At 39.9% G+C, this 57,671-nt stretch carries 41 protein-coding genes (1 of these 41 cut by a window edge); 12 read left to right on the top strand and 29 right to left on the bottom strand.

From position 1 onward, the window contains the following. The 6 genes from atpD to BUA16_RS04365 form a co-directional block, all read right to left on the bottom strand. Window positions 1-1,198 carry the 5' portion of a F0F1 ATP synthase subunit beta gene (atpD, locus tag BUA16_RS04390; protein ID WP_072763418.1) on the bottom strand. 311 nt of this gene lie to the left of the window's left edge, so the window shows 1,198 of its 1,509 coding nt (coding positions 1-1,198); its start codon is at window positions 1,196-1,198; its stop codon lies beyond the left edge, outside the window. Window positions 1,199-1,399: 201 nt separating this feature from the next. Continuing rightward, window positions 1,400-3,022, bottom strand: a complete 1,623-nt coding sequence (locus BUA16_RS04385) for an SGNH/GDSL hydrolase family protein (RefSeq protein WP_072763417.1) — start codon at window positions 3,020-3,022, stop codon at window positions 1,400-1,402. A gap of 36 nt (window positions 3,023-3,058) precedes the next feature. Continuing rightward, window positions 3,059-5,782, bottom strand: coding sequence for a TonB-dependent receptor (locus tag BUA16_RS04380; protein WP_072763416.1), 2,724 nt, complete (start codon window positions 5,780-5,782; stop codon window positions 3,059-3,061). 196 nt (window positions 5,783-5,978) lie between these two features. Further along, complete coding sequence (gene glmS, locus BUA16_RS04375; RefSeq protein ID WP_072763415.1) at window positions 5,979-7,826, bottom strand: glutamine--fructose-6-phosphate transaminase (isomerizing); 1,848 nt, start codon at window positions 7,824-7,826, stop codon at window positions 5,979-5,981. A 135-nt stretch (window positions 7,827-7,961) separates the two neighbouring features. Continuing rightward, window positions 7,962-9,809 (bottom strand): DUF4270 family protein, encoded by a 1,848-nt coding sequence (locus BUA16_RS04370; protein ID WP_072763414.1) that lies wholly within the window; start codon window positions 9,807-9,809, stop codon window positions 7,962-7,964. A gap of 5 nt (window positions 9,810-9,814) precedes the next feature. Continuing rightward, window positions 9,815-10,624, bottom strand: a complete 810-nt coding sequence (locus BUA16_RS04365; protein ID WP_072763413.1) for a glycogen/starch synthase — start codon at window positions 10,622-10,624, stop codon at window positions 9,815-9,817. Window positions 10,625-10,727: 103 nt separating this feature from the next. Here BUA16_RS04365 and panC point away from each other — a divergent pair, with 103 nt between their 5' ends. From panC to radA, 5 genes are all read left to right on the top strand, one after another. Next, window positions 10,728-11,570 carry a pantoate--beta-alanine ligase gene (panC, locus tag BUA16_RS04360; RefSeq protein ID WP_072763412.1) on the top strand — a complete coding sequence of 281 codons (843 nt, stop codon included), beginning with the start codon at window positions 10,728-10,730 and terminating at the stop codon, window positions 11,568-11,570. 42 nt (window positions 11,571-11,612) lie between these two features. Next, complete coding sequence (gene panD / locus BUA16_RS04355; protein WP_072763411.1) at window positions 11,613-11,963, top strand: aspartate 1-decarboxylase; 351 nt, start codon at window positions 11,613-11,615, stop codon at window positions 11,961-11,963. A gap of 2 nt (window positions 11,964-11,965) precedes the next feature. Next, window positions 11,966-12,931: a lysylphosphatidylglycerol synthase transmembrane domain-containing protein gene (locus BUA16_RS04350; RefSeq protein WP_072763410.1), complete on the top strand. Its 966-nt coding sequence runs from the start codon at window positions 11,966-11,968 to the stop codon at window positions 12,929-12,931. Window positions 12,932-12,962: 31 nt separating this feature from the next. Next, entirely contained in the window at window positions 12,963-14,105 is a 1,143-nt protein-coding gene (locus BUA16_RS04345; RefSeq protein ID WP_072763409.1) for an alpha/beta hydrolase, read from the top strand. Between the two features lie 173 nt (window positions 14,106-14,278). After that, window positions 14,279-15,640 carry a DNA repair protein RadA gene (radA, locus tag BUA16_RS04340; RefSeq protein ID WP_072763408.1) on the top strand — a complete coding sequence of 454 codons (1,362 nt, stop codon included), beginning with the start codon at window positions 14,279-14,281 and terminating at the stop codon, window positions 15,638-15,640. 115 nt (window positions 15,641-15,755) lie between these two features. Here the strand turns inward: radA and BUA16_RS04335 are convergent, their stop codons facing one another. Then, on the bottom strand, window positions 15,756-16,796 hold the full coding sequence (locus BUA16_RS04335; RefSeq protein ID WP_072763407.1) for an NADP(H)-dependent aldo-keto reductase: 1,041 nt from the start codon (window positions 16,794-16,796) through the stop codon (window positions 15,756-15,758). A gap of 86 nt (window positions 16,797-16,882) precedes the next feature. After that, window positions 16,883-17,644 carry an exodeoxyribonuclease III gene (locus BUA16_RS04330; protein ID WP_072763406.1) on the bottom strand — a complete coding sequence of 254 codons (762 nt, stop codon included), beginning with the start codon at window positions 17,642-17,644 and terminating at the stop codon, window positions 16,883-16,885. Between the two features lie 247 nt (window positions 17,645-17,891). On the opposite strand from BUA16_RS04330, the gene BUA16_RS04325 reads away from it, so the two are divergent. Beyond that, entirely contained in the window at window positions 17,892-19,973 is a 2,082-nt protein-coding gene (locus BUA16_RS04325; RefSeq protein WP_072763405.1) for a TonB-dependent receptor family protein, read from the top strand. 302 nt (window positions 19,974-20,275) lie between these two features. On the opposite strand, the gene BUA16_RS04320 is transcribed toward BUA16_RS04325, so the two are convergent. Both BUA16_RS04320 and BUA16_RS04315 read right to left on the bottom strand, forming a co-directional pair. Continuing rightward, window positions 20,276-21,820 (bottom strand): glycine--tRNA ligase, encoded by a 1,545-nt coding sequence (locus BUA16_RS04320; protein WP_072763404.1) that lies wholly within the window; start codon window positions 21,818-21,820, stop codon window positions 20,276-20,278. A gap of 37 nt (window positions 21,821-21,857) precedes the next feature. Next, window positions 21,858-22,754, bottom strand: a complete 897-nt coding sequence (locus tag BUA16_RS04315) for a hypothetical protein (RefSeq protein ID WP_072763403.1) — start codon at window positions 22,752-22,754, stop codon at window positions 21,858-21,860. A 46-nt stretch (window positions 22,755-22,800) separates the two neighbouring features. Here BUA16_RS04315 and BUA16_RS04310 point away from each other — a divergent pair, with 46 nt between their 5' ends. Further along, window positions 22,801-23,499, top strand: a complete 699-nt coding sequence (locus BUA16_RS04310) for a ComF family protein (protein ID WP_072763402.1) — start codon at window positions 22,801-22,803, stop codon at window positions 23,497-23,499. Between the two features lie 53 nt (window positions 23,500-23,552). Further along, a complete protein-coding gene (locus BUA16_RS04305; protein WP_072763401.1) occupies window positions 23,553-25,166 on the top strand; it encodes an Ig-like domain-containing protein in 1,614 nt (537 codons plus the stop codon). Here BUA16_RS04305 and BUA16_RS04300 read toward each other — a convergent pair. Together BUA16_RS04300 and BUA16_RS04295 are read right to left on the bottom strand one after the other, a co-directional pair. Then, entirely contained in the window at window positions 25,150-25,962 is an 813-nt protein-coding gene (locus BUA16_RS04300) for an amidohydrolase (RefSeq protein WP_245795517.1), read from the bottom strand. The two genes, BUA16_RS04305 and BUA16_RS04300, sit on opposite strands and share 17 nt — an antisense overlap. A gap of 15 nt (window positions 25,963-25,977) precedes the next feature. After that, the gene (locus tag BUA16_RS04295) at window positions 25,978-26,457 is read right to left on the bottom strand and encodes an ankyrin repeat domain-containing protein (protein ID WP_072763399.1); all 480 of its coding nucleotides are present in this window, start codon (window positions 26,455-26,457) and stop codon (window positions 25,978-25,980) included. Between the two features lie 597 nt (window positions 26,458-27,054). On the opposite strand from BUA16_RS04295, the gene BUA16_RS18205 reads away from it, so the two are divergent. Then, a complete protein-coding gene (locus tag BUA16_RS18205; protein ID WP_084668433.1) occupies window positions 27,055-29,265 on the top strand; it encodes a PAS domain-containing sensor histidine kinase in 2,211 nt (736 codons plus the stop codon). A gap of 18 nt (window positions 29,266-29,283) precedes the next feature. Then, the gene (locus BUA16_RS04265) at window positions 29,284-29,691 is read left to right on the top strand and encodes a response regulator (protein ID WP_072763397.1); all 408 of its coding nucleotides are present in this window, start codon (window positions 29,284-29,286) and stop codon (window positions 29,689-29,691) included. On the opposite strand, the gene BUA16_RS04260 is transcribed toward BUA16_RS04265, so the two are convergent. Both BUA16_RS04260 and BUA16_RS04255 read right to left on the bottom strand, forming a co-directional pair. Next, window positions 29,692-31,065, bottom strand: coding sequence for a DUF5689 domain-containing protein (locus BUA16_RS04260; protein ID WP_084668432.1), 1,374 nt, complete (start codon window positions 31,063-31,065; stop codon window positions 29,692-29,694). It lies immediately after the preceding gene. A gap of 56 nt (window positions 31,066-31,121) precedes the next feature. Next, window positions 31,122-33,863 carry a TonB-dependent receptor gene (locus BUA16_RS04255; RefSeq protein ID WP_072763396.1) on the bottom strand — a complete coding sequence of 914 codons (2,742 nt, stop codon included), beginning with the start codon at window positions 33,861-33,863 and terminating at the stop codon, window positions 31,122-31,124. Between the two features lie 123 nt (window positions 33,864-33,986). Between BUA16_RS04255 and BUA16_RS04250 the strand changes: the two genes are divergently transcribed. After that, window positions 33,987-35,057 carry an endonuclease/exonuclease/phosphatase family protein gene (locus BUA16_RS04250; RefSeq protein WP_072763395.1) on the top strand — a complete coding sequence of 357 codons (1,071 nt, stop codon included), beginning with the start codon at window positions 33,987-33,989 and terminating at the stop codon, window positions 35,055-35,057. 92 nt (window positions 35,058-35,149) lie between these two features. Here the strand turns inward: BUA16_RS04250 and BUA16_RS04245 are convergent, their stop codons facing one another. From BUA16_RS04245 to uvrC, 10 genes are all read right to left on the bottom strand, one after another. Beyond that, window positions 35,150-35,746: a 3-keto-disaccharide hydrolase gene (locus BUA16_RS04245; RefSeq protein ID WP_072763394.1), complete on the bottom strand. Its 597-nt coding sequence runs from the start codon at window positions 35,744-35,746 to the stop codon at window positions 35,150-35,152. Between the two features lie 69 nt (window positions 35,747-35,815). Beyond that, window positions 35,816-36,256: a hypothetical protein gene (locus BUA16_RS04240; RefSeq protein WP_072763393.1), complete on the bottom strand. Its 441-nt coding sequence runs from the start codon at window positions 36,254-36,256 to the stop codon at window positions 35,816-35,818. A gap of 92 nt (window positions 36,257-36,348) precedes the next feature. Beyond that, a complete protein-coding gene (locus tag BUA16_RS04235; protein WP_072763392.1) occupies window positions 36,349-38,919 on the bottom strand; it encodes a TonB-dependent receptor in 2,571 nt (856 codons plus the stop codon). Window positions 38,920-39,071: 152 nt separating this feature from the next. After that, entirely contained in the window at window positions 39,072-40,724 is a 1,653-nt protein-coding gene (pgi, locus tag BUA16_RS04230; RefSeq protein WP_072763437.1) for a glucose-6-phosphate isomerase, read from the bottom strand. Between the two features lies 1 nt (window position 40,725). Next, window positions 40,726-41,994 (bottom strand): peptidoglycan DD-metalloendopeptidase family protein, encoded by a 1,269-nt coding sequence (locus tag BUA16_RS04225; RefSeq protein ID WP_072763391.1) that lies wholly within the window; start codon window positions 41,992-41,994, stop codon window positions 40,726-40,728. 4 nt (window positions 41,995-41,998) lie between these two features. Then, a complete protein-coding gene (locus tag BUA16_RS04220) occupies window positions 41,999-42,961 on the bottom strand; it encodes a tryptophan 2,3-dioxygenase family protein (protein ID WP_072763390.1) in 963 nt (320 codons plus the stop codon). 3 nt (window positions 42,962-42,964) lie between these two features. After that, on the bottom strand, window positions 42,965-43,792 hold the full coding sequence (locus tag BUA16_RS04215; protein WP_084668431.1) for a DUF3108 domain-containing protein: 828 nt from the start codon (window positions 43,790-43,792) through the stop codon (window positions 42,965-42,967). A gap of 314 nt (window positions 43,793-44,106) precedes the next feature. Continuing rightward, window positions 44,107-45,249, bottom strand: a complete 1,143-nt coding sequence (gene hppD / locus BUA16_RS04210) for a 4-hydroxyphenylpyruvate dioxygenase (protein ID WP_072763389.1) — start codon at window positions 45,247-45,249, stop codon at window positions 44,107-44,109. Window positions 45,250-45,628: 379 nt separating this feature from the next. After that, window positions 45,629-47,887 (bottom strand): patatin-like phospholipase family protein, encoded by a 2,259-nt coding sequence (locus BUA16_RS04205; RefSeq protein ID WP_072763388.1) that lies wholly within the window; start codon window positions 47,885-47,887, stop codon window positions 45,629-45,631. Between the two features lie 17 nt (window positions 47,888-47,904). Next, complete coding sequence (gene uvrC / locus BUA16_RS04200; protein WP_072763387.1) at window positions 47,905-49,692, bottom strand: excinuclease ABC subunit UvrC; 1,788 nt, start codon at window positions 49,690-49,692, stop codon at window positions 47,905-47,907. Window positions 49,693-50,267: 575 nt separating this feature from the next. Between uvrC and BUA16_RS04195 the strand changes: the two genes are divergently transcribed. Further along, entirely contained in the window at window positions 50,268-50,828 is a 561-nt protein-coding gene (locus BUA16_RS04195; protein ID WP_072763386.1) for a 5-formyltetrahydrofolate cyclo-ligase, read from the top strand. Here BUA16_RS04195 and BUA16_RS04190 read toward each other — a convergent pair. The 5 genes from BUA16_RS04190 to BUA16_RS04170 form a co-directional block, all read right to left on the bottom strand. Beyond that, a complete protein-coding gene (locus BUA16_RS04190) occupies window positions 50,800-51,450 on the bottom strand; it encodes a lipoprotein signal peptidase (protein ID WP_072763385.1) in 651 nt (216 codons plus the stop codon). The two genes, BUA16_RS04195 and BUA16_RS04190, sit on opposite strands and share 29 nt — an antisense overlap. 39 nt (window positions 51,451-51,489) lie before the next feature. Continuing rightward, window positions 51,490-52,110 carry a hypothetical protein gene (locus BUA16_RS04185; RefSeq protein WP_072763384.1) on the bottom strand — a complete coding sequence of 207 codons (621 nt, stop codon included), beginning with the start codon at window positions 52,108-52,110 and terminating at the stop codon, window positions 51,490-51,492. Window positions 52,111-52,153: 43 nt separating this feature from the next. After that, window positions 52,154-52,537 (bottom strand): TraR/DksA family transcriptional regulator, encoded by a 384-nt coding sequence (locus BUA16_RS04180; protein WP_072763383.1) that lies wholly within the window; start codon window positions 52,535-52,537, stop codon window positions 52,154-52,156. A 4-nt stretch (window positions 52,538-52,541) separates the two neighbouring features. Continuing rightward, the gene (gene ileS / locus BUA16_RS04175) at window positions 52,542-55,943 is read right to left on the bottom strand and encodes an isoleucine--tRNA ligase (protein WP_072763382.1); all 3,402 of its coding nucleotides are present in this window, start codon (window positions 55,941-55,943) and stop codon (window positions 52,542-52,544) included. A 237-nt stretch (window positions 55,944-56,180) separates the two neighbouring features. Further along, a complete protein-coding gene (locus BUA16_RS04170) occupies window positions 56,181-57,131 on the bottom strand; it encodes a DUF4382 domain-containing protein (protein WP_072763435.1) in 951 nt (316 codons plus the stop codon). Between the last annotated feature and the right edge of the window lie 540 nt (window positions 57,132-57,671).

The following is a 57,671-nucleotide window of genomic DNA, read 5'->3' as shown; positions in this document are numbered from 1 at the left end:
TTACTCTTTGAGCACATGCGTAATGGTCTTTTCCTAAGATCTCCGGTGTTAAGATTCTAGAAGTAGAATCTAATGGATCTACTGCTGGATAAATACCTAATTCCGCAATCTTACGGGACAATACCGTAGTAGCATCTAAGTGAGCAAAGGTTGTTGCTGGTGCTGGATCCGTTAAATCATCCGCAGGTACGTAAACCGCCTGTACCGATGTAATAGATCCTCTTTTTGTTGATGTAATACGTTCCTGCATGGCCCCCATCTCTGTTGCCAAAGTTGGTTGGTACCCTACTGCAGATGGCATACGGCCTAAAAGTGCCGATACCTCTGAACCTGCCTGAGTAAAACGGAAGATGTTATCTACGAAAAACAACACGTCTTTTCCTTGTCCTTCTCCTGCACCATCACGGAAGTATTCCGCTATGGTCAATCCTGAAAGTGCCACACGAGCACGAGCTCCAGGAGGTTCGTTCATCTGTCCGAAAACGAAAGTCGCTTTAGACTCTTTCATTACGTTTTTGTCTACTTTAGACAAATCCCATCCGCCTTCTTCCATAGAGTGCAAGAAATCGTCTCCGTATTTAATAATACCAGACTCAAGCATCTCACGAAGCAAATCGTTCCCTTCACGAGTACGCTCACCCACACCGGCGAATACAGAAAGACCACCGTGTCCTTTAGCAATGTTGTTGATCAACTCCTGGATCAATACTGTTTTACCAACACCGGCACCACCGAATAAACCAATTTTACCCCCTTTTGCATAAGGCTCAATAAGGTCGATTACTTTAATACCTGTGAACAAAACTTCCGTAGAAGTTGATAAATCTTCGAATTTAGGCGCATCGCGGTGAATTGGAAGACCATCTTTACCAGCTTTTGGTAAATCTCCAAGACCATCAATAGCGTCACCTATAACGTTAAATAGACGTCCGTAAACATCGTCTCCGATTGGCATTTGAATGGCACTTCCAGTTGCTTTTACCTCAACTCCTCTGCTTAAACCATCAGTAGAATCCATTGAAATGGTTCTTACTGTGTTTTCTCCTACGTGAGATTGAACTTCCAATACTAACTTAGAACCATCCTTAGAGATAATCTCTAAAGAATCGTAGATTTTTGGAAGGTCTGCTCCTGACTGAAATTCGACATCAACTACCGGGCCGATAATTTGGGAAACTTTACCTGTAACTTTTGACATTTCTTAAATGTTTATTGTTTAGCGTGATAAATTGTGAACACTAACTTTTTTACCAATAATTGGATGCTTAGTTTTTCGCGAGGCAAAGGTATATCTTTTAAATTAAAAAATAAAGTTGTTTTTTGTGGTTTTTACACTAAAAAAAAAGAACCCTATATAAAAGGGTTCTTTTTAAGCAAAATTATACTATTTATTACTTTTTTAGGGAATCATTGCCGGGTAATTTGTAGGATAATTACCTGAATTTAAAGTAGCTCCGGCTTCAACAAAGTTAGAACCGTAGCTTTCGTCTATCGCTTCCAAGAATTTATTTGTCAAAACTGCATACCCCCGAGCGGTTAAATGCAGTCCATCCAACCCTATTAATCCACCTCTTACCAATTGGGTATTTAAAATAAAATTCCCCGAGCGTATTCCAGTAGAAGCCGCATCGCTCAAAAGTTTCTTAAAATCTACAAAAGCCAATTGCTTTTCGTCGGCTACACTTTTAATTGTCACGTTATAAGCATCGGTTGCTACTTTTATATTGGTTTGTTCGCTTGGCAATAGCACCCATTTATCTACCAAAGGCAGGGTTACGCCTTCTACGGAAAACTGTCCGGCCAATTCCTCAGACAAGCCTTCCCCCATTAGGGCTACCACCGACGCGGTGTTTACTTTTCCGATAATCGAACTACTTGGCAATACTAAGAGATCTTCTGCGGTAGCCTGTCTTGTTTGTCCGTATGCCGATCCCAAAAGTTTGGCCACAATGGGCGCTGCCTGTGCAGGTAATCCAAACTGGGCGATAAAAGCAGGGAACGTTGGACTAGCATTCAAGGCTCCTTCTATTTGGGCCGAAATATCCACTAGGGTCTTGTCCCTAATCACCACTGCACTGGCGGAAGTCTGCGAAAACACCACCTTACGATTCGGCTGTTGGAGCGCATCGTAGATTTGGTTTAAAGCCCCAAAAATAGAATTCAAGAGCGGTATCTGTGTTACAAACTCTGCATTATCAGGATCTAAAGGATCTAATGGATTGTGTGGTACTGTGGTAAAATGTGGCAAATCGGTAATATAGGGCACATTGGTCACCACTCCTTTGGCTCCACCGGCCGTTAAAGCATTTACAACTCCCCTGAAGGTCATGTCGAACAAGCCCGGGTCAGTGATATCGTTTCCTCCGTACACAGCGGCATTCGGATTCCCTGTCCTATCTACCCCTACTCCACCAGACACCGCATAGGACAATACGTCGTTGCCCCCAATTTCTGATAAGGTGAAAAATGTGGGCTGTTGTGCCAGGGCATCTCCTAAGATAGATGTCAGGGGGGCAATGGCCATACGTCCGAAATATGGATTTAAAGCACCGTAACCTTGAACGCCAAGGTGAAAACTTTTTATCCCGGCCACACCCATATTGTTATAGGGTCCGCTCATGACATTAGTAGCCTCGGTGGTTGGTACAGCTGGCAAAGGCACTGGGCCTTTCCCATCAAAGATCAGTCTAGGACCAAAACTACCATCGGGCATTTGATTGCCGCCAAATACTAGGCCCCCGATATTATCGTTCATCAGCGGCTGGGTAAAACTACCGCCGCCAACAGCACTAAATTGTTGCGATAAAAGGTTAGGGAAAGAATTTGTTTGCCCTGCCACAAACAAGGCTCCGTCTGTAAAACCAGCCGTAAAAGAGCCCCCAACGGCCACATAAGTAGAGAAATCGGCGTCCCCAGCCGTTAAGGTTACCGCAGGTTCCACAGGCATCACGGTATCGTCCGACTCACAGGACAACAACCCTAAAGAAGCCATTGCCAGCAAAATATATCTTGTATTCTTCATCTTCTTTAAATTAAAATTTTCTTTCGATTAAATCTCCTATAGGTTGTTAATGGTCCATGAAACGTAAAATTGCGAACCGATATTACCGGTACCAAAAGCCGTAAAATACTCCTGTCCCAATACATTGGCAGCCCCTGCCTTAAAGGTCGATTTTATGCTAGGAACTTGGTAATTGATCTGCGCATCGACTACATGGAAAGACGGTACGTCTCCACTACCAAAGGTAGCTTCCCAGAAATAGGTATCGGTCCATCTCCAGGCCACATTAAAGCCAAAATTCTTAAATAAATTGGTATTCCCTATAGAGGCTTTTACCTTATGCTCTGGTGTATTAAAATTGGTCTGAAAATCTGGATTCCCCGCTTGATCGAAGTCCAATTTTGAAAAGGTATAGTTGGCAGAAAGGTCATAACCGTTAAATACGGAGGCAGTCAACCCTAGGGCTGCCCCATAAGAACTTACAGCAGCATCAGAGTTGGTATACGCACTATAGGCCTTAAAATCGTTGTTTTGTATAGCGGCCAAAGATTCGCTTTCCCCTACCTTTCCGTAAAAAGGAACAAATACCGCTTCTTGTGATATAAAGTCCTGATACTTGTTATAGTACCCGCTGACATCTACAATAAGCCGATCTATTTTTCCTCTATACCCTATTTCTATAGAGGTTACTTGTTCTGGTTTCACCAACTCCACATCAGAAGCCACTGGAGCGCCTGCCAATACAGAGCTTACGGTATATGAGTTTTCATAGGCATCCCTACCTACAATATCTACGGTTGCAGGTTGCCCCTGCGCCTGTCCGCTAGCACTCACTTCGAAGGTACGCACATCCCTGTCCAAGTTAGTTTTGGCCGACCCCACCAAGATAGCCCTTCCCGCATCCAATCCTATAAATAAATCTTGGGTGGTTGGATTTCTGAATCCTGTTTGGACAGAAGCTCTAATATTATGTCTTTCCATTTCCCCGATAGTATATCCTACGGACAACCTTGGCGAAACGAATCCATCAAACAACTCTGATTTATCGTAACGAACAGAACCCGTAAGCTTTAATTTCTCCTCGAAAAATTTCTTTTGTATTTGAGTATAGACCCCAACTTCTGAATAGTCGATAGGTCCGTCATAATCGGTATAAATAGTACCAAAAGAATTTAGGCTATAGGTTCTAAAGGAACCTCCAAGTTGTATTTCGGCAATATCGGTTAAGTGGCTAAAGTTATAATTAGCATCGGCGTGATAAATTTTGGAATTGTCCTGAAATTTAGATCCGGTCGTTAAGTCTGGATCGTTGATACTCTTATTAAAGGCAGCTTTAAATTCTGGGGTACCGGGCAAATACCTTCCTTCTTCGGCCTTTGCTCTTGCCAAGGCATGAGCCTCTGTTTCATTGGCCCCACCAAAAGAAGCAGCGGCATAGGTATTGATATAATCACCGAACCATTGTCTATCGCTTTTCCAAGCTCTATTGATGTTGATTCCGGTAAAGACCATATCATAGGAATCTCCGGCCTTGTCCTCGGTAATATACCCTCTTACAAAAAAGTTGTCATTTTTAATTTCCAATTTATGCTGTTGCAAGAAGAAATTATCGATGGCATACCTGTTCAACCCTTGATAGATAGTAGATCCGCTCCCTACTTTCCCCACATAGGCAACCTCAAAATCGTTCCCCCAAGGACGGTAGTACAATCCCCAGTCTGCCTTAATACTTTCTGCTTTATAATCGGTTAAATCTGCTTCCCGATATCCGGTCCTGCTCACGGTGACATCCGGAATAATGCCCAAACCACCGGATAGGTCTCTAATATTTCCGCTCACTTCATCTCCATAGACATTTATCCCATCATAGTCCAAATTGGCCCTTGTATATCCTCTTCCTAGTTTATCGGTCATATTATCGGCTGCCCAATCGGTTCCTTTGAGATAACCAAAGTTTACCTTAACCGCAAACTTATCACTGAACTTATGCGCAGCTCGGATACCAAAATCCGTATATTCATTATCCCCAGAAGCTTCTTGCGAAGTAATTCCTTTCTTCACATACCCACTAATGCCCGAATTATCAAAAGGACTTTTACTTCTCATAAAAAGGATTCCGTTAAAGGCATTTGCCCCATATAGGGCCGAAGCCGCTCCCGGCAGTAATTCTACGCTCTGAACATCGGTTTCCGTCATCCCCAATAAATTCCCCAAGGGAAAGTTCAAGGCCGGAGCAGAATTGTCCATTCCGTCTACCAGTTGCATAAAACGGGTGTTGGCAAAAGTAGCAAAGCCCCTGGTATTAATAGACTTAAAGGTTAAACTATTGGTATTGATATCTACCCCCTTTAAATTTTCCAGACCGTCATAAAAATCGGCCGATGCAGTGTTCTTGATCTCCTTAAGTCCAAATCGCTCTACCGTTACCGGGGATTCGAAAATACGCTCCGGTGTTCTGGAAGCCGATATTACCACCTCGTCCAAAAAGGTTTCTTCCTCATTTAGAACTACCGTAATATTCTGATTGTTTTGGGTGATTTTAGATTGGGCAGACACATAGCCGATACTGGTAATTTGCAGTGTAAACGGTGGCTCCTCGGAAGTATTCAACGTAAAAAGTCCGTCGAAATCGGATACGGTTCCAATGGCTTTCCCTGTGATGACGATATTGGCCCCTGGAATAGGCTGACCATTAAGATCAACTATCTTTCCCTTTACGATTGTTTGGCCATAAGACACAAGTCCAAATATTAAAAAGGATAACAACATTACTGTTCTCATACGGTATTTAAGTTTAATTAGTTATAAGCAATATACTACATTTTTTATACGAGCAATAGCAAAATACTCTAAATTATGCATGCATAGTACTTTTTTGAGAAATATATTCGCTACAATTTACGAATCCCACAAAAAAAATCGGGTCCTGAATACATCAAGACCCGATTTTTTGGGTTTATTTAGTGTTTGTTATTTCTTATTCCACGGTAACGGATTTAGCCAAATTTCGCGGCTGATCTACATTACAACCTCGCATTACTGCTATATGGTAGGATAATAATTGCAAAGGTATAGTGGTTAATAAAGGTGTTAGGCTTTCCAAGGTTTCTGGTATTTCGATCACATGGTCTGCCAATTCCTTTACCTGCTGGTCGCCTTGGGTCACCACGGCAATAATTTTACCTTTTCGAGATTTTATTTCTTGGATATTGCTCACGACCTTCTCATAGTGCCCCTTATTGGTAGCGATAACCACGACAGGCATATGTTCGTCTATCAGGGCTATTGGCCCGTGTTTCATTTCTGCGGCAGGATAGCCTTCGGCATGGATATAGCTTATCTCCTTTAGCTTTAAAGCTCCTTCCAGGGCTACGGGAAAATTATACCCCCGTCCCAAATACAAACAATTGGTAGAATCTTTATAGACCTCCGCAATTATTTCTACCAAGGCATTAGACTCCAGGGCCTTTTCTACTTTGGCGGGTATTTGCTCTAGTTCGGTTAAATACTCATGGAACCTTGTAGTGGTAAACACGCCTTTTTCCTTAGCCAATTTTAAAGCAATAAGGGTTAATACCGTAATTTGGGTAGTAAATGCCTTGGTAGAGGCCACTCCTATTTCTGGCCCCGCATGGGTATAAGCCCCAGCATCTGTTTCCCTAGCTATAGAAGAACCTACGACATTACAAACTCCAAAAACAAAGGCCCCCTTTTCCTTGGCCAATTTTATGGCCGCCAAGGTATCTGCCGTTTCTCCAGACTGGGAAATAGCAATAAGCACGTCCTTGTCCGTGATCACCGGGTTCCGATATCTGAATTCAGAGGCGTATTCTACCTCTACCGGTATTCTTGCCAAATCCTCAAAAATATATTCGGCCACGAGTCCGGCATGCCATGAAGTACCACAAGCCACAATTATAATGCGATTTGCATTTAAGAGTTTTTCAAGATTCTCATCAACCCCTGCCATCTTTATTATCCCCTGTTTGGCCAATAAACGACCCCTATAGGTGTCTAAGATAGCTCTTGGCTGTTCGTAGATTTCTTTGAGCATAAAATGTTCAAAGCCTCCTTTTTCTATTTCTTCCAGATTTAGTTTTAATTCTTGGATGGAGGGGTAGGCTACGGCATCGTCTTTGATCTTGCGCAGTTTTATTTCTTTCCCTAGGCGGATAATCGCCATCTCCATATCTTCCAAATATATGGCATTATTGGTGTATTCTATAAAGGGAGATGCATCCGAGGCTATAAAAAATTCACCCTCGCCAAGGCCAATCGCTAGCGGACTCCCTAATTTTGCCACTACGATTTCATCGGGTTTTTGCTTGTCAAATACCGCTATCGCATAGGCTCCGACTACCTCGTTCAAGGCAATCTGAACCGCCTGGCCCAGCTTGACATTTTCTTTGTTCTTTATCTCTTCTATTAAGTTTACCAATACTTCGGTATCGGTATCCGAGGAAAAAGTATATCCTCTTTTTAGCAACTCCTTTTTAATGGCATCATAATTCTCTATAATTCCGTTGTGGATCATGACCAAGTTCCCCGAGTTGGAATAGTGGGGGTGTGAGTTGACATCATTAGGTTCCCCATGGGTAGCCCATCTGGTATGACCAAGACCTAAGCTTCCTTTCAATGATATAGTACTTTGAGACTTCTTATGAAGATCTGCTACTTTGCCTTTTGTTTTGGATAAGTTGATCTCATTTCCATCGTAGAGGGCTATACCGGCACTATCGTACCCTCTGTACTCCAATCGCTGGAGCCCTTTCATTATAACCGGATAGGCATCTCGATGCCCAATATATCCTACAATTCCACACATAATTTATTAGTTGATTAGTTAGTAATTCAAAAAAGGTTTTAAATAACACTCACAAATGTAATGTGATGTTATTTAAAACCTTTTAAATCTCAGACAATTAACTAAAATATACTGTATGTGGTACTTTTTTTGCCCTTACTTTACTTCTGTATAGTAAATCTCGAGTTTCAATTTCTTGTTTTCTTCCCCTTCAGAAGTATGATCACTTCCAAATAGCACGGTACCAAGCGGATTGATCACAGACATTGAAGCTACTGTGCCTTCATTGCCGTTTGCCAACATGGCCTTAGCAGTGCTAGACACCCTAATATCGGAGGTCACGGCCAGATTTAAGGTCGCATTGGTAGAATCCCTAACGATGATATCGTTGATATAATTGGTGATCTTTATTTTATAATGATCTCCCTTCCCGTTTTTCTTGGTCAACGCCCCATCGTAATTGGTAAGGTTCCCTGCATTAAAATCGGCTTCTTGTTCAAAGAACGGATTGTACACCGGGATATTACTATCGGCCTTGTAGAGATACAATTTAGATGGTTCTATCACTTCTCCCGCGCCATCCAAGGTATTTCTGTCGACATAAAAAACAAGATTAGCTTCGTTAATAATCCAATTTTTATTTTTTATCTGGTTGATAATTTCTGCTCCATCGGTGTCATTGAACAATTTAATTTGAGCAAAACTGCCTGCCCCTCCTTTTAAGTAGATCCTGGAAGCATTTTCGCCATTGTCCATACTGTTGGCAATTTCTTCAGGATATGCGTCATTGACAAATGTATTGACAGCATTTCCAACCACAGCTCCGGTATTGCTATTTCTTCTTAGTAGTTCCAGCACAAATTCACCTTCCTTCTTGACATCAAATTCATCGTCAGAAGTATCGGAAGTTCCCTTAGTATCTACCGAATCATACTCGTACTTAATGGTAATATTTCCTTGGGTCAAATCCAACAACATCAGGACATCGTCAGAAACGGACAAATGGATACCTCTAAAAAATTCGGCAAAATTCGATTGGCTTAACAATTCCGAAGCGCCTTCCTTATCCAAAATATTCTCCTGAAAGAAAGTTTTGTCCAGCGCAACCCTTATCCCTGGTGCAAGGCGCACTGGAGCCTCCTTCGATTCATCTTCCTCTTCGGTCTCCGGATCGTCCTCTTTAAAAATAAGCTCTTCCTCGGTGTTGATCGTTACCGGTCCTTCAAATAAAAGATCTGAAACAAAATCGGGAGAAAACTGCTGAGACGAAAAATATTGTTGCGCCTCCTGGAAATTGCTATTCGGATCTAAATCCCTTAAATAATAGGTAGAACGCTCTACCTTTAAATTAAATGGAATATCCCTATTACCATAAATACTATCCAAATCGAATTTTATAGGAAATCTGTTCGGAGCCGTATCGGTATCTTTGTCATCATTGGTTCCATCTCCATCGGTATCCTTATTATAAGGATCGGTACCCATGGCTTTTTCTTGAGCATCTGTCAATCCGTCGCCATCGTAATCACTGTTCGGATCGTCAGGATCCGTATCGTAAATATCAGGCACGCCATCATTATCACTATCTCCTTTGGTGTTGGTCAAAAAGGGAATAAACAAGGTTACTTCCTTAACAGTCTCTTTTTCCTTTATAGTAAGGATATTATCATCGGTATCGGCATTAGCCTCTTTTTGGGCAGAGTAATTTCCAAAAACCGGATTTTCCTTTGATAATAGTACCTGGGTAGTGATCCTAGCTTCGGTTGTCCCGTATATTGGATCATTAAATTTCCCTAATTGGTATACTGGAACCTTATTGGTCTGTACTGCTTCAACTTTTTTGTTGTAAGCAAAAACATCGTACACCGCCTTATTTGCAGTAAATGGTTCGTCTCCTATTACGCCACTACCAATTGTTGTAAGATCATCTTCACAAGAAACAAAAGTTGCTGCTAACAACATTCCTACAAGCGCAGGAAATTTCAATCCTTTTACTAAATCCATCTAGACTATTTTAATACTTCTGTGTTATAAAAATTCAGGTAAGCTTCTTCAAATTCCTGGATAGGCACATAAGGCAATACAGGTTTTTGAACCTTGGAAATATGCGTTTCCAGTTCATTTGGAAGCTCTTCCGCAGCTAAAATAACGGCATCAGAAAAATCGACCGCTACCTTTAACAAATTATTATAACTAGGATCTTCAAGGGATTTAATGCTTTCTTCGGGCACACCGTCAAAGGCAATCTTCTTGATCATATCGCTATTCAGACTCCCTTCGAAACCTTGTCCATAGACCGAAAGAACTATTTTACTTTCAGAGAATAAAGGTTCATCGGCGTAGAATTTTTTCAAATACAAAGGAAGTAATGAAGCCATCCATCCGTGTACATGGATAATATCTGGAGACCAATTTAATTTCTTAACAGTTTCAACAACTCCTTTCGCAAAGAAAATAGCACGTTCATCGTTATCAGGAAATCCTTTTCCATCCTCATCGGTGAAAGTGGCTTTTCTTTTGAAATATTCCTCATTGTCTATAAAGTATACCTGTATACGTTCCCTTGGGATCGAAGCTACCTTTATAATTAACGGCATATCCATGTCATTGATCACAAGGTTCATCCCTGATAATCTAATAACTTCATGCAATTGATGTCGACGCTCATTGATGTTTCCAAACCTCGGCATAAAAATCCTAATCTGGCCACCATTACTGTTGACCATTCTTGGGGTTTCGTAAGACATTAAGGAAACTTCGTTCTCTGGTAGATAGGGTACTAATTCTGAAGATACAAACAATATCTTTTTGCCATTCATAAAAGCTATATTTTATTTATAGTGCAAACGCAGCTGCAAAATTACAAAAATTATAGAGATTAGCGGTATTTATAGTAAGTTTGCTCTCTTTTAAGTTGAACAGATGCAGTTATTTACCACTAAAAAGGACCTTGACTCCTTTCTTTACCCCCTAAGAAAAGGCAAATCAATTGGTTTGGTCCCTACCATGGGAGCCCTACATACGGGACATTTATCCCTTGTAAAAAAATCGGTAGCCGAAAACCATATCACGGTGATTAGCATATTTGTGAATCCCACCCAATTTAACAATCAGGACGATTTAGAGAAATATCCCAAAACTTTGGATGCCGATATTTCATTATTATCTTCCGTTTCGGACGATTTAATTGTTTTTGCCCCCTCGGTTTCCGAAATATATGCCGAAGAGGTAGCCTCCAAAGCCTACGATTTTGAAGGATTGGAAAAAGTGATGGAAGGCGAATTCCGCCAAGGTCATTTTGAAGGCGTGGGTACCATCGTGGAGAAATTATTTCGATTGACCATGCCCAACAAGGCATATTTTGGGGAAAAGGATTTTCAACAGTTACAAATCATTAAAAAACTGGTGGAAATCACCCAATTGCCTATTGAAATTATTGGATGCCCCATCCTAAGGGAGCCTAATGGCCTAGCCATGAGCTCTAGAAATGAAAGGCTTACCCCAAGCCAAAGAGACACCGCTGCCTTTATTTACAGCACCCTTCTGGAGGCTAAGAATAAGTTTGGCACAAAAAGTGCAGTTTCTATAACGGATTGGGTGAAGGATCAATTTGAAAACCATGAATCCCTACAATTGGAATATTTTAAAATAACCGACGAAAACAACCTTCAGCCTGTATTGGAAAAGGAAATCAATACCACCTATAGGGCCTTTATAGCCGTTTATGCAGGAGATGTTAGACTTATTGACAACATTCTGCTATAATACCAATAACAACATTGAGCAATAAATTATTAACTTTGTCCCATGCAAATAGAAGTAGTAAAATCTAAAATACACCGTGTAAAAGTTACCGGTGCAGACCTCAACTATGTCGGTAGCATAACCATTGATGAGGATTTAATGGATGCCGCGAACATTATTCGAGGAGAAAAGGTACAGATTGTTAACAATAATAACGGGGAAAGATTAGAGACCTATGCCATTCCAGGACCTAGAAATACCGGAGAAATCACCCTTAACGGTGCCGCGGCCAGAAAGGTTTGCGTTGGCGATGTGTTAATTCTTATCACCTATGCCCATATGGATTTCGAAGAGGCCAAAACCTTTAACCCTTCCTTGGTATTTCCTAACGAGGAAACTAATATGTTGACCTAATCTTGAAAACCTCCTTTAAGAAAACACTAAAATCAACACTTCCAATTCTATTGGGAGTGTTTTTAGTTTGGTACTCTTATTACAGAACTACAGAGGAGGAAAAACAGCAAATAATACATTATATAAAGGAGGCAAATTTACTTTGGGTAGGAATCTCCGTTATTCTGGGCGTACTTACCCACCTTTCTAGGGCCATTCGTTGGAACTATTTATTAAAGCCGCTAGGTTATACCCCAGGGCTTATGAATAACATCCTCATTATACTAACGGCTTATTTCACCAATCTTGGCATTCCCAGATCGGGTGAAATTTTAAGAGCCACCGCCCTGACCACCTATGAAGGGGTGCCCTTTGAAAAAGGTTTTGGCACTATTGTTACCGAAAGGGTTATAGATTTAATTATGCTGCTATTGATCGTCAGCATCACTTTTTTTCTACAGACAGACATCATATGGGCATTTTTACAAGGAAAAGGGTTTAACGCAACCGTACTGATCGGACTGCTCAGCATAGGTACTATAGGCCTTTTCCTGAGTATGTATTTTGTAAAAACATCTACTTCTACCCTTGCCAAGAAACTAAAAAAGATACTAAAAGGCCTTATGGATGGTGTTTTTAGCATTTTTAAAATGAAAAATAAATGGGCTTTTGTCTGCCATACCATATTTATTTGGGTGGCCTATATTGCCATGTTCTGGATTATTAAGTTTACCATTCCAGAGACCATGAACCTCACGGTTAGTCAACTCATGGTTGCCTTTGTGGCCGGAGCCTTTGCCATGACCGCTACCAATGGCGGAATAGGCATTTACCCCATTGCCGTAAGTAGTGCCTTGGCGATTTTTGATATTAGTTCTGTTTCCGGAGATGCCTTCGGGTGGATTATGTGGATATCCCAAACTTTCATGATCGTTGTTTTTGGTGCAATATCTTTTCTGATATTGCCGTTATGGAACAGAAACAGATAGTTTTCTTCTATTTATTGCCAAAATAAAAATTATGCAACGTATAATTACTTTTTGCTTCCTATTGCTGTGCTTTACCAATAATGCCCAGCTCACCAAAGAGATCTTTGAGTCCTTTAAATTACAAGAGCGCCGCGATGTACGCTACTATTTTCCGGAGGACTATTCTGCCGATAAAAAATATCCCCTGATCGTAGTATTGGATGCCGAGTATTTATTTGACCAAGTTTTGGCCAACGCTAAGTTTTATAGCGATTTTCACGGCATGCCAGAAGCTATTGTGGTAGGTGTAGAACAGGGCAAAAATTCTATTCGCTATGACGATTGCGACTTTGATCCCGAGAGTGGTCTTCCCTCCGAAAAGGGCAAGTTGTTTTTTGAGTTTTTAGGGATGGAATTAATCCCTTATCTGGAAAGCAAATACAGTTTGGCATCTTTTAAAATGTTCGTAGGCTATGAGCTTACGGCCAACTTTGGCAATTTCTATTTGTTTAAGGAAAACTCCCTTTTCAATGCTTTTATCGCCATATCCCCCACCTTGGCCCCAGAAATGGAATCCAGGGTTCCACAAAGGATTGCGGCCATGAAAAAGAAAATTTTCTATCAATTGATCGTCGAAGGAGAAAATAACCCACACACCCATAGCGTTTTGGCATTTGACCAGGCTTTAAAAGCCGTAAAGACCGAGAATTTATATTATTACTTTGATCAATACCCGGGTGCCGATCATATTTCCGTTGCAACCTATGGTATAGGAAAAGCCTTTGACAACATTTTTGGAATGTTTAAACCGATAAGTCCCGCCGAATACAAAGAACAAATTTTAACTTCCGAGGATCCGGTATTTAAATATCTTGAAACCAAACATACTACCATAGAAAATTTATTTGGGTTTAGGAAAGCTACAAGCCTTAACGACATCATGGCCATATATGCGGCAAGCCGTAAAAAGAAAGATTTTGAATCCCTAAAACCCTTGTCAGAGCTTTGTAAAAAAGAATTCCCTACCACCATGTTGGGATTTTATTTTGAAGGAGAATACTACGAACAACTGGGCGAGCCCAAAAAAGCATTACGGACTTTTGAAAAAGCTTTTGGCATGGAAGAAATAGACTTCTTAACTAAAGAGATGGCACTAGAAAAAATGGATGCCTTAAAGGCCGATTTTGGTTTTTAGGCCCTGATATCATCTTAGGATATATTCCCAAATCAAGGAAAATCCCTCGCCTATTCAAAATAGCTCCTCCTTTATGGCACATTGGATAGTTTGCGCCCACTGACAATGCCATGCTAGAAAAACGTCAGCTGTTCCAAACTTTATTTATCTTCGTCAAAATCTTAGAATAAAGAATGGCTAAAATTAAATCGACTTTTTTTTGTCAGAACTGTGGTACCCAATACGCAAAATGGGTAGGACAATGTAGTGCTTGTAAGGAATGGAATACCGTGGTGGAAGAAGTAATTCAGAAGGAAGAAAAAACCCCATGGAAGAGTCCTTCCAATACCACCAAAAAAATTGCCAAACCTTTACGGGTAAATGAAATAGCTACCGACAAGGAACTTCGCCTAAACACCTTCGATCTAGAATTCAATCGGGTACTGGGCGGCGGATTGGTACCGGGCTCCCTAACTCTTTTAGGAGGGGAACCAGGAGTAGGAAAAAGTACCTTACTGCTTCAAATAGCCCTAAAACTACCTTATAAAACCCTATATGTCTCAGGGGAAGAAAGTCAGAAACAGATAAAAATGCGTGCCGATCGCATCAACCCCAACAGTGAAACTTGTTTTATACTGACCGAAACAAAGACCCAAAATATCTTTCGCCAAATTGAGGCCACCGAACCCGATATCGTAGTGATCGATTCTATACAGACCTTACATTCTGATTATATAGAATCGGCCGCCGGGAGTATTTCACAGATACGGGAGTGCACCGCCGAACTGATAAAATTTGCCAAAGAAACCAATACCCCCGTTATTTTAATTGGCCATATCACCAAAGATGGTACTATAGCCGGACCAAAGATTCTGGAACATATGGTCGATACCGTGCTACAGTTTGAAGGGGACAGAAATTATGTATACCGTATTTTAAGGGCCTTAAAAAACCGGTTCGGGTCTACGGCAGAATTGGGAATCTATGAAATGCAGGGCAGCGGATTGCGAGAAGTGAACAATCCGTCCGAAATTTTGATATCCAAAAACGATGAAGGCCTGAGCGGAACCGCCATAGCTTCGACCATAGAAGGCATGCGCCCTTTGATGATAGAAATACAGGCCCTTGTCAGTACCGCTGTTTATGGCACGCCACAGCGCTCTACTACAGGATATAACTCTAAACGATTAAACATGCTATTGGCTGTTTTGGAAAAGCGAGCCGGATTTAAACTAGGTGCCAAGGATGTCTTCCTCAATATCACAGGCGGAATATCCGTAGATGATCCCGCCATAGATTTAGCCGTGATAGCCGCCATCCTTTCTAGCAACGAAGACGTCGCTATAGACAAGGGTGTGTGTTTTGCCGCAGAAGTAGGACTCGCAGGAGAAATACGCCCTGTGCAACGGATAGATAACCGTATCCTAGAAGCCGAAAAATTAGGCTTTAGCAGCATATTTGTTTCCAAAAACAATAAAATAACCCTTAAGAACACCAATATTCGCATTCATTTAATTACAAGGATCGAAGATCTTGCCAATGCCTTATTTGCGTAATTCTTATCGTTTGGAATTAAACAATCTTGCCCCAAATAAAATAATGAAAACCAAGACGATGATAATGATAAATTGAAAAAAGCCTATTTGTAAAAAGATCATATCTAATACTTATTTAGGGGGCAGGATTGGGGAATTCCGTATGAATAGCCTCAATACCTGCCAATACTGCATCGCTTAAGGTAACCTCTATACTGCCTATATTTTCTTTTAATTGGTCCATAGTCGTTGCCCCAATAATATTACTGGTGACAAAAGGTCTTGTATTGACAAAAGCCAAAGCCATTTGCGATAGTGAGATATTGTGTTCCTGTGCCAATTCATAATATTTTTGAGTAGCCTTTACGGACATCTCATTACTGTAACGATTGTAATTTGGAAAAAGACTTACCCTAGCATTTTCTGGTTGTTTGCCACCCAAGTACTTGCCGCTTAACACTCCAAATCCCAATGGGGAATACGCCAATAACCCTAAATTTTCCCGGTGTGAAATTTCTGCCAGACCCACTTCAAAAGATCTGTTCAACAGACTGTAGGGATTCTGAATAGTTTTCATTCTTGGCAACCTTATATGCACCTTGCTCTCTTCTAAAAAGCGCATGGCTCCCCAAGGGGTTTCATTGGACAGGCCCACATGCCGTATTTTCCCTTCGGCTATCAAATCCCTTAAAGTTTCTAGTATTTGGTGAAAATTGTCTTCCCAATAATCGCTGCTGTGATAAGTATACCCTAATTTCCCAAAGTAATTGGTCTTACGCTCTGGCCAATGTAATTGGTATACATCTATATAATCTGTTTGTAAACGTCTTAAACTTCCTTCTACCGCTTCTATAATCGCTGTTTTGCTAAAACCATCGGTTCTTATAAACTTGGTTACCTCCGAACGGCCTGCAATTTTAGATCCCAATACAATCTTATCGCGATTATTGTTTTTCTTAAACCACTTTCCTATGATTTCTTCGGTAACGGAATGTAATTCCTTTTTAGCGGGAATGGGATATAGCTCTGCCGTATCAAAAAAGTTTATTCCTTGTTCCAACGCATAATCCATTTGCGCATGCCCTTCTTCTTCGGTGTTCTGACGGCCCCATGTCATGGTGCCCAAGCAAATCTTACTTACTTCAATATCGGTATGTGGCAATTGGGTATATATCATTCTAATCGTTTTTCTTTTATGCTTAATGTTAGGACAATCCTCCAGTAGTACCAATAGTCGTATATGCTATTGATCCCACTAAAATCTTAATTTAACTCTACCAAAATAGGGCAATGATCACTGTGTTTGGCTTCAGATAAGATCACCGACCGTTTTAACCGGTCGGCCAATGGCTCGCTCACCATCCCGTAATCTAAGCGCCATCCCTTATTATTGGCACGAGAATTTGCCCTATAACTCCACCAAGTATAATTATGGGGTTCCTTATTAAAATGTCTAAAACTATCTATAAAGCCAGCCTCCATAAAGGCGCCTAACCATTCCCTTTCTACCGGTAAGAATCCAGAAACATTTTTATTGCGAACAGGATCGTGGATATCTATGGCTTCATGACAGATATTATAATCGCCACAAATCACTAGGTTTGGTCTCTCTTTTTTTAAATCCCCGATATAGTCCTTAAAATCGTCCATATATTGCAACTTAAGATCTAGCCTATCCAAATTTGTTCCCGATGGCAAATAGAGACTCATTACGGAAACCCCATTAAAATCGGCTCTGATATTACGCCCCTCGAAATCCATATAATCTATTCCGGTTCCGTATTCTATATGATCGGGTTCTTGTTTCGACAAAATTGCTACCCCGCTATACCCTTTTTTTTGCGCACTGTACCAGTAGTTATAACTATAGCCCAATTCCTCAAAAATACTCAGGTCTAACTGCTCTTTATTTGCCTTAATTTCTTGTAAACAGACAACATCGGGATCTACACTCGTTAGCCATTCTGCAAAGCCTTTATTTAAGGCCGCCCTAATTCCGTTTACATTATAAGAAACTATTTTCATTTGATATTTTATTGTTTTTCGATTCGAAAATCTAAGCGTTCACAACGACTAGATAATCCTAAAAATTAATTTTTAAAATTAAGCATTGTTTTTTGGAACAAAAAAGGTCTGCGCCTTTAGTTCCTTATTTCTTGCTTTTTTTATGCCACCTTCCAATTTGATGCTTTACCAACTGTCATTTCCTCGTTTAAGCCATACTCCATATATAATAATATAATTCCATATATTTAAACTTCAATATAAATCAATGAAGTTTTCCCTTTCCGTAGTACTTGCGATGTCCGTTTTTACGGCATCCATAGCACAAATACCTCCTAAAAAAGACAGTATAACCCAATTAGACGAGGTAATTTTAATAGACCAGCGTCGCAGCCTGTCCAAAACCCTTACTATTCCGGATAAAACCATTGGAGAAAAGGAATTTAAAAATTACAGCCCCATAGATATGGTATCGGCCATCAATCAAATTTCGGGTGTTTATGCCTTATCCGGAGCGCTGAATACCAATAGGATTACCATCAGAGGGGTTGGTGCCAGAACCTTATACGGAACCAATAAATTACGACTTTACTACAATAACATTCCTGTCACCAATGGGGCCGGATTTTCGACCATAGAATCATTCGATCTAGAGAATCTGAGCGCTATAGCCGTTATTAAAGGTCCTAAAAGCACCTCTTTTGGCACTAATTTAGGCGGAGCCATTTTACTGCAGACCAACCCTGCTTTGGAAAACGGCTCCTATATTAACAATAATCTTACCCTTGGGTCCTATGAGCTATTTAAGAACAACCTGCTGGTAAGCCATAAGGACGACCAACTTTTGGTGAGACTGCAATACGGGCATTTAAAGACCAATGGGTATAGGGAAAACAACCGCTTTAAAAGCGATAACCTCTTATTGGATCTCAGATATCAAATCGATGAGAAAAACCAAATCTCCTTATTGTTCAACCAAGTAGATTATACGGCACAAATCCCCAGTTCTTTGGGCGAAACCGCTTTTAAGGAAAACCCCAGACAAGCCGCTTTTACCTGGAAAGCAGCCCAAGGCTTCGAAGCCAATAAGTACAGCCTTATAGGTCTTTCGTACTCCCATAAATTCTCGGAAAAAATTCAAAATACCACCAGCTTGTTTTATTCCTATCTGGACCATTATGAGCCACGGCCCTTTGGCATTTTAGACGAGTACACACACGGATATGGGTTTAGAACAAATTTTTTAGGATCCTTTGACCTGAATGGCTTGGCGATGAAATACAGTTTTGGAGCCGAACTGTCCAGGGATCAATATAATGGGCGGGAGTTTACCAATCGCTACCGGGAAAACAACGGCCAGGGAAGTCTAAAGGGCGATTTATTCAGTAAAAACAAAGAGTTTAGAAGGCAGCTCAATACTTTTGGAAGCCTTGACATTCCGTTTACCGACGCTTTTTCGGCCCAATTGGGCATCAACCTCAACCATACCTATTATGACTATAGGGATTTATTTGGCCAAGGGGAAAATAACAAAAGTGCCAAACGAGAATTTAACGATATTCTAATGCCCAGTGCAACCCTTAGGTATGCCGAGAAAAACGCCCCATCGTTTTATTTCAATATCAGCAAGGGCTTTTCCAACCCCAGTGTCGAGGAAACCTTAACCCCCGCTGGCGTAATCAACCCCGATATTGATCAGGAAACAGGTGTGAACTATGAAATAGGTTCCGAGCTTTCCCTGCTCGACAAAAAGCTTCATATGAGTATGGCGATTTACCGCATGGACATCAAAGGCCTATTGGTTGCCCAACGTGTTGACGAAGACCAATATGTTGGTAAAAACGCTGGAAAAACCAAACACCAGGGCCTAGAATTTGAGGCGTCCTATCAGCTGCCTATTGCCGCTACCGCCTCTTTAAATCCGTTTATCAGCTACAGCTTTAGCGATCATAGTTTTGTGGATTTTATCGACGGTGACAATGACTATTCTGGCAATCCTATTTCAGGGGTTCCCAAGCATCGGTTAACCACGGGCCTGCGGGCAACATTCCTTAAAAACCTGTATTGGAATACCGTGCACCAGTATGTTGGAGCCATGCCAATGACCGATGCAAACACCTTGTCTAGTGATTCTTTTAACGTTTTCAATAGTAAAATAGGCTACCAAAAACAATGGAGCAAAAAACTATCCGTTGGCCTGTCCCTTGGCCTCAATAACGTTTTTGATGTCGATTATGCCCAATCCGTGCTCATTAACACAACCGGATTTGGAGGTGCCGAGCCTAGGTATTATTACCCTGGCAACGGCCGGAATTTTTACAGCGGGCTACAAATTCGGTATTTGCTATAATCAACTATGACTTCTAAGGGCCTTACCATGCCTTTAAACACCAACCCTTAGGGCTTCATCGGTAAGGAGAATACTTTGGGCGTTCCCTCCTGCGTCGGGCGGGCCCTTGGCTGTATCCCTTGCTTCGCTGCGGGGATGCCGCCGCGGTCCCTAACGCGGTTTAATGTGTAAATGAAACAATTAAGGACACCGATAATGTAAAATCCCAAAAACAAACCCCTTAACAAAACAAGGTTTTGTTAAGGGGTTATAAGGTATTCGACGAAGTTTATGATAAAGACCGTCGCATTATAGCATATGGCTTATGCCATTTTCTTTAACCATTCTTTCATATCTACTTCCTTAGCGATAATGGACTTTACAGCATCGATAGATACACGTTGTTGTTCCATGGTATCCCTATGACGTATGGTAACTGTCCTGTCTTCCAAAGACTGGTGGTCTACCGTTATACAGAAAGGAGTACCATTGGCATCCTGTCTTCTATAACGACGCCCCACGGCATCTTTCTCATCGTAGATGACATTAAAGTCCCACTTAAGTTCATCTATAATTTCGTGCGCCAATTCTGGCAATCCATCCTTTTTTACCAATGGCAATACAGCTGCCTTGTTCGGGGCCAATACTGCTGGTAATTTAAGGACTGTTCTAGTGGTACCGTTCTCTAGCTCTTCTTCCTGTAAGGCATTCGAGAAAACGGCTAAGAACATACGGTCTAAACCAATAGAGGTTTCTACCACATAAGGCACATAGCTTTCGTTTAATTCAGGGTCAAAATACTGTAATTTTTTTCCTGAGAATTCTTCGTGGCTACTAAGGTCAAAATCGGTTCTAGAATGTATCCCTTCCAATTCTTTAAAGCCAAAAGGAAATTTGAATTCTATATCGGCGGCCGCATCGGCATAGTGGGCCAATTTCTCATGATCGTGGAATCTGTAATTATCTTCTCCTATTCCCAAGGAAAGGTGCCATTTAATTCTGTTCTCTTTCCAAGCCTCGTACCATTCTTTTTGAGTCCCAGGGCGTACAAAGAATTGCATTTCCATCTGTTCAAACTCGCGCTGACGGAAAATAAACTGTCGGGCCACAATTTCATTTCTAAAAGCTTTCCCGATCTGGGCAATTCCAAAAGGTACCTTCATTCGTCCAGTTTTCTGAACATTTAAAAAGTTCACAAAAATCCCCTGCGCAGTCTCTGGCCTGAGGTATAAATTCATGGCACTATCGGCAGAAGCTCCTAATTTAGTACCGAACATTAGGTTAAATTGCTTTACTTCTGTCCAGTTTTTAGAACCCGACACAGGACAAGCAATTCCTAATTCTTCGATCAGACTTTTAACATCGGCCAAATCTTCCGTTTCCAAAGATTTCCCCAATCGTTTTAATATAGTCGCAATCTGTTCTTGGTAACCGATAACCTTTGGGTTGGTTTCCAAGAATTGGTTTTTATCAAAGGATTCTCCAAAGCGCTTTGATGCTTTGGCCACTTCCTTGTCTATTTTAGCTTCAATTTTAGCAGCATGTTCTTCTACCAAAACATCGGCACGATATCTTTTTTTAGAATCCTTATTATCGATTAACGGATCATTAAAGGCATCGACATGGCCAGAAGCCTTCCAAACGGTCGGATGCATCAGTATTGCAGAATCTAGGCCTACAATATTATCATTCATCTGAACCATGGCCTTCCACCAATATTCTCTGATGTTTCTCTTTAATTCTGCGCCATTCTGGGCATAGTCGTAGACAGCACTTAGTCCGTCATAAATTTCGCTAGACTGAAATACGTACCCGTATTCCTTCGCGTGGGATATTACCTTCTTAAAATCGTCTTCTTGTTTTGCCATATGGCAAAAATAGAATAATACCTCATATTTGGGTAATTTATTTCAAATGAAATTCTGAAGTGCTTATCAATTTCTCTTCTTCAAAAATATTCAGGGTATAAGTACCGGGATTTAAGGAGCCTTCGGGTACCGAAATAGCATCACACACATTGAATTCTTCGTCCTGAAAGATAAATTGTACGCGCCTGCTGTAGACATTTCCTTGATAGGAAATGGTATTGGCATTATCTGCTATAACCTTCATTTCGGGCCCTAAAAACTGATAGTAAATGGTTCTTTCTTCCTTAGCAGTATTAGGATTACCCATAATAGTGACACAACCTCTCAGCTTGGTCACAGAACTGGCCTTACTTGTCTTAATATGTTTAGAACTTCGCAGTCTAAAACCGGCTCCTTCGCTATTTTCTAATTTCAGATAACTCTGGTTTTTAAGTTTTAGACTCAGTTCCCTATTCCTTTTACGCAATAAGGCTTCGGCCTCGGCCAAAGAATGGCTCTTGCTTTTTAGTTCGTCCAAAATATCCTTCGTCTCCTTATATTGGTTTCCCAAAAGCACATTGTTATACCTAAGGCTATTGTTCCTTGCTTTTAGACTGTCATTTATAGCCTCTAACTTGGAAAGGTCCGTCTTAAATTCTTTTAGTTTTTCTACATTAAAATTTAACTGTCCAACAGAATCTATCAATTGTTGTATCTGATATCTTGAATCCTGTAACTCTATTTCATTAACTTCGTTTAGTGCCGAAAGTCGGTCTACATCAGATTTTACAAGCGTGAGGTCTTTTATTAAAAGTTCTTTTTCCTGTTTCAGAAAATTTATACGTCCCTTAGATTGGGCATAACTAAAATAAAAGGCTATTAAAACACCCAATATGATAGCTACTAGAACAGCAAAAGTGAATTTATAGTTGAATTTATTATCTTGTAGATTCATCTATCATAAAAAGTATTAAGTAGGTTATTAGCAATTAAGATTTGGTATGGGCTATATTTCAAATATAATAAATGATATCAATTCTATTCTTTTCCCCAGGCTATGTTTTGGATGTAATGCGCTTTTAACTAGAGGAGAAGAGCACATTTGTACCATTTGTCGGAATCAATTACCCCTTACCGAGTACAATTATGAGGTAGAAAATCCTGTAGACCGCATTTTCTATGGTCGAGTGGTTATAGAAAAGGCCAGTGCTTTCCTTTTTTTTTCCGAAAATGGCATTGTAAAAAACCTCATCCACTATTTAAAATACAAAAACCAAGTCCAAATAGGGCAATTTTTAGGGGACTGGTATGGGCATGTTTTAAAAGAGAACAATTCCTTGGCACATATCGATTATGTGATTGCCGTTCCCTTGCACAAAAACAAATTAAAAAAACGGGGCTACAATCAAGTAGCCTTATTTGCCCAGAAAATCGCCCAACATATCGATGCCCAATACATAGACCATATTCTAATAAAAACGGCCAATACCAGGACTCAGACCAAAAAGACAAGGATCCATAGATGGCAGCAAAAACAATCGCTCTATATCCTTAGTGATCCAAATTTCCTCTGCAATAAAAATGTTCTCCTGGTAGACGATGTGATCACCACAGGGGCCACCATGGAAGTATGTGCCAAAACCCTTGGGGAAACCCCCGGAATAAAACTATATCTGGGCGCTATGGCCGTGGTGTTATAATTTTAGATTTCTCCAAATTAGTTGTTTCTTTGTTAAACATTTTTGTAATTGTTATGATACAACGAATTTTAGGGTTTCTCTTTTTATTTTTATCCATTTCTGCTTTTGTTCAGTGTGCTAGAAGAGGTACGCCAAGTGGTGGCGATAAGGACATTACCCCGCCAAAACTGATAAAAGCAGAGCCAAAAAACATGTCTGTTAATTTTAAGGAGAAAAAAATCAGGTTGTACTTTGACGAATACATAAAACTAAAGGACGTACAAAACCAGTTAATTATTTCTCCCCCTTTAAAATATACTCCATTAATTTCTCCTCAAGGTTCGCCAAGTAAGTTTGTAGAAATTATCATAAAAGACACCCTAAAACAAAACACTACCTACACCTTTAATTTTGGGCAAAGTATCATAGATAACAATGAAGGAAACCCCAACCGTTTTTTATCCTATGTATTTTCAACCGGAGACTATATAGATTCTTTATCGGTATCTGGGGTGGTCAAGGACGGTTTTCAAAAAAATGCCGATACCTTTATCAGTGTAATGCTTTATGAGATAGACAGTACTTATACGGATTCTACCATTTACAAGCGTCCGCCCAACTACCTCACCAACACCTTGGACAGCACCACTATATTTCACCTTAGAAACTTAAAAGAAGGCAAGTATGCTCTATTCGCCGTAAAGGACGAGGCGAAAAACAATATTTTCGATCAAAAAACCGATAAAATCGCCTTTATAAAGGATACACTAAGCTTACCGACCGATTCCATTTACTTGCTGACTTTATTTAAGGAAGTTCCAAATTACAGTATTTCTGTGCCCAATTTTGCCTCGAGTAATAAAATTATATTTGGATATCAAGGCCTTGGGAAAGATATAGAAATCACCCCTCTGACCAAATTGCCCGATACGGTAAAAACCCTGGTAACCAAAGAGCCCAAAAAGGATACCTTAAATTTTTGGTTTACGCCCTTTAAAACCGATTCCATCGTTTTTATGGTAACCAATACCAAGGAAAAATTAAGGGACACCTTTTCTGTAAAAACCAGGAAAGTAGGTTTGGACACTTTAAATTTACAACCCAACCAAAGGGGAACTCTAAAATTCGGAAATCCGCTTTATATTACCTCCAACACCCCTATAACGAAAGTAGATTCTACTAAAATAAGTATGATTCGAAAGGACTCTTCCACGGTTAAAATGCACCCGACCTTGGACAGAAAAGACAATAAAGTAGCGATTAACTTTGATTTAGAACCAAATGAAAAGTACGATCTGAAACTCCTTCCCGGTGCTATTGAGGATTTTTTCGGCACTGTAAACGATACCTTATTATATCCCTTTACCACACAAAGTCTTGCCGATTTGGGAAATCTAAGACTTACCTTAGAAGGCGAAGTCACCTATCCGCTCATTGCGCAGCTCACCGATGAAAAGGGCGTCACCAAAAAAGAAATTTTTGCGACAAAACCAGGGGTGCTTGAGTTCAGCCATATAGAACCTGCTAAGTACGTAATTCGGGTTATTCACGACACCAATGGCAACCAAAAGTGGGATACCGGAAACTACCTTCAAAAGTTACAGCCCGAAAAAGTAAGCTATTACCCCACCGTATTGGAAGTAAGAGCTAATTGGGAATTGGAACAGACCTTTACCCTTCTAAAGTAAAGCCGTCCCTATCGTCCAAAAATTTTAATTCCTTCCTGACCTTGGTGATATGTTCTCGGGTCAGGGAGGCGTACAAAACCTCCTCTCGGTCCGAAAACACCAAGGGCTGACCAAGAAGATCGTACACCGCAGAATGCCCACAATATTCGTGTCCGTTATTGTCTAGGCCTATTCTATTGACCCCAATAACATAAGCCATGTTTTCTATGGCCCTTGCTTTTAACAGGGTATCCCATGCCACGATTCTTTGCTTTGGCCAATTGGCAACATAAATTAACATATCGTATTCTTCGACATTTCTTGACCATACCGGAAACCGTAAATCATAACATATCAGGGGACATATTTTAAATCCCTTATAATGGAGAATCAATTTGTTTTTCCCGGCGGCATATACCAAATTTTCCCCGGCCAAAGTAAAGGTATGCCGTTTGTCATAATAGGAACAATCCCCATCGGGGGTAACAAACAACAAGCGGTTGGTATAAGTACCATTCTCATAATAAACAGCACTGCCCACTATGGCCATATGGTGTTCTCTGGCCACTTGCTGCATCCATAGAAGTGTGATGTTCCCTTGATCCTTGGCCATATTTTCTGGATGCATGGTAAATCCGCTTGTAAACATCTCTGGCAAAATGACCAGGTCCGTATCTTTAGAAATCTCCGCGATCTGTTTTTTAAAATTTGTTCTGTTCTTATCGGGATTTTCCCATACCAAAGAAGATTGCACCAAGGCTACTTTAAGCTCTTTCCCCATATTATAAGTTGTTAGCGCACCCAAGTACGACTGCATTTTCTGGCTTCTAATTTATGTATTTCCCAGCAATTCCATTAAGGCCGGTAACCCTTGCATTCTGGCATGATCTAGGGCAGAGTTGCCACGGGCATCCTTAAGTCCTTTGTCAGCACCGTGTCCTATAAGGAGTTTTGCAATGACTTCTCTATTAAAGGTAACTGCGTAAATAAGGCAGCTGGCTCCCATAGCATTTCTCGCATTTACATCGGCTCCTTTTTCTATAAGTTTTTTTGCTACCGAGGTAAATCCTTTAAGGCATACTCCCATAAGGGCAGTATTCCCAGAAGCATCCTTGGCATCGACCTCAGCCCCATTGTGGATCAGTGCATTGGCAATATCGCCCCTATCGTAGTAAGTGGCCAGTATCAGTGGTGTTGTTCCTCGCTCGTCCCTGGCATTTATCAAATCAGGATTTTCAGAAATCATCCGAACCACATCCGCTGTTTCTCCGTTTCGTATCACGCTAAAAAAAGATTCTCTATCATTTTCCATCTTCTTCCAATTAAAAAACTTTTTTCCATTTTTTATGGAACTGTTTTTATTATTTTATATTCTAATATCAGTAATTGGTAAATTCACTTATCCCCAAGGCTTTTCTGTTTTCTTTCCTACTTTAGAAAATATTTTAGCCCTTGTATGTCGTAATATCATTGGTTACGGCAAAGGACCCCTTGGCACCACAACCATTGGCGTGTACCACCCATTATAGCGTTCCTCCGCTATTCTCATGAACCAATTTTTCGAACAATTTATTAACCTGCACCAATACAGCCCCCTGTTAGACAAAGGTTTGCAGAGCTTGATTATTAGAAACTGAAACACCTGCAGTAGTCGTAATTTTTTTTCCATTTTTTATATTTTCAGGCAATTTCTCCTAAAGCCAAAGGCAATGGCATTCATCATGCTTTTCCTAAAATTACGAAACAAAACTCCGGTTTCAGCTTAAAATTACGCTAATTTACTTTATTTCAACGGTTTAAACGCTCACCCAAAATCCATTTGTTTAAAAAAAACCTATTTGTATAAAACCCGATATAATGGTACCTTGGCTACATTGTAAACACAACTAACTCTTTTAACGTTTCCCTATTGGATACTCTTGCTTCTATATTAACCCTTAAAGACGCCCCTGTTGCCATGGCTATGGTTGATAAGGAGTTGAATTTTATTAACTATTCCAGTATTTGGTTCGAAGAGTTAGGCATCCAAAAAGGGGATATTCGGGGCAAATCATTTTTTGAGGTAGTACCGAACACCCCTAGAATTTTTAAAAATATCCTAAAGAACTGCTTGAAGCAGACTGATGTCACCAAAATAGAACAACAGCACACCCTGCCCAACGGAAGTAGCCAATGGTATAAATGGCGGGTAAAACCATGCAAAGATAGGGAGGGCAATGTTGCTGGACTTATTATCAGCAGTGAAAATATCACCAGGCTTAAACGAACCAAAGAACTTTTGGAAACCACGGAAAATGTGGCGCGAATTGGTGGATGGGAATTAGACCTCCTTACCAACAAAATTCAATGGTCCGATATTACCAAGGAAATTCATGAAGTACCCTTATCCTATGTGCCCTCCATAGATACTGCCATGCAGTTTTACAAAGAAGGAGAGCATAGGGAAAAGATTCGCAAATTAATAGAAAATGCCATTGAAAAGGGGGAATCCTGGGATACCGAATTACAGATTGTTACGGCTAGCGGAAAAGACCTGTGGGTAAGAGCGAAAGGTGTACCGGAACTCATCAACGGTAAAATTGTACGGCTTTTTGGTGTTTTTCAAGATATAGACACTATAAAGAGAGCAGAGCTAGAAAACGAAATCATTGTAGAACGTTTAAAAATAGCGACTGCAGCGGCCAATGTAGGTATTTGGGAGTATCATTTATGGGACAATACCCAATCATGGGACGATCGAATGTACGCCTTATACGGTGTAAAAAAAGAAAGTTTTACCAAAAGCTTCGAAGCTTGGCTTTCTTGTATACATCCGGACGACAAAGAGAAGGTCCTTTTAGAAATAGATATGGCCCTTAGGGGGGAAAAAGAATTTAAAACCAAGTTTAGAGTGGTCCTCCCTTCAGGCGATATACGTCATATAAAGGCTATTGCGACCCTGCAAGAAGATAAGGCTGGTAACAGAATTAAAATGATAGGGACCAATTGGGATATCACAGAATTAATAAATACCCAATTAAAACTCGATAAAAGTCAAGAATCTCTAAAAGGCAGTTTTGAGTCTTCTGCCGTAGGGATGTCATTGGTAGGTGTTGATGGTTCTTGGTTAGACGTTAACGAGAGCCTTTGCAAAAGTTTAGGCTATACCCGAGAAGAAATGATGCAACTAACTTTTCAGGATATTACCCATCCCGATGATTTAGATGAGGATTTAGAATATTTACAGGCACTGTTAGACGGAAAAAGTGATAGCTACCAGTTGGAAAAACGATATTTTCATAAAAAAGGACATATCGTCTATATAATATTGACGGTAACTGCCGTAAAAGATATTTCAGGCAATGTTTCTCATTTTATTTCCCAAATCTTGGATATCACATCTAGAATAGAAGCTACAAAAAAATCAAATGAATTATTAAAAGTCAGTAAAAGTCAAAACGAGAGCCTGACTAACTTTGCCCATATCGTTTCCCATAATTTAAGATCACACTCGTCTAACCTGTCTATGCTGATCAACTATTTAATGGAAGAAGAGGACGAGGAAGAACGGAAAGAACTGGAAAGCATGATATTGGATGCTAGCGAAAGTTTAAATGAAACTGTTCAGCATTTAAATGAAGTTGTTTCAATAAAAACCGATATACAAGACCAATTACAGGATTTAAATTTATTGGAAGGCATTCGCAGCGTAGTGAAAAATATCAGTGGCTTGTTAAAAGATAGGAAGGTTCAATGTAAAATTGATATCAATGAAGACGAAAAAATTAAGGCAGTTCCAGCCTATTTAGACAGCATATTGCTGAACCTCTTTACCAATAGTATTAAATATTGCAGTCCAGATAAACCTCCCATTATTAATATCACGGCAAAAAAAACCGGCGATATGGTTACCCTAGAATTTACGGACAACGGCTTGGGGATAGATTTGGACAGACACGGAGACAAGATTTTTGGAATGTATAAAACCTTCCATAAACACAAGGACGCTAAAGGAATAGGCTTGTTCATAACTAAAAATCAAATAGAGGCTATGAACGGAAAAATACAGGTAAGAAGCAAGGTTAATGAAGGTACTACCTTTATAATTTCATTTTTATCGGCCAATACCACCATTAAATAAAATAAAAAAAATGATATCATGATGACATTTAACCATAGCTGTATCATAGACGATGACCCCATTTCTGTATTCGGAATGAAAAGATCCATGAAAAAGGTGAACTTTTCGAAAACCATAGAAGTTTATCACAACGGCCAAGAAGCTATCGACGGGATTACAGCTATGGTTGCAGCAGGACAAAAAATTCCTTCCGTAATTTTTTTGGATTTAAACATGCCCATTATGGATGGTTGGGAGTTTTTGGAGAATTTTACTAAAATCCCTAATACCAATACTGATTATGTTACCATTTTCATCGTAAGTTCATCGGTGAACCCCCGTGATATTATTCGTGCCAAGGAATATAGCATTGTAAACAACTATATATTAAAACCAATACAACCGAAGGATTTGCTAAAAGTTTTATCTGAAATTAAAGCGCAATAATTAGCGGATTCCTGGACTAAAATCGGCCGGCGCATTTTGCGGTAAATTAATGGTCCCCGCGGCCCCGGTATCGTTATATATGGTCCATTCCGAAAATGTAAAAAGGGTATTCCCCGAATTAATATTCTCATTGCGCAGTGCTCGGCCATCTTCAAACTCATGGTTGGTACCAGAGCCATCTTCCCCTACCACCCCAAAACGATCTATGACGGTACCAAACGGATCTACCAATTCTAAATTATCGTCCCCATTAGAATCTGCGGGACCATTGGCAGCTCCCGAAAAATCTGGACTAAAACCATAAACCGTTAAAAATTCGGCCGCATTGGGCGAAATCAGAAAGGTACTTTTTGCCCCTATGCTATAGTCCGTTAAATTTATGGTAGCACTAATTTCGGAATTGGCATTCGTATAGCGAAGCAATTTCCAACCTTTTAAACTCAAAGGCTCGGACCCAGCATTATACAACTCCACAAACCTCGCTTCCGTATTATTATTGGGATCTGCCAATTCGGAAATAAAAACAAGATTAGAGGTAAATTCATCCGGTATTTTTTCGCATCTTTTTTCAATAAAATCAATGTCATCAGCATTGCGTATCACCAAAAGGAATTCTTTGTGTTCTTTTAGTAAAACCCCCACTATTGAGCCTCTGCCTTCGGGCAATAAATTTGCCTGAAAGTTGGCATACCCACTGTTTTTAAGCGATAATTTATCGCCATCGCAATGGGTTAAGGTCCTAAGGGTCTCCTCTTCCTTATCAGCAAAAGTAAGCCCCAATTCTTCTGATATTATCTGTACATCCTTAATTGTAACCAAGGTATTTACGTGTGTATCCGACAATTGGCCCATGGTTACCTCCTTTGGGACAATGCCTCCCGATTCATCACAAGATGTAAGGACATGCTGGGCTACTATAGCCGCTGGTAATCGGCCTACCGATAAATTTCCAAAAGAAGAGAATACACCTCCAAGTTTTAAAACGCCCTTGCTACTTCCCAAATAAAGTCCTTTTAAGCGAATAAGTATCTTGCCGCCCTCCGCATAAAACAAATGCGAATCCCTTAGGTCTATTTCTATTTGCATGCCTGAGCTAGGATCCTCGGCTGTATCTTGAAAATGAAGCGTTCCAAAAAAATTGGATGCCAAATCGGAAGAATTCACGAACCCTTCAATCACCAAATCGTCTTGAATCTGAATCACGCCATCGGTATACATGGCTTTTAGTTCATCGAAAGAGGTATTGGCCTGCAGTACTGCTTCACAGGCCTTTTGAGGAGTTTTAAAATTAGAGTCCTTCACACAAGCCCACAAAACACACAATCCAAAAAGGAACAGTAACATCCGGAATGGTATTATATTTCTCCTTTTCATGACTAGTATTATTAGTTTTAATTATAAATCTTTTTACACCTTACCCTAGAATGGACTTAAAAGCTTATGGCAAAATTTAAAAAATAGGAACGCCCATAGCCATACCAATATTTAGGAGCAAAAGAAGGACTACCGCTTAAATTGTCCTGTTGCCATTGTCCAAAGTTTCCATTTCTACTCTGCTCATAGCCGCCAGTTCTAAACACAGCATCGAAAACATTGGAAACACTGGCAAATACACTGATATAGGTTCCTTTTCTCAGCCATGATTTTCCCCCTATGACATTCAACAGATAGATATCGTCCAGTTTTTGTTGCGCCAATAATTTTTGTACATTTTCCTCCGTAGCTTCGGGGAACGGCCTTCCCGTTTCCGGATCTAGATAAAAACTTTTTGTTCTGGTTATGGTCGATATTCCGGCATAATTATTTGTCAGGTAATTGGTCGTTGCGGCTACCCACCAATATTTAGGATCTCGATATTCGACTCCAAAAGCCATGGCTTTCTGAGGCCCTTGTCCAAGCTTGTAATCCTTTATTTTAGCATTTCCCAAATCGACGCTCCCAAGCGGATTGATAATATCTTCCTGGGTCCCAGCGGTATCAAAATTTATACTCACCAAAGGATCGCTTGCATATAAATATTTACCTATTGCGCTTACCATCGTTAATTTAACCGCCGCCGATACCTGATATTCCAACCCCAGTTCTGTGCCCATATGTAACTTGTCCAAATCGGTGATTACTTCCTGGACAAAATCGCTCCCCACCCCTGCATCTACAAAGAAGAAATTAATATCGGTCGTGTTTTGAAATCGGGTATAAAATCCGCTTAGCCTAGCCGTTACATTGGGCAGGCGCATATAGTAGTTAAAATCGGTGGTCGCTATGTGTTCATTTTGAAGATTGTCCACCGTCTGATTGTTTTCCCTTGGGTTAATAAAAACATTCTGAAGAAGGGGTGCTTTGGTCATATAGGCGCCATGTAAAACCATCCAATGGCGGCCATTTAATTTATAGGTTACCCCAGCCTTACCGCCAAAATTAGAAAAATTAAGGGCATCGCTTTTTCCTAAAGAATTCTCTAAATACCGCTGGTTCTTAAATTTCCCGTCTCTTTGATAATCGGTCACAGAAAGATTCGCTGCAACAAATCCCTCCCATTTTAAACTGCGCAGTTCGGCTTGTAAAAACCCCTCCATAACACTCGAATTAAGCTTATAAAAATAATTGAACTTGTCTCCAGAGACCTTGTTCAATTCCCCCTCCATATCATTATTGGTTTCGGAGAACGGATCTTTATCCTCGTGAAATTGTGCCCCAAGCAAATCGTTTATCCCTGCATAATTATCGGACTCGATATTCCTATAGTTACCGCCAAAAGATACTTTCAAACGATCGTTTATTCGGTAGTTCGCAATACTATTAAACTGAAACTGCTTTTCGTCCGTAACATCCTTGTAAAACAGGTAGGCTGCCTTGCCGTTTAAGGCCAAAATTGCGTTTGCCCCATATACCTTGGACCAACTTAACTGAGGGTTTTGAATTAAGCCTTCCCTAGCCATATTGGCACTGATAAAATTGGCGCCAATAGGACTGTTGATATAATAACTCGGCAAATACCTGTAATAGGTAGGGTCTGGATTAGGCGCATTAAAATACCCCAACCTACTTTGCTCAAGGGTACCAAATTGATAGGAAACTCCGGTGTTTACACTTAAACGTTCCGACCTATAGAAATGATTGAGCATCCCGATAGGTTCCAAAATTTTTCGTTCTCTAGAATTTCTTATTTCCCCATTTTGATACCCCCAATATGGATTATAATGCCGTCCTACTATTCCAAAAACTTCTTCTGTAATTGCCGAAGATTTGCCTCTGCGGTTTGCTGCTAGCACCGCGGTTGCATTGAAGCTGTTTTTTTCGTTTACTCTGTACTCCATCGCCGCAAAAAAGGAATAGGCATCATATAAGGTACCGTCCATATAGCCTTCTTTGGCCCATCGTCTAGAAGCCGATATACTATAAGCAAATCCGTTTCTCTGCCATCCCGAAGAATAGGTAGCCATAAGGCGCCCAGCATAAGTTCTATTGGAGGCCGAAGTAGATACCCGAAGCCCTTTCCGAAAACCAGAGGCCCTGGTATCTATATTTGTAGTCCCCAAAATTCTGCCAAAAGAGTAGTCAGAGGCCACTAGTCCGTGGGTAAACTCTTGGTTTCTGGTAACGTCATTGAGTCCGCCCCAATTGTTCCACTGCGGTCTACCATTAAATATCTTATTCATGGGCATTCCGTTAAGCAGTACCATCCCGTTTTCCGAACCATAGCCCCTTACCCTAAAAAATGCCTGTCCAAAATCGAAGGCCGCACGGTTTAGGAATACATCCTTGGTAGCTTGAAGCATTCCCGAAGGAAAGGAGGCTGTCCTTTCGTCTTCTATATCGGCCTCCGTAAGCATAATTACATTATCGCCCTTTTCAAAGGTTATATCCCTTTCCATATAAAGGGTTCCCAAGTCTAAACCTGTTGTTTCAATTAAAATAGGAATTCTTTTTCCCACATATTCTGGGGCCATTATAGATAGAATATAATTCCCAGGCCTTTTAATAGTAAGTTCAAATTTCTCATCCAAGGTTTTGAAACTATAAGCAGAAACACCTTCGATCTTAATTTGGGCATGTAGAATATTTTCCTTGCTTATTTGGTCTTTAACCACTCCAATAACCTTATACCTTTCCTGGGCCGAGACAACGAAGTTTCCAACTATAAAACAAAATATGAGGTATCTTTTTTTCATTTAATTAATTATTGGTAGCTTCTACATTCTTCTATAAGATATTCGTTTTTAGACATTTATTCTCTAAATAATCTATGAACTATGCCATTTAATAGTTAATTTAACAAGTAATTACCTTAAGAAATGAAAACAATTATTATATGTATCATCTTATTTATTAATTCTATTTACCTACAAGGGCAGATGGCGAATACCTATAGAATTAGGACAATTGCCTTTTATAATGTGGAGAACTTATTTGACACTTTGAATGACTCCTTAACTTTTGACGATGACCGAACTCCACTTGGCAAGGATCAATGGACCATAGAACGGTATCGGAAAAAACTAGGTAATATCGCCAAGGTACTCGCGGAGATTGGGGCACAGGAAACCAATAGTTCTCCCGATATCATAGGCCTTTGCGAGGTAGAAAACCAACAGGTGCTCGAAGACCTTATCCAGCATCCCTATTTAATGGACAAAGGCTATGGCATCATACATTTCGATTCCCCGGACGAACGTGGCATAGACGTTGGGTTATTATTTAAGAAATCGGCCTTTATCCCCGTTGCTTTTAGCAGCCATAGGCTACTGTTAAAAAAAGATAATGGGGAACGAGACTATACCCGCGATCAATTGGTGGTCTCTGGTCTCTTAGATGGGGAGAAAATACATTTTATAGTAAACCATTGGCCTTCTAGAAGCGGAGGAGAAGCCAGAAGCAGGCCCAACAGGATCGCTGCAGCTGCCCTTAACAAGCGTATTATCGATTCTATTATAAGATATCATCCAGATGCAAAGATCATGAGTATGGGCGATTTAAATGACGATCCGATAGACGACAGCTTAAAGAAAATTTTGAGGACGAAGGGAAAACCCAAGGACCTGGCCGCACATGAACTATTCAATCCGATGGAACGTTTGTTTAAAAAGGGAGTAGGGACCTTGGCTTATAGGGATCGATGGAATTTATTCGATCAGTTATTTTTCACTGCAAACATGCTGCAAAACACAGAGGGAAGCTATACATATTGGAAGGCGGGGGTTTACAACCCTTCCTATTTGGTAGACCAGCATGGCAGATACAAAGGCTATCCGTTGCGCACCTATGCCGGCGGGAGTTATGTAGGGGGCTATAGCGATCATTTTCCAGTATACTTATACCTTATTAAAGAGGAACGCCATGTGCAGCCGTCCCTACAAGGGCAATAAAAAAACCGTGTTCTTAAAACATCGCACAAGACGTTATCATAAGAGCACGGTTTTAAAAGGATATGGAAATAGGGAATTCCATCCTTATAGATTTAGTACACTATTTCTCGTATCTGTATATTTCTCCATTTAACCTTAATTCCGCCACCATCGTGTATTTGAAGGGCAATTGAACCTCTCCCTTGCGCAATTTTATCATCGGTAATCGTAATCATTTCGGTGCCGTTTAACCAAGAGGTCAAAGTACCGCCAACTACACGAATTTTCATCTTGTTCCAGGCACCTTCTTTAAGGACCTTTTCCTTTTCGGCCGCCGGTTTAATTAACCAACCTCTTCCATAGGATTCGTAGACCCCACCAGTGTGCAGGCCTTTAGGCGCCACTTCTACTTGCCAACCGCTAACTTTTGTGCCATCTATGGTAGAGCGGATAAATACTCCGCTATTACCATTGGCTTCCTGCTTAAACTCCAAGGTAACCTCAAAATCGTTGTATTCCTTTTCTGTTGCCAGGTAACCATATTGTTTGTCCGGGCCACTCTCAGAAATTAGAAGACCGTCCTCCACATACCATTTTTCGGTACCGTAAGCTTTCCAGCCATCTAAGTTTTTCCCGTTGAAAAGCGATTCTTCCTGTGCAAAAATTGGCATGGCCAACAACGCCATTACTAATAACGTAATTTTTTTCATGTCTTTAATTTAGAGTTTATAGTTGGTTTAAAATAGATTTATATACCTAAGGCCCTACCGAAAGGAATATTAGTTAAGCCATTGGCCCCATGGAACCCTACTTAGGATCAATACCAATCCCAACCCGTAAAAAATAGTGATCAGTTTAAATTTCTTAGAGGCTTCCAGTACCTTTTTGTGTTTAGACCAACCAATAGTAATTAAAACCAAGGCAATAATATTAATAAATGGATGTTCTACTGCCAATAACCGAGCAGCTGCATTCATACCGCCCATACCCAATTCTTGGATGGCATTTAGTCCATTTGCGGAAACAAAATACAATATTAAACCTACTAACAATTGAATGTGTGACAAAATCAGCGCAAAAAGACTAATTCGCAAATCTTTTTCCAATGTAAAGTCCTTTTTCCCTACCAAACCAAGGATGGCATTGGCAACAGCTAAAAAAAGAAGGGCCAATACAATGTAGGCCAAATAAGAATGTGTGTTTAATAATGTTTCGTACATGGTTATAAAATTTTAGCTATAAATGTACTGACTTTTTAAGTATAAAAAAACCCTGCCATAGGGCAGGGTTCTAAAATAACACAAGGATGTTTTTAGAAGTTATATCGCAAACTTACATTCCATGTTCTTCCGTAACCAAAGCGAACTCGGTTGTCGGTATTTACACCGTTCCAAACGTCATCTCCTGGATTTACATGTTTGTTATCCCTAGAGCTTTCTAGGTATGTTTCATCAAAAAGGTTATTGACATTAACGCGGAACTGAATTGATTTATCTTCGTTCTTCCCTACTATCATTCTATACGACACCCCAGAATCTACTGTATTGTAAGATGGTAATTTAATAGCGCCCCTATTGTTGGCGGTAGAAAATTCTGAATCCCCAAAATTAGTAGTACCATATAGGTTATCGTATAAGTTCCAGTTAGCATCTACTTTAAACCTAGGGAAGATTTCGTAATCTCCACTGATCCCAGCAGTCAACTGTGCGGCTTGACCAATTTTCACACCGTCAATATAACTTGCATCACCGGTTGATAGGATATTTCCATTTTCATCCGAAGTAGTGGTCGTTACGTTTCCATCGTACTCCCAATTACCAACGGATACAAATCCTTGAAAATTCAATCCGTCAGCAGGTCGGGCAAATACTTCCAATTCAACTCCAGAATGCACTTGCTTTAATGGGCTGGTCTGTGTAAACTCATCGACAATATTATCATCATTCGTATCGTCAGAGCTGTATACTATTCTATTATCCCAGATGGTATAATATACGTTCAGGTTAGCAGAAATTACATCACCCAAAAACTTATAACCACCTTCGAGGCCGGTGATTTTTTGATTTTCTTTGGCCAAAGGATTCAATTGGTTCGAATTTCTATCGTCTATATACAAATCACTGTGATATGGCTGTCGCGAATAGTACCCGGCATTCACGAATACTATATTTTGATCTGATAGGTTATAGGCAGCACCACCTTTTACGTTAAACCCTGGGTTGTTCACCTTATCGGATTCTTCCGATTGTCCTTGGTTAGCAGCATTTAAATATTCTGTTCTTACGTGCGATTGTGTTGAAGCAGATCCCTGGAAAAATGCCGAGAAACTATTATTAGAATATTCCAATTGTCCAAAAACACCGCCGTAATTAATGGCTTCTTCATAATCATATCCAAAACGTTGTGCATGATCTGTATTTGGATTGAAAGTAACATTCCATGGATTGATACCGCCATAAGTTTTGGTCAGCTCGTAGGCTCCTCCGTTGTAATTGCTGGAAGCCGATACAGCACTAGCGCCTAAAAACTCCCTTACATCCCTAAAGTGTATTCCTTTGTACAAACGAACATCGGCCCCAAAATTAAAATTCAGGTTTTCGCTTAACTGCTTATTGAAGTTAGATACTAAACCGTACCAATTGTGGTTATTGTTAGACCCTCTTGCGTATAGTGGTTCACCTGTTCCACGGTCTGTAGATACAGAGGCAAAGCTACCTCTACCCAAAGAACCGTATAATACCGTTGACAACGATGCCGTTTCATTGAACTTTAAATCCCAGCTTAGGTTAGCCACTGGTTTGTGATAAATATTTCTACCGCCGGGATAAGCACCTCCATTTAAAGTATTGGGACTATCGACGCCTTGAAAGTTCCAAGAGTTGTATTTTCTTCCGTTATCCAAGAAAGTCCTTAAATTATCCGATCCTGCAGCGGCATGCCATTGTGGCGCTCCGGTTAAAATAAAGTTGAAAATATTGTTTTCGTTTGGTACATACCCAAAAGACAAGAAATACGTTTGTCCCTGTCCACCAGTATTATCTACATAACCATCTCCTTGCCAATGTCCCAACATGGCAGAAACGGCCAATCCATTATCCATTAAGCCAGTAGAATAATAGCCAGTAGTTTTTACATAATTATCGTTACCAACCATAGTTTGAAAAAAGCCACCTTCTCTCTTGTCTACTGTTTTAGTTACAATGTTTACGGTTCCCCCCACAGAAGAAATGGCCAATTTGGACGATCCCAATCCTCTTTGTACCTGCACGGCATTGGCTATATCCAATACTCCAGACCAGTTAGACCAGTACATTTTTCCATCTTCCATCCCATTGATTGGCTGTCCGTTTAATAAGAAAGCGGTATTGGTCTGGTCGAATCCTCTTAGGAACATTTGACCATCTCCAAAACCACCACCTTTTATATTTTGAACAGAGGGAGTAGATTTTAAAACTTCGGGCAGGTCCCAGTTTCCTGTTTTCTCCCTAATTTCGTTTGCTTTTATAGTAGAAACGGCAATCGGTGTTTGTCTATCCTCTGCCAAATCAATAATTCCCGATCCAACAACGACAACACCTTCTAATTGTGAAGCGTCTTCCATAAGGCTAATGGTACCAATATTCCCAGCCTTGGAAAATTTTACTCTTTTGGAGATAAACCCAATATAAGAAACTACTAGCGTCCCGCTTGTGCTTGGGGCTTCAATGGAGAAGTTTCCATCAAAGTCGGCCGCGACCCCTATGGTAGTTCCCGAAATTAGAATGTTGGCCCCCGGCAGAGGACCACCCAAACTACCATCCAATACTTTACCAGTAATGGTTACCTGTGAAAACGCTGATAACGTACACAGAAAAACTGTAAGAAAGAAATAGATTTTTTTCATTTTATTGAGTTATTTAGTGTTTTATTAGGCAGCAAAAATGCTGTTATTTTCACAACAATTCGTTACCATAATGTTAAATTAGCTGCCGCTAAATTAACAAAAAAAATAAACCAATAAAATGAATTACAATAAGTTATACTTATTGTTATAATTTATGAAATTACCTGCTCGTTCTTAAAAGTCTCAAGAAGGTTCAGGGTAGATCCATCATGATCTGCTATTTCTTGTCCTTCAATATCATTCAATACCGTTGTAGCCAGTTGCTTACCAAGCTCTACTCCCCATTGGTCATAGCTAAAGATGTTCCAAACAATTCCTTGGACGAATATTTTGTGCTCGTACAAGGCTATAAGTGAACCAAGACTTTTTGGCGTAAGTTTATCAATCAAAAGGGTGTTCGTAGGCTTATTTCCTTCAAAAACTTTGAACGGCAACAATAGCTTCCTGGCTTCTTCTGACATATTCGTTTGCACTAACTCATCATTCACCTGATCGGATGTCTTACCGTTCATAAGTGCCTCTGTTTGTGCAAAGAAGTTGGCCATAAGTTTGTTATGGTGATCGTTATCGCCGTGTAAAGGGGTTTTAAATCCGATAAAATCGGCCGGAATTAATTTGGTCCCTTGATGGATAAGTTGGAAAAAGGCGTGTTGGGAGTTGGTCCCTGGTTCTCCCCAGATAATTGTTCCGGTTTCATAGGTTACCCGTTCTCCATTTCTGTCGACACTTTTACCGTTGCTCTCCATGATACCCTGCTGTAAATAGGCCGAGAATCGGCTTAAGTACTGTGTATAAGGGATAATTGCTTCCGTTTCGGCGCCATAAAAGTTATTGTACCAAATACTGATCATGGCTAAAACCACTGGGATATTCTCCTGAAAATCTGCCGTTTTAAAATGCACATCCATGTCATTAGCTCCTTCCAACATCGCATCGAAGTGGTCGTAGCCTACTGCCAAGGCAATAGAAAGTCCAACGGCACTCCACAATGAAAATCGGCCTCCAACCCAATCCCACATTGGGAAAACGTTATCAGCAGAAATTCCGAATTCCGCTATTTTTTCGGTGTTGGTAGAAACCGCGGCAAAATGTTTAGCAACATCTTCTTGCTCGGCATGCTTTAAAAACCAATTTTTAATGGTTGTAGCATTGCTTAGGGTTTCTTGTGTTGTAAAGGTTTTGGAAACCACTACAAATAAAGTAGTCTCAGGATTTAAGCCCTTTAGAGTTTCGTATACATGGTCTCCGTCTACATTGCTTACGAAATGCATTTTTAAGTGATTCCCGTAAAACTTAAGCGCTTCGGTAACCATCGCTGGCCCAAGGTCCGATCCTCCTATTCCGATATTAACGACATCGGTAAAGGTCTTGCCGGTATACCCTTTTTTCTCGCCAGAAATAATAGCGTCGGTAAAGGCCTTTATGTGCGCTTTTACTTCGTATACTTCAGAAACTATATTAACTCCATCAAGGGTTACAACATCCGTTTTTTTTGCTCTTAAGGCGGTATGCAAAACAGCTCTATCTTCGGTTTGGTTGATTGTCTCACCACCGTATTGCTTTTCAATGGCATCTTTCAACCCTACCTCATTGGCCAATTCCATCAAGAGATCCAAGGTCTCTTGCGTCAATCTATTTTTAGAGAAATCGACTAAAAAATCGTTCCAGCTAATAGTGTGTTTTTGGGCCCTTTTCGGGTCTTCCCTAAATAATTCTTTTAAGGTGTTTGCTTTCGTATCTGCTAGGTGCCGGGTTAACTTTCCCCAAGCTTTTGTTGTTGTAGGATTTGTATGCTGTAAAGCCATTCTATTCATTAAGGGTTAACAATTCTTCACTAGGTTCTTCTATATATTCTATACAGTCTAACTGATTCTTTAAAGGGGAAATATGCGCTAGATACTGTTTCTTTAAACTATCTGCGATAGGGTCTGCCGTAGGCAATTTTTCACGTAGGGGATCTACTTGGCGGCCATTTTTCCAAAAACGGTAGCATACATGCGGACCACTGGTATTTCCGGTCATTCCTATCCACCCAATAACATCGCCTTGTTTGACGTATTGGCCTTTTTTTACATTTTGAGCCTTCATATGAAGGTATTGGGTACTATAGGTACCGTTGTGTTTAATTTTAACGTATTTTCCGTTACCGCCTCGTCTGGTAGATTCTACTACCGTACCGTTGGCCGTTGCCAAAATAGGTGTCCCTATAGGGGCAGCGTAATCTGTTCCCTTGTGGGGTCGTACCTTATTCCCGTAAAATGCTATTCTTCTGTTTAAGTTGTAACGCGAAGAAATTCTGCTAAACTGTACTGGAGACCTTAAAAATGCCCGTCTTAAATTCTTGGCCTCATGGTCATAGTACTCTCTGATATTCCTAACAGAATCCGTTACGTAATTAAAGGCGTAGAAGGGTTCTCCATTATGTTCAAAATAAGCAGCTTCAATACTCCCAGCACCGGCATAGATGGTGTCGTTAATATATTTTTCTTTGTAGATTACTTTAAATTTATCGCCTTTTTGAAGTCTAAAAAAGTCAATGCTCCAAGCATAAATTTCCGATAGGCTGTTGGTAATATTATAATCAATCCCCTGTTGCAAAATTGCTTCGGACAAGGAGGAATTAATTACCCCCGAGGCCTCACGCGTCACATATTTTACCTTTTGTTTTTTATTATAGGCCACCACATCGCCCCTAAAATCAATTACGGTATAATTTATAGGGTCGCTCTGATAAATAAAAACTTCGGTAGCATTGGTGCTATCCTTCGATTTTAATATCACATAAGGTTTTCCCTTTACAATTCTTCGAACGTCAAAAGTATCTTTATAGGTCTCGGCGATCATGGCAATTTTAGGATAGTCTATCTTATTCCTAAGCATAATAGCCCCAAAGCTATCCCCATCCCTAATGGTATCCTGCACCACCTCAAAATCGTTCATCAAAAAACCGAACTGTCTTGTTTCTACCGGTTTTTTAATGGTTACGACTTCCGATAATTCATCTCCTGCCTGCTTTTGGTCCTTGCAAGAAACCAAAAAAACCAAACCTAGCGCTAGTCCCCAATATTTATGCATTCTACTATTTTATTTTATCTGGGTTAAAGATATGATCTACCCATTGCTTCCCCCAATTATTTAACTCCTCTTTTGAAAATAACTCCGGAAAAAACACCACTTTCTGGAATCCTGGCGGCAAGTATTCTTTCCAATTGGTACCCCCTGTAGCGTCTATGGCAGTATTTTCTTTGGTCAAATAACGATATGCCGACCCCATATGCATTAATGGCCAATTTACATTGGCATTAATATCTAGGGATTTTAACGCCTCAATTAGCTCTTTATTGTTTCTGGCAGCTTCTGGCAACTGCTGGTATTTTTGATATACCGTACTGTGCTTCACTTCTTTGGCAATCCTTATCAATCGTGGTGTATAGCGGTACTCGAATTGCTTTAGGGTAAGGGTTTTTTCTCCTGTTACCACATCGGTGGCCCCTTTTTTCCAGTAAATACTTTCGTACAATTCCTCTATAGAATTTTGGCTAGAGAACCGCTCCCTTTCCGCATGGTGGATCAGGTTTTCCATAGGGGTAGCATAAATCTCTATCATTCTGTACTGGGCAGATTGAAAACCACTGGCCGGCAACAAGGCCATCCTAAACTGCATGAACTGCTCTCGTTGCATGCCTTTGATCATGATACTAAAAGAAGAAATCAGCACTTTGTAATAACTGTTGATCCTATTGGCCTTTTCTATAAAAAAGTCGACGTCTTGAGATTTGTCGTCTACAAGTTGTTTTTGCTCGTGAAGGATGAGTTTAAAGTACAGTTCGGTAATTTGATGGTACATTATAAAAATCTCCTCGTCCGGGAAATGTGTCCTTGGTACTTGTATACTCAACAAGGTATCCAAACTGATATAATCCCAATAGGTAAGATACCGTTGATACAGAAGGCCGTCCAAATAAGAGCTTAGGTCTTGCCCAGAATCTTTATATTTTTCCTCTAGTTTTGAAATCTGGGAATCAATATGCTCCTTATCCATTGTTTAATCCATTATTATTTTAAATTGATGCTTTAGGCCATTATAACCATCCAAATCGGCTTTAATAGATCCTACGGCCAGATCGGCCTTGATTCTGACCGGTATTTTATTGTCGTCGTTGGAAACCCATAAGGTTAAGCTTTCTTGTTCTTTAAACACACGACCGGACTGAACATAAGGTCTGAATTTTAAACATTCGACTTTGCCGTATTTGGTTCTCAATACTTCCTTGCCTAAATATTTGAGTTTAAACTGAAACACTCCGTCATCGTCATATAAAAGATCCAAATTAATGGACTTCCCTTCGACCAAGTCTTCGGCTTCAAAATTATTTCGCAGAAAATAAAAGGCAGACACCAAGTCTTGAATACTTTCTTGGATGGCAAAATTAATCTTTTTATCCTTTTTCTTATCGTTTAGGACGGCTACATCGTTTTTGTAATCAAAATTTATTTCGATATCCTTGGTATAGCCACCTTCGTCGATTTTACGGACAAACCTATAGGGTCTTCCGTCCTCTTTGCCAAAATAGCTTTCATAGGTATCATCGACCTTAAAAAACAAACTTGCCAGACCAACGGTTTTCCCATTTCCAACCACATGATATACGGGAATGCCATTTATATTTGTCGATTTTACCTGAAGTGTTGCATAGCTAGCATTCAAAAATCCGTAGTGCAAGCGAAATTTGAGCCATTCCCCAGGTTTAAAAGCAGATTTTTTTTCTTTCTTTTCAACACCTTCGAGCTTATTTCCTTGGTTAGAACGATACATTTGGGCGTTGATAGAAATCCCAAGAATTAAAATAAGTAGAATGCTAATCTTTTTCATACTTTCTCTGATTTTGTAAAACTACTAAAAACGATTAAACTACGTTTTTATTTATAAATATCTAACAAAATTTATTCCAAAGTACTCTTAAAAAAAAAGCCCAGTTTTACAACTGGGCTTTTCCTAAATAACCAACCAAACTTTAAATTATGAAAAACCAATACTTAAAGTTGTAAGGGAACCACCCCTTACGAGGACAAATTTAAGACAAGAATTTGTTTTGAAATAAAATTTAACGTAGTTTAACGGTTCTATTAACAGTATTTTATAGCTAAGGCATAAAAAGTGCTTGAGAAAGCATAAAATTTATATATCTATAAGGTTCCTCGCGCCTCTTGCTCTCTTTCTATAGCTTCAAAGAGTGCTTTAAAATTTCCCTTCCCAAAAGATTTTGCACCTTTCCTTTGAATAATTTCTATAAACATAGTAGGCCTATCCAATATCGGTTTTGTAAAAATTTGAAGCAAATACCCTTCATCGTCCCTATCTATTAAAATCCCCAGTTCTCTTAAGGGCTCCAAATCCTCATCTATTTGCCCTACACGATCTAAAACATCTTCGTAATAGCTGGCAGGCACCGTTAAAAACTCTACGCCCCTGTTTTTAAGGGCCGTTACCGTTTCTATGATATTATCTGTTGCCAAGGCCATATGCTGTACCCCTGCCCCATTATAAAAATCTATATACTCTTCTATTTGCGACTTTTTTCTTCCCTCTGCGGGTTCATTGATGGGGAATTTAATACGTCCATTGCCATTGCTCATTACCTTGCTCATAAGAGCCGTATATTCGGTAGAAATATCCTTGTCATCAAAGGACACCAATTGTGCAAACCCCATTACCTTGGCATAGAATTGGCACCATTTGTTCATTTCGTTCCACCCTACGTTTCCTACGATATGATCAATGTATTTTAATCCAACTTCCGCCGGTTTATAAAACGGATCCCATTTTCTAAACCCGGGCATAAATACCCCTTTATAATCTCCTCTTTCAACAAACACATGGACTGTTTCCCCATAGGTATGAATACCGGAAAGCACTACTTTCCCATGCTGATCTTCTAGGGTTTTGGGCTCAAAATAACTTTTTGCCCCCCTAGTGGTGGTTTCTTTATGGCTTTTTGTAGCATTGTCTACCCATAAGGCCACTACTTTAACGCCATCGCCATGAGCATCTATATGTTTGTTGATTTCTCCTCCAGATTGTAGGGGAGAACTAAGCACCAGCCTTATTTTATCTTGCTGCAGCACATAAGACACCTTGTCCTTTTGCCCCGTCTCCAAGCCGGCATAGGCCAATGGCCGAAAACCCCATGCAGCCATATAGTAATACGCCGACTGTTTCGCATTCCCTACATACAACTCTATGTAATCGGTCCCCAATAAAGGAAGGAAGTCTTGGGCTTCCGGATTTTCTATTGGTAATTTTAAAGAAGATTTATCTACTGTTGCCATGATGTTACAATTTTGAAATTATTAGATAATGTATATTGAATAAACGGTATATCAGAAGCTTTCCATAGTTTAAAAAGCGCTGTTCTTTCATACTCTATACTTACCACATTGCCCTAAGGTGGGCCGTAATATCTATTCTTAATCGCAGCATAATATTTATTGTTTACTTCCCTCCGCCCATTAAGCTTTCTTAATTTTCGCCAAGGGAAAATCGTCAGTATCACCCCTTAACATCAAAAGAACCCGTCTTACCTAAGCAGCATACCTCATTAGGAACACTATTCTATAGCAATATAGCAAATATCCCGAATATTTACACCTATCCTGTTGTTTTTCAATCGTTTCTACTTCCTATGTACCCAAAATACGCTAGGCACGCTTAGAACCAATATCCAATGCTGAAATAGAAATTATTGTCCTTGTTTTCTGGAGAGTAAGAGTACAGTACTTGCATGGGGCCTAGAAAAGACTGAAATCCATACCCTATGGCATAGCCCGTATATTTTGGGGCTTTAAACCAATCTGCTGTCCTAAAAAGGTCATCGTCTATATTTGCAACATTAGCCGCTAACACCAAATGGTTTTTGGGCACAAATTCATAATCTAGCCTAGCAGTTGCCTTTACATAACTATTCCCAACAAGGCTCAAAAAATCGTAGCCGTAAAAAGGCACAAAATTATTGATCAAATTAGTGCCGTATCCCCCCATTACAAAATCGAGGGAGGTCACCGGGGAAATACCCCATTTAAATCCACCTTCGGCTTCTAACTTCAGGTATAGGTTTTTAGCGGCAGAAAATGCCCAACCCATTTTAGCGCTTCCGATGGAGAAATCCTTAAAATTATCATTAAAATCTGAAGACAATATATAATAATGAAAATCCCCATCAAAGTAAAGTCCCTTCTTTGGGAAATAGATATCATCATACGTATCAAAGGTCAGTTTGCCGTAAGTGCTGAAAAAATTACTCTTTTCAAAATAAGTCTTAGATGCAGCCGGAGGGGGACCATCATTTGTACCCCCAGCAGAACCTAAGGTTCTAGTGCTGTATTGCAACCATTTATGCTCTAACCCCATAATAAAGGAAAATTCCTCTTCCAACACTGTTTGTAGGTATATTTGGTTTGTAAAGTCGGTGACCCCTAAATTTATTTTACGGATATTGGCATTATTCTCGACTTCGAAATTAGACTCTATCAAAGAAAAATCTATCTCCCTACTAAAATCGTTAAACCTAGAGTTCACTCCAAAACTCCAATAAAAACCACGGTCAACATAATATTCCAGATAATATCTAAGATTGTCGCCTATAATAAAATCGAACGAAGCCACATCATCATCTCTTAGAAAATTCTTTTTTGTCAGGTTAATAAGACCTGAACTTTTGTATAAATCGTCATAATGTACTCCAAGGCGGATGGACATTTTATCCATATTTTCTTTTAGTTTTAAAAATAGCCCCACCCCATTGCCATTGGAAAGCAATTCGTATTTTATGGCATTAAAGTTTCCCGTAGCAGATAAATTATTAATACCGCGTTCTAATTTGGCAAAGGTTATTTTTTCGTCTGTATTGAACCTTAATTTCCCTTTGATATACGCACTGGAATAATTGTTGTTTCCTTCAATCATGATCTCATTAACCAAGATACTATCCGATATTTGTGCCGGCCTAAAAGTATCGGGCTTATTGAGTGCCCTACCCCCAATTCTCTGTAATTCCAGAAGTTTTGACCTGGCAGCCTCCTCGCCATTTTTTATAATGGTATTTCCAAAGCCAAAATCTATCACGGAAAAATTCTTGATATCAGGGGTAATATAGATATCGGTTTCCTTAGATTTTATATCCATATCCCTAACGGTCCTATAGTTGTTAATCTGCAATAGGATTTCCGTGGCTGTCTGCAAGGCTTCCCTATCGGACAGGCCGTGTTGCACATCGACCCCAATAATGATATCGGCCCCCATATTGCGTACTTCTTGGATGGGGTAGTTATTGACTACGCCCCCGTCGACCAACACTCTTCCGTCTATTTCTACAGGTTTAAAAAGGGAAGGAAAGGTCCCACTGGCCAAAATAGCTTCGGGCAGGTACCCTTTATCTAAAAGCACTTCTTCCCCGGTTTCTACATCGGTAGCCATACAGAAAAACGGAATTTTCAATTTGCTAAAATCCTTGGTATCCTTAACGTGGTACAACAGCCTTACAAATTCATTATAAACGCTTTGTCCTCCGGAAATAGCCTGAGGAATAGACACTTTAAACCCGTTAAACGGCAAGGTCAGGGCATATCTTTCGGAATCTTCCTTTTCATAGAAGGTTTTGGCACTTCTCGGCAAGTTATCCTGGATCAAATTATTAAAATCGGTAGTGCTAAAAATAGAATCCAAGGCCGCTGCAGAATATCCCGAGGCATAGAGCGCTCCTATGATGGCCCCCATACTAGTACCACCGATATAATCGATCCTTACCCCGGCTTCTTCTATCACTTTTAAGACCCCTATATGTGCCAAGCCCTTGGCACCTCCGCCACTTAAAACAAGTCCCACTTTAAGATCCTGAATTTCATTAGGCACCTGTCCTTGGAAAAATTGAGAAAAAAGAAACAGACATAGTACTACCAGTGATTTTTGCATAGAGTTAAGATAAGGCTTTAATGAAACGATTCATAAATTTTCTTTGCTTTTGACCTGCCTACAATGCTTATTAAATTCTCCAAAGAGGCTTCCTTGATCCGTTTAACGGACTTAAAATATTTTAATAAATCTTCGACGGTTTTTTCCCCTATCCCATCGATACTTTCCAATTCCGAATTTATGGCGGCCTTGCTTCTTTTATCCCGATGGAAGCTTATCCCAAACCTATGGGCTTCATTTCTAAGCTGCTGGATTATTTTTAAGGATTCGGACTTTTTATCCAAGTAGAGGGGAATAGAATCTTCGGGGAAATATATTTCTTCCAACCGTTTCGCAATCCCGATAATGGCTATTTTTCCTCTAAGCCCTAAGTCGTCCAGACTTTTTACGGCCGAGGAAAGCTGTCCCTTCCCCCCATCGATGACAATTAGTTGCGGCAGGTCTTTCCCCTCTCTCAACAAACGATCATAGCGCCTGTACACCACTTCTTCCATGGAAGCAAAATCATCTGGCCCCACAACCGATTTAATATTAAAATGGCGGTAGTCTTTTTTAGAGGGCTTCCCGTCCTTAAAAACGACACAGGCGGCCACAGGGAAGGCACCTTGTATGTTAGAGTTGTCAAAACACTCTATATGCCTTGGCTCCTGAGACAACCGAAGATCGCTTTTCAATTGCGCCATGACTCTATTGGTATGCCGGTCTGGATCAATTATCTTAATCTGCTTAAATCGGTCTTGCCTAAAATACTTGGCGTTTCGTTCAGAAAGTTCCAATATTTTTTTCTTGTCGCCTAATTTTGGCACAGTCACTTTAAGTTCGGGCGGTAAGCTTACTGGAAAAGGCAGATAAAGTTCTCTGGAAAGGGATTGAAACCTTTGCCTTATCTCTACAATTGCCAATTGTAATAATTCTTCTTCCGTTTCCTCCAATTTCTTTTTTATTTCCATGGTATGGGAACGGATAATAGACCCATGGGATAGTTGCAAGAAATTAACATAGGCATATTCCTCGTCCGAAATGATGCTAAACACGTCTACATTATTGATTTTAGGATTTACTATGGTCGTTTTTACTTGATAGTTTTCTAAAACCTCTATTTTCTCTTTTATTTTTTGAGCTTCTTCAAATTTCATTTCTTGGGCCAAAGAAGTCATTTGCCCTCTAAAATAATGTAAGGATGCCTTAAAGTCGCCTTTTACAATTTCGCGTATTTCTTGAATTTGTCGGTTGTATTCTTCCTCTGACTGATAATCTTCACAAGGCCCTTTGCAATTCCCCAAATGATACTCTAAACACACCTTGTACTTGCCGTGGTCTATTTTTTCCTTAGACAGGTCGTAGTTACAGGTCCTTAAAGGATATACACTTTTTATAAGGTCTAATAGGGTATGTAAGGTCTTCATACTAGTATAGGGCCCAAAATATTCCGACCCGTCCTTTACAAGCCTTCTTGTAGCAAAAACCCGTGGAAACCTTTCCTTTTTTATACAGATCCAAGGATATGTTTTATCGTCTTTTAACAGCACATTATACCTAGGCCGATACTTTTTTATGAGGTTGTTCTCTAACAATAAGGCATCGGACTCCGTAGGCACTACAATATGCTGGATACTCCGTATTTTTTTTACCAATACCCGAGTTTTACCAGACTCATGGTTCTTACTGAAATAAGAAGACACCCTCTTTTTTAAATTCTTTGCCTTTCCAACATATAAAATTTTACCCTCCGCATCATAGAACTGATACACCCCCGGATTCTTTGGCAACGAACTTAATTGAACTTCTATGGGTATTTGAGTCATGTACTTGGTATAAATCTTTTTTTTAATCGCCTTACTTAAATTAGTGCGTTTTTATTTAATCCTACAAAAAACCCGCTCTTTTTTTAGGAAGATCTTCATGATCACAAAATAAGGATATAAAAGCTATTATTGAAGTTTGCACCCTCTTAATATTATTATAATTCCATCCTTTCACGCATATATTACATCAGCTTCCGGAAGGTATAAATTTAAGAAGTTTTTGTGTTTTAATTTTTTTTTTCAGCGATCCTCCCAATAAAAACCAACTTTCACAAACCTTCACAACCTGCTAATAATTAAACTAACAAGCTGTTAAATAGATCAATAGAATCTTAAATCTTGTTAAATGAAGGTGTATTTTGTCGATAAAACCATGCCTTTTACGGAATAAATCAGTTGTTTTTTTATATTTACCTGATTATTAGAAATATAAGATGGACAAATATTTAATTACTTTGGGAGCCTATTTAGTATTGATGGTCTTCTTCAAGATTTACTACACTATAGCAACTAAAAAGTAGCATTCTTTAGCGGTTCTTAGTATATTCGCTATACAGCCCGTTTGCTCAATAGTTATGTTAAAAAAAGAATTGCGTGCCACCTATGGCCAACGCCGTGAGCGCCTCAGCCACGAAGAAGTTTCAGAGGCCAGTATAGCCTTAGCCAACCAACTCCTCACCTTACCTATTTGGAATTTTGACTACTACCATTTGTTCCTATCCATCACCGAAAAGAAAGAGGTAGATACGGAATTTGTAATGTCCATTTTACAGGGAAAGGACAAAAACATTGTTCTTCCCAAGATGAGCGACAACCAATCTTTACTGAATTATTTACTAACCGACAATACGGTCATTAAGAAGAACAGTTGGAACGTTCCGGAGCCCCAAGACGGTATTGAGGTACCTCCCCTTAAAATAGACGTGGTGTTTTTACCCTTATTGGCATTTGACCTACAAGGAAACCGTGTAGGCTACGGCAAGGGGTATTACGACATTCTACTGCAGCAATGCCGACCGAATGTTATTAAGGTCGGACTATCTCTTTTTGAAGCCGAGGATAGAATATCGGATATCAATCCAGGGGATGTTCCTTTGGATTTTTGTGTTACTCCACAGCGGATTTATTCGTTTTAACTTTTTCTACACTATCTCCAAAGGCTTTCTTATTAAAGACAATAAGAATCCCTACCCCGGTACTAATAGCAGTATCGGCAATATTAAATACAGGTTCGAAAAAGCGAAAGGTATTGCCTCCAACAACAGGTATCCAATTTGGCCAGGTGGTGTCTACCATAGGAAAGTAAAGCATATCTACAACCTTCCCATGAAAGAGGCTGCCATACGGCTCTGATGAGAACAAAGTCGCTACCTGGGCATAACTATCATTAAAGATCATTCCGTAAAAAACAGAATCTATAATATTACCCAATGCCCCAGCAAAGATTAATGAGACGGCGAAAATTAAGGTCGTAGACGATTTTTTCTTGATGGTATCCAACAACCAGTAACCTATTCCCACGATTGCAAACAATCTAAAAATGGTTAAAACAAGCTTCCCTGTGGAATCTGCTATGGGAAATATATCGCTTAGCTTAGTCCCCCAAGCTGCCCCTTCATTTTCTATAAAAAGAATTTTAAACCAATTAAAAACATCTACGTATTCGCCAAGAACAAAATGGGTCTTTATATAGATTTTACTTACCTGATCTACGATTAAAATCAGCGCAATTAATAGAAGGGATTTTTTTAAATTCATTCTTTTCAATAAAATATAGATTCGGTAAAAATAGACATATTATTCGATTTTCCGAATGTTGATATTCCCGGTAATGGAATTAAGGGTAAAATGTGCATCTCCCTTGGGAATATTTTCGGTTTGTTTTACCCCATATTTGGTATTTGCCTTTATGAGACCTTTTTTTACCCCTAGCACAATAGCACCACTTTGTGTTGTTACGGCCGTATTCTCCCCCACATTGAACAAGGTACAGTTACCGTCGTTTAAAACAACCTTTAAGTCCGCATACTGGCCTTTCACATTGATATTGGCATTGGTACCGTAGACCAAGACTTGGAGGTGTTCTGGCACCCTAATTTTAAGTGCTATGGAAACAACCTTATGGGCACTTAGTTTATCGTTAGGATCTAAAAAACTAGGCTGAAAGCCTGCGCTGACCAATAGCGCGTTCCCTTCTTCTTTCACTTGAACCAAAACATTGTTCATATACTCCCCTTCCATGACCCCCTCTACGGACATTTCAGATCCGTTGATGGTAGCCAAGTCTACCTTAAAGCAGTCCTTGGTATCGATCTGAATATTGGTGATATGGGGGTTCAGAAAAGTTTTATGAACCATTTTCTGAGCATACAAAACAGGCAAGCTCATCGCAATAAGGAAGGTAAGCAGTTTTTTCATTCCATAAAAAAACGCCTTGTGAGGCGTTTTTTTTTTTAAATTTTTAAGCTTGTAAATTCTTTGCTTCTATGCTCAATGTTGCATGAGGCACCAATTTTAGTCGTTCTTTACTGATAAGCTTACCTGTGATACGACAAATGCCATAGGTTTTGTTTTCTATACGCAACAAAGCATTTTTTAAATCTCTAATAAACTTTTCCTGACGAATGGCCAACTGGGTATTTGCTTCCTTACTCATGGTTTCGGAACCTTCTTCGAAAGCTTTAAAGGTAGGAGAAGTATCATCCGTACCGTTATTACCATCGTTCATATAAGAACTTTTAAGCAGTTCCAAGTGACTTTTCGCTTTTACAATTTTTTCTTCGATTAGAACTCTGAATTCATTCAAATCCTTATCGGCATACCTTACTTTTAAATCTTCTGCCATAATGTTAATGTTTTACTATGAACAACTTTGTATTTATTTCGTCGAAAGAAACCTCAATTCCTTTCTCCAAAGTTTCTTCAAAATTGAGTTCAGCCGCTAAGGTTTCCGTTTTTATATAAGACATATTACTTACAACAGCCTCTTCGACAAAACCATCCTTCAATAATTTAATATCTATTTTATCAGTCACTTCAAAACCCGATTCTTTTCTCAGATTCTGAATTCTATTGACCAGTTCCCTGGCAATACCTTCATTTCTTAGGTCCTCTGTAATAGAAATATCCAAAGCCACTGTCAAGGCTCCTGAACTTGCTACTAACCAACCCTCAATATCCTGAGATGATATCTCTACATCTTGGAGCTGTAAAATAATACTTTTATCTTCAAGTTGTAAGATTATTTCGCCATTCTGCTCAATTTTTTGGATTTCTTCCTGATTTAGTTGAGAAACCGCTGCAGCAATAACCTTCATATCCTTCCCAAACTTAGGCCCTAGGGTCTTAAAGTTAGGTTTTATTTGTTTTACCAAGATCCCGGAAGCATCATCTAGGAGCTCTATTTCCTTAACATTCACTTCCGTTTTAATCAGATTGGCCACCGCTTCTATTTCCTGTCTCTGCTTATTATCGAGCACTGGAATCATAATCTTCTGTAGCGGCTGACGCACCTTGATCTTTTCTTTTTGGCGAATAGACAAGACCAGGGACGAAATGGTCTGGGCCTTTGCCATTTTACTTTCCAAGTCTTTATTGACCATGGTCAGATCGTACTTTGGAAAGTCTGATAAATGTACGCTTTCAAAAGAGTCTTTATGTGTTGTATTTGTTAAATCTTTGTATAATCTGTCCATAAAAAATGGCGCTACCGGTGCAGCTAATTTAGCGACCGTAGTCAAACACGTATACAAGGTCTGGTAGGCCGATATTTTATCGAATTGATAATCCCCTTTCCAAAAACGTCTTCTGCTTAAACGCACGTACCAGTTGCTCAGGTTTTCCTGCACATAGTTGGAAATAGCCCTAGTAGCCCTTGTGGGCTCGTATTCTTCATAGGCCTCATCTACCGTTTTTATCAGGGAATGCAGTTCAGATAAGATCCACTGATCTATTTCTGGGCGTTCCGATAAAGGAATATCAGCTTCCGAATAATCGAACTTATCTAAATTGGCATACATGGCAAAGAAAGAATAGGTATTGTACAGTGTTCCAAAGAACTTGCGCTTCACCTCTGCAATACCTTCTACATCGAACTTTAAATTGTCCCAAGGGTTGGCATTTGAAATCATGTACCAACGTGTCGCATCCGGACCGTATTCTTCCATGGTTTCGAAAGGATCGACGGCGTTGCCCAAACGTTTGGACATTTTCTTGCCTTCTTTATCCAACACCAATCCGTTAGACACTACGTTTTTATAGGCCACCGAATCAAATACCATAGTAGCAATAGCGTGCAGGGTATAGAACCAACCTCTTGTCTGGTCTACTCCCTCGGCAATAAAATCGGCCGGGAAGGTCTTTCCTTCATCGATCAGTTCTTTATTTTCGAAGGGGTAATGCCATTGCGCATAAGGCATGGAGCCACTATCGAACCACACATCGATCAGATCGCTTTCGCGAGACATCGGTTTTCCCGAAGGGGATACCAAGGTAATCTGATCTACTATATTTTTATGTAAATCTATTTTATCGTAATTCTCTTCGGACATATCGCCCACGACGAAATCCTTAAAGATATCTTCTGTGAGCACTCCGGCCGCCACGGCCTTTTCCATCTCCTGTTTCAGTTCGGCCACCGAACCAATGATGAGTTGTTCACTACCGTCATCGGTACGCCAAATTGGCAATGGAATCCCCCAATAACGAGATCGCGAAAGGTTCCAATCATTGGCATTCGCCAACCAGTTACCAAACCTACCTTCTCCCGTAGCTTTGGGCTTCCAATTGATGGTTTGGTTCAGTTGGAACATATTGTCCTTGACATCGGTGATTTTTATAAACCAAGAATCTAAAGGATAATACAATATAGGCTTATCTGTACGCCAGCAGTTAGGGTAGCTATGCACATACTTTTCTACCTTAAAGGCCCTGTTATCTTCCTTTAATTTAATGGCGATCTCTACATCCACAGATTTCTCTGGAGCTTCGCCTTCGTTGTAATATTCGTTTTTTACGTATTTCCCTGCGAGTTCCTTTAATTCGGGGCGGAATTTACCTTGTAAATCTACCAAAGGCACGGGGTTGTTATTTTCGTCCAACACCAACATCGGCGGCACCTCTGGTGTTGCTTGTTTCGCTACCAAGGCATCATCTGCCCCAAAGGTAGGTGCGGTATGCACAATTCCCGTTCCGTCTTCAGTAGTTACAAAATCGCCGGCAATGACCCTAAAGGCATTTTCCGGATTCTGATATGGTAGGGTATAGTCTAATAACTGTTCGTATTGAACCCCTACTAGGTCTGCTCCCTTGGCTTCTCCAAGGATCTGATAAGGGATTTTCTTGTCTTTTGAACTGTAGTTCGCAAAGTCGTCTTCACTTTCAGCAGCAAAGAATTTACCACTAAACTGCTTGCCTACCAAAGTGTTGGCAAGTACCACATGCATAGGTTCAAAAGTATATTGATTGAAGGTTTTTACCACTACGTAATCAATCTTAGGACCTACGGTCAAGGCAGTATTCGATGGCAATGTCCATGGCGTGGTCGTCCAAGCCAAGAAGAAAATATCGCCTTCTATGCCTTTAAAATTATCGCCCAAGGTTTCTTTTTTAACCTTAAACTGAGCCACCACAGTAGTATCGGTGACATCTTGATAGGTTCCTGGCTGGTTTAGCTCGTGCGAACTTAGTCCAGTTCCCGCTTTTGGGGAATATGGTTGTATGGTATATCCTTTATAGATAAGTCCTTTGTCGTAAATCTGTTTTAGCAACCACCATACAGATTCCATGTACTTGGATTTATAGGTGATATACGGATCTTCCATATCTACCCAATACCCCACCTTTTCTGTCATGGAGTTCCAAACGTCCGTATAGCGCATAACCGCTTTTTTACAGGCCGCATTGTAATCTTCTACAGAAATTTTGGTCCCAATATCTTCCTTGGTGATCCCCAATTCCTTTTCAACTCCTAATTCTATCGGTAGTCCATGGGTATCCCATCCGGCCTTACGTTTCACCTGAAAACCTTTCATGGTTTTGTAACGCGGAAAAATATCCTTGATAGTACGAGCCATCACATGATGGATTCCTGGCAATCCGTTTGCCGATGGAGGTCCCTCATAAAAAACATAACTCTCCTTTCCTTCCCTACTAGTTACACTTTTTTCAAATATTTGATTCTCCTTCCAATACTCCAAAATGCTTTCCGCAACTTTCGGTAAATCTAATCCTTTATATTCTTCAAACTTCATATTAACTAGTTGTAATGGTCCAAATTAAGTTTGCAAAATTACTAAATTCGAACAAATTTCTACGCATCTTACCCCTGCTAAAAAAATCTTTTGTTAATACGCTAGTTTTTCTACTAATAAATTTAAAGGAGCCATCATCTTTCATTTAGTTTTTAATGGCTTCGAGCGCTATAAAAACGCAAAAAAAAAGCTGCCTTTTCAGGCAGCCTTTTAAAAGTAAGGGGGAAAAGTTTTCCATTATTGTACGGCTCCCGTAACCTTTACGTTAACTGTTAAATTAAGAGCAGAGTTTACATCGATAAGTCCTAGTTTTAATCCTGTTGCCGACTCAACTTCTAATAAGGAGTTAAAAGAAAACCCATTACCTTCTTCTTTGTAAGAAGCAAAGATCAATTCGTACTCCCCTTCTTCCAAGAAATCTAAGCTGTAAGACGAAGTTATTCCTTTTTTCACCTCTGCACTCGTTACCGCATTAGCAAACGTCACTCCACTTTCACCTTTTCCTTTTGTTTCTACATCGGCATTGAACGTCCCTTTTTTGTAAGCATAAACGATAATTTTGTCGGAAGTGTTTTGAGAATCGCTGGCAGTACCAGAAATTTTCCCGGTAGTTTCTTTATTTACGGTTCTAATTCCGGCAGAAAGCTCGCTCATGGTCACAAAATCAAAGTCGCTCGACAGGGCGGATTTCTCTTCTTTAATTGTTTTTCTAAGGTCAAAATCAATTACGATCACATTCTTAGCTTGCGCTAGTACTTCAAAAGAATCGGTGATCTTAATTTTGTTGGAAGCGGCCACCAGGGCATCTTTCTCTCCGTTTGCCTTTTCTACGTAACAACCAGGGGCATCACCGTTTACGTCTTTGTCAAAATCCAATTCAAATACAATATCCGAATACGATCTTGCCTGTAAATCCAAGTTCCCCAAGGCTGCGGTCTTACCATTTACCAAGGCGGCCAAGTTAACTGTGGTAGCACTGAATCCTTCCAGTGCCTTTCCGTCTACCGTAACATTCGCAATGGTTACAAAAACAGCTTCTACATCGGCATTATCTATGGGGGCATCGGTTACTTCAAAACTAGTATTATACGATTCCCCTTCCATGGCCGTATCGTCATTTTTACTACATGACACCATTGCCATTAAAGCTATTCCCGCCAATCCTGAAATCTTAAATAAATTCTTCATAATCTTCATAATAATTTAATTTGTTTGTTTGTATATGAAACAACCAAGTACTACTTCTCCCTACTTGAAAAATGTTAAAATTTTCAATCCACCTGCTATCCGACTGATTTACAAATCAATACATCGATCGTTTTTCTGTCTTATTCTTTAAACAAAACAGAAGTAGGCTTTTACTTTAGCGGTGTTCAATTCGTTTTCTATACTTCCCTGAGCGATGCTCGTTTTTTGGGCGTTCCCCTTGCGGGGCGGGCTTTCCGCTGTATCTTTTTTAGCCGGCGCTGCCGCTAAAAAAGGATGCCGCTGCAATCCCTAACGCGGAAAACAGTGACCATTTTCCATTTGGACAAAAGAAAAGAGAAAAAAGAACAAAGACTGTATAGATATGTATTGGAGTGCTGGGTGAGAGAAGGAACGAAAAGGTCAGTTTCAATGAACAAAAGGACCGAACAGTAAGTGCAAGGACCTGCATTTGCAGTAAGGGGCCAAATCAATTTACAATTAGCTATAAGAAACAGAGAAAAGAAAACAGAGAAAAGAAAA

The sequence above is a fragment of the Arenibacter nanhaiticus genome (genome assembly GCF_900141935.1).
In the GTDB taxonomy this organism is placed as follows: domain Bacteria; phylum Bacteroidota; class Bacteroidia; order Flavobacteriales; family Flavobacteriaceae; genus Arenibacter; species Arenibacter nanhaiticus.
Note: the sequence above shows the minus strand (reverse complement) of the source record. Positions and strands in the feature narration are given on the sequence as shown.

What these genes read in the sequence shown, in the direction of transcription:
- BUA16_RS04385 (WP_072763417.1), bottom strand. Translation starts at nt 3,022, where the DNA reads ATGAAGAATACAAGATATATTTTGCTGGCAATGGCTTCTTTAGGGTTG.
- BUA16_RS04380 (WP_072763416.1), bottom strand. Translation starts at nt 5,782, where the DNA reads ATGAGAACAGTAATGTTGTTATCCTTTTTAATATTTGGACTTGTGTCT.
- glmS (WP_072763415.1), bottom strand. Translation starts at nt 7,826, where the DNA reads ATGTGTGGAATTGTAGGATATATTGGGCATCGAGATGCCTATCCGGTT.
- BUA16_RS04370 (WP_072763414.1), bottom strand. Translation starts at nt 9,809, where the DNA reads ATGGATTTAGTAAAAGGATTGAAATTTCCTGCGCTTGTAGGAATGTTG.
- BUA16_RS04365 (WP_072763413.1), bottom strand. Translation starts at nt 10,624, where the DNA reads ATGAATGGCAAAAAGATATTGTTTGTATCTTCAGAATTAGTACCCTAT.
- panC (WP_072763412.1), top strand. Translation starts at nt 10,728, where the DNA reads ATGCAGTTATTTACCACTAAAAAGGACCTTGACTCCTTTCTTTACCCC.
- panD (WP_072763411.1), top strand. Translation starts at nt 11,613, where the DNA reads ATGCAAATAGAAGTAGTAAAATCTAAAATACACCGTGTAAAAGTTACC.
- BUA16_RS04345 (WP_072763409.1), top strand. Translation starts at nt 12,963, where the DNA reads ATGCAACGTATAATTACTTTTTGCTTCCTATTGCTGTGCTTTACCAAT.
- radA (WP_072763408.1), top strand. Translation starts at nt 14,279, where the DNA reads ATGGCTAAAATTAAATCGACTTTTTTTTGTCAGAACTGTGGTACCCAA.
- BUA16_RS04335 (WP_072763407.1), bottom strand. Translation starts at nt 16,796, where the DNA reads ATGATATATACCCAATTGCCACATACCGATATTGAAGTAAGTAAGATT.
- BUA16_RS04330 (WP_072763406.1), bottom strand. Translation starts at nt 17,644, where the DNA reads ATGAAAATAGTTTCTTATAATGTAAACGGAATTAGGGCGGCCTTAAAT.
- BUA16_RS04325 (WP_072763405.1), top strand. Translation starts at nt 17,892, where the DNA reads ATGAAGTTTTCCCTTTCCGTAGTACTTGCGATGTCCGTTTTTACGGCA.
- BUA16_RS04320 (WP_072763404.1), bottom strand. Translation starts at nt 21,820, where the DNA reads ATGGCAAAACAAGAAGACGATTTTAAGAAGGTAATATCCCACGCGAAG.
- BUA16_RS04315 (WP_072763403.1), bottom strand. Translation starts at nt 22,754, where the DNA reads ATGAATCTACAAGATAATAAATTCAACTATAAATTCACTTTTGCTGTT.
- BUA16_RS04310 (WP_072763402.1), top strand. Translation starts at nt 22,801, where the DNA reads ATGGGCTATATTTCAAATATAATAAATGATATCAATTCTATTCTTTTC.
- BUA16_RS04305 (WP_072763401.1), top strand. Translation starts at nt 23,553, where the DNA reads ATGATACAACGAATTTTAGGGTTTCTCTTTTTATTTTTATCCATTTCT.
- BUA16_RS04300 (WP_245795517.1), bottom strand. Translation starts at nt 25,962, where the DNA reads ATGCAGTCGTACTTGGGTGCGCTAACAACTTATAATATGGGGAAAGAG.
- BUA16_RS04295 (WP_072763399.1), bottom strand. Translation starts at nt 26,457, where the DNA reads ATGGAAAATGATAGAGAATCTTTTTTTAGCGTGATACGAAACGGAGAA.
- BUA16_RS04265 (WP_072763397.1), top strand. Translation starts at nt 29,284, where the DNA reads ATGATGACATTTAACCATAGCTGTATCATAGACGATGACCCCATTTCT.
- BUA16_RS04260 (WP_084668432.1), bottom strand. Translation starts at nt 31,065, where the DNA reads ATGAAAAGGAGAAATATAATACCATTCCGGATGTTACTGTTCCTTTTT.
- BUA16_RS04255 (WP_072763396.1), bottom strand. Translation starts at nt 33,863, where the DNA reads ATGAAAAAAAGATACCTCATATTTTGTTTTATAGTTGGAAACTTCGTT.
- BUA16_RS04250 (WP_072763395.1), top strand. Translation starts at nt 33,987, where the DNA reads ATGAAAACAATTATTATATGTATCATCTTATTTATTAATTCTATTTAC.
- BUA16_RS04245 (WP_072763394.1), bottom strand. Translation starts at nt 35,746, where the DNA reads ATGAAAAAAATTACGTTATTAGTAATGGCGTTGTTGGCCATGCCAATT.
- BUA16_RS04240 (WP_072763393.1), bottom strand. Translation starts at nt 36,256, where the DNA reads ATGTACGAAACATTATTAAACACACATTCTTATTTGGCCTACATTGTA.
- BUA16_RS04235 (WP_072763392.1), bottom strand. Translation starts at nt 38,919, where the DNA reads ATGAAAAAAATCTATTTCTTTCTTACAGTTTTTCTGTGTACGTTATCA.
- pgi (WP_072763437.1), bottom strand. Translation starts at nt 40,724, where the DNA reads ATGGCTTTACAGCATACAAATCCTACAACAACAAAAGCTTGGGGAAAG.
- BUA16_RS04225 (WP_072763391.1), bottom strand. Translation starts at nt 41,994, where the DNA reads ATGCATAAATATTGGGGACTAGCGCTAGGTTTGGTTTTTTTGGTTTCT.
- BUA16_RS04220 (WP_072763390.1), bottom strand. Translation starts at nt 42,961, where the DNA reads ATGGATAAGGAGCATATTGATTCCCAGATTTCAAAACTAGAGGAAAAA.
- BUA16_RS04215 (WP_084668431.1), bottom strand. Translation starts at nt 43,792, where the DNA reads ATGAAAAAGATTAGCATTCTACTTATTTTAATTCTTGGGATTTCTATC.
- hppD (WP_072763389.1), bottom strand. Translation starts at nt 45,249, where the DNA reads ATGGCAACAGTAGATAAATCTTCTTTAAAATTACCAATAGAAAATCCG.
- BUA16_RS04205 (WP_072763388.1), bottom strand. Translation starts at nt 47,887, where the DNA reads ATGCAAAAATCACTGGTAGTACTATGTCTGTTTCTTTTTTCTCAATTT.
- uvrC (WP_072763387.1), bottom strand. Translation starts at nt 49,692, where the DNA reads ATGACTCAAATACCCATAGAAGTTCAATTAAGTTCGTTGCCAAAGAAT.
- BUA16_RS04195 (WP_072763386.1), top strand. Translation starts at nt 50,268, where the DNA reads ATGTTAAAAAAAGAATTGCGTGCCACCTATGGCCAACGCCGTGAGCGC.
- BUA16_RS04190 (WP_072763385.1), bottom strand. Translation starts at nt 51,450, where the DNA reads ATGAATTTAAAAAAATCCCTTCTATTAATTGCGCTGATTTTAATCGTA.
- BUA16_RS04185 (WP_072763384.1), bottom strand. Translation starts at nt 52,110, where the DNA reads ATGAAAAAACTGCTTACCTTCCTTATTGCGATGAGCTTGCCTGTTTTG.
- BUA16_RS04180 (WP_072763383.1), bottom strand. Translation starts at nt 52,537, where the DNA reads ATGGCAGAAGATTTAAAAGTAAGGTATGCCGATAAGGATTTGAATGAA.
- ileS (WP_072763382.1), bottom strand. Translation starts at nt 55,943, where the DNA reads ATGAAGTTTGAAGAATATAAAGGATTAGATTTACCGAAAGTTGCGGAA.
- BUA16_RS04170 (WP_072763435.1), bottom strand. Translation starts at nt 57,131, where the DNA reads ATGAAGAATTTATTTAAGATTTCAGGATTGGCGGGAATAGCTTTAATG.